Genomic DNA, 56,374 nt, shown 5'->3' on the forward strand with positions numbered 1-56,374 from the left:
AACCGGTCCAGCCGCCGATCGCCCACTGGCAGGCGAGCTGCGGGTTCTTCACGCGCGCGGCGGCAAATGCCTTCTTCCACTGTGCGGCGCCGGCGAGGCTTTTCGGCTCGATGTAGGCGCTGCCGTCGGGCTTGATCAGGATGAATGAATAGATGCCGATGTCGAGCCCGGGCAGGACGTCGATGGCGCGGGCGACCTCCGCTTCCGGTTGCCAGGTCGGCAGGTAGGAAATCAGCCGCGGCGCATCGGCCGCTCCGGTCTGTACGGGGCCGCTGGCGCAGGCACTGAGGACGGGAAGCAACAGCAAGGGCAGGTAACGCAACATCCGGATCTCCTTGATCGGCATGGGACAAGTGGACAACTTAAGCCATTGAGCTCCGGGCTGGAATGTCGCAATCTGCCTGTCATATTTGTCTGAATCCAGCATGGCGGGCGCGATGTCGACGATTTACCAGGAACGGTTTGATGTGGGCGAGGGCACGCGCCAGTGGTCGGTCGGTGCGCGGATTTTCCATCACCCGCAATTGCACACTCTGGCCGAGCATGAGCTGATGTTCGCCGGCCATTCCGAAGTTGACGGCCATCTGCATGTCGAACGCATCGGTGCCCCGTTTCACGTGGTGCTGATCAGTGTCGAAGGGACGGGCGTGGTGACGGACGGTGAGACGGTGCTGACACTCGGTCCGGCACAAATGGCGGTGCTGCCGGCGCGAAGCCACAGCGGCTTCAGGTCGGGCGGCGAGCCGTGGCGGCTGGCGTGGTTTCTGGTCAACGATGTGCCGGAGTGGGGCATGCTGGCCGGCCCCCGCGCCAGCGTGCGGCCGCTGCTGCATGCAGCCAGCCTCTACCAGATCGTCAGCGTGCTGTGCGCCGAAGCGCGACTTGGTCATCCCGGCTTTGCCGGCCAAGCCTTGCTGCTGGCCGTCGACATGCTGCGCCGGGCGCTGGCCAGCCATGACGACGGGACCGTGGCCGAACGGCTGCTGGCGGTGTTCGAGCCGGTTCGGCATGCACCGGGGGAGGACTGGCGGGTCGACGTGCTCGCGCAGGCTTACGGTGTCAGCGCCGCGCATCTGCACCGCTTGTGCGTCCGCCATCTGGGCGCCACGCCGCAGCAACTGATCATTCGCCAGCGCATGCGCCGGGCGCGCGAGCTGCTGGTGGCGGGAGCCGGCAATGTGGGTGCGGTGGCCGAACAGGTCGGCTATCAGGAAATCGCCAGTTTCTCGCGCCGCTTCCGCCGCCATTTCGACGTCAGCCCCGGCGAGTTGCTGCAGGCGCTGAAACGGGCGCCGGCCGAGCTGCCGGTCGGCTGAGCCGGCACGAAAAAAAAGCCCCACCGCAAACGGTGGGGCTGTGAAGTGCTGCCGTGAAACAGCTGATTCCTGAGTCGGTCGCCGGATCAGATCGCGCTCTTGGCGAGCTGTTCGAGGATGGCCGGATTTTCCAGTGTCGACGTATCCTGGGTGATCTCCTGACCCTTGGCGATATCGCGCAGCAGGCGGCGCATGATCTTGCCCGAACGGGTCTTCGGCAGGTTGTCACCGAAGCGGATTTCATCGGGCATGGCGATCTTGCCGATTTCGTGCGCAACCCATTCGCGCAGTTCCTTGGCGATGCGCTTGGCATCGTCGCCTTCCGGGCGATCGCCTTTCAGTACCACGAAGGCGCAGACCGATTCACCCTTGATGTCGTGCGGCTTGCCGACGACGGCGGCTTCGGCCACCAGCGGGTTGGCGACGAGTGCCGATTCGATTTCCATCGTGCCGAGGCGGTGACCCGAAACGTTGAGCACGTCGTCGACGCGGCCCATGATCCAGATGTAGCCGTTCTCGTCGAAGTGGGCCGAATCGCCGGCCAGATACAGCTGACCGTTGAAGTCTTCCGGGAAGTAAGTCTTCTTGAAGCGTTCCGGGTCGTTCCAGATGGTGCGAACCATCGACGGCCACGGTTTGCGGATGACAAGGAACCCCCCCTTGCCCGGCTCGACCGGTGCGCCGGCTTCGTCGACGATATCGGCGATGATGCCCGGGATCGGCAGCGTGCACGAACCCGGTTTGGTCGCCACGGCGCCCGGCAGCGGTGCAATCATGTTGGCGCCGGTTTCGGTCTGCCACCAGGTATCGACAATCGGGCAGCGGCCGCCACCGACGACTTCGTGATACCAGATCCATGCTTCAGGGTTGATCGGTTCGCCGACGGTGCCCAAGAGGCGCAGGCTCGACAAATCGTATTTTTCCGGCAGATTGGCACCAAGCTTGATCAGCGAACGGATCGCGGTCGGCGCGGTGTAGAAGGTGGTGACCTTGTGCTTTTCGATCGTCTGCCAGAAACGGCCGGCATCCGGGAACGTCGGTACGCCTTCGAACACGACTTGCGTCGCGCCGATCGCCAGCGGGCCGTAGGCCACATAGCTGTGGCCGGTAATCCAGCCCACATCGGCCGTGCACCAGTAGACATCGCCTTCGCGATAGTCGAACACCCACTTCATCGTGGTCAGCGCGCCGAGCAGATAGCCGCCGGTGCTGTGCTGGATGCCCTTGGGCTTGCCGGTCGAACCCGAGGTGTAGAGGATGAAGAGCGGGTGTTCGGCGTCGACCCATTCCGGCTCGCACTGGGTCGGCTGGCCTTCGACCAGCTCGTGCCACCAGACGTCTTTGCTGTCGTTGAACGCGGCGGTGCTGTTTTCCAGCCGGCGCAGCACAACGACTTTTTCAATCGATTCGCTGCCTTCCAGCGTCAGCGCTTCGTCGATGGTGGCCTTCAGCGGCACGGGTTTGCCGCCACGGAAGCCTTCGTTGGCGGTAATGACGACCTTGGCTTGCGCATCCTGGATGCGGTCGCGCAGGGCACCGGCCGAGAAGCCGCCGAACACCACCGAGTGGACTGCGCCGATGCGGGCACATGCCTGCATCGCCACGACGGCTTCGACCGTGTGCGGCATGTAGATGACGACGCGGTCGCCCTTGGTCACGCCAAGCAGTTTGAGACCGTTGGCGAACTGGCAAACGCGGGCGTGCAGTTGGCGATAGCTCACATGTTCGGACTTGCCGTCATCGGCTTCGAAAATGATCGCGGTCTTGTCGCCACGCGCGTCGAGGTGACGGTCGAGACAGTTGTAGGAGATGTTGAGCTTGCCGTCTTCGAACCATTTGAAGAAAGGCGCATTGCTGTCGTTCAGTACCTTGGTAAACGGCGCTTTCCAGCTGATCATGTCGCGACCGAGCTCAGCCCAGAAGCCTTCGTAGTCGCGGTTGGCTTGTTCGCACAGGGCGTTGTAGCCCTCCATGCCGGAGACATTGGCCTTGACGCGGAAATCGTCCGATGGCGGGAAAAGGCGGTTTTCTTTCAGTACGGAATCGATGCTGCTCATGCTTGCTCCTTCTTGCCTATGCAGTAAGAAAAAATTCAATGATGAGAATGTAAAGCCAACGTGCCGGCAAAGCCAATCGTGTTTTTTGATGTGTGAAATCAGTTCCGCTGATGCGGGCGAAGCCGGCGGACGGGGGGTGCAAATCGTCGGTTTAGCGATACGTTTCGGTGTGCGCCTTGGCGACAAAAAAATGCCCCGCGCAAGGCGGGGCATTCAAGTTGCTGCGCTTTTTGTATCTGCGTCTTAGTGCTTGGATGCGCCTTCTGCACCGATGCCGGTCATCGAGCGGATGAATTGCGGCAGGAACAGTGCGCGTTCGCGGACAGCCGATTCGCTCTTGTCGAGGGTCGATACCAGCCAGGTGACGAAGAAGGCCAGCGGCATCGAGAAGATCGCAGGGTTGTCGTACGGGAAGATGGCGGCGGCATTGCCGAGCACCTTCACCCATACGGTTGGGCCGAGCACGATCATCGCGACTGCGCAGACCAGGCCGCACGCACCGCCGATGACGGCGCCACGAGTGGTCAGCCCCTTCCAGAACATCGACATGAACAGCACCGGGAAGTTGGCCGAAGCGGCGATCGCAAACGCAAGGCCGACCATGAAGGCGACGTTTTGTTTTTCGAAGGCGATGCCGAGCAGGATGGCCAGTACACCCAATGCGATGGTTGCCATCTTCGAGACGCGGATTTCATGCGCTTCATCGGCACGACCACGGGCGAATACGTTGGCGTACAGATCGTGCGATACCGCCGATGCACCCGACAGCGTCAGACCCGAGACCACGGCGAGGATGGTGGCGAAAGCCACGGCCGAGATGAAGCCGAGGAAGAAGTCGCCGCCGACCGCGCTGGCCAGGTGAACTGCCGCCATGTTCGCGCCGCCGATCAGTTGGGAAACGGACACGCCGTCCTTCATGATGGTTTCGGTGTACTCCGGGCGTCCCAGCACCAGCATGATCGCACCAAAGCCGATGATGAAGGTCAGGATGTAGAAGTAGCCGATGAAACCGGTGGCGTAGAACACCGACTTGCGTGCTTCCTTGGCGTCCTTCACGGTGAAGAAGCGCATCAGGATGTGTGGCAGACCGGCAGTACCGAACATCAGGCCGATGCCGAGCGAGATCGCATCGATCGGGTTCTTGACCAGACCGCCCGGGCTCATGATCGAAATGCCCTTCGGATGCGTTGCGGTGGCGGTGGCGAACATGGTTTCAAAGCTGAAGCCGCTGGCTGCGAGCACCATGAAGGCCATGAAGGTGGCGCCGCACAGCAGCATCACCGCCTTGATGATCTGCACCCAGGTCGTTGCCAGCATGCCGCCGAAGGTCACGTACATCACCATCAGCACGCCAACAATCAGCACGGCCGAGCTGTAGCTCATGCCGAACAGCAGCTGGATCAGCTTGCCGGCGCCAACCATTTGCGCAATCAGGTACAGCAGTACGGTCACCAGCGTACCGATCGCTGCAAAGCAGCGAACCGGTGTCTGGCTCAGTCGATAGGAGGCGACATCGGCGAAGGTGTACTTACCGAGGTTGCGCAGCCGTTCGGCGACGAGGAAGGTGATCAGTGGCCAGCCGACCAGAAAGCCGATCGAATAGATCAGGCCGTCGTAGCCGCTGCCCATCACCAGTGCCGAAATACCGAGGAAGGATGCCGCCGACATATAGTCGCCAGCGATCGCCAGGCCGTTCTGGAAACCGGTGATGCCGCCGCCGGCGGCATAGAAATCCTTGGCCGAGCGGGTGCGGCGTGCCGCCCAGTAGGTAATACCGAGGGTAAAGGCGACGAACAGCACGAACATGATGATCGCGTGCCAGTTCAGGTCGCGCTGCTTGACCGCGCCTTCAATTGCGCCGGCAGCCCAAGCTGGCAGGCTGGCACAGAGTGCCATACCGGCCAGCGCGAGGCGGGTAGAAAGACGCTGCATCATTGGCGGGTCTCCTCGATGAGTTCGCGATTGAGCTGATCGAACTCGGTGTTGGCGCGGCGTACGTAGATACCGGTCAGCACGAAAGCCGAAACGATCACCAGCAGCCCGAGCGGGATGCCGATGGTGGTGACGCTGCCAGCGGCGAGCGGGGTGCCGAGCGTTGCGGGTGAAAATGCGATCATCAGAATCAGCCCGTAATAGATCACGAGCATGATGATCGAAAGCAGCCAGCTCAAGCTGGTCTTCTTCTGCTCCAGTTCCCTGAATTTAGGGTTGTTCTGGATACGCTGAATCATTGCTTCATCCATGCTATCCCTCCTGAGTGTCGATACCGGCAGTAACCGACGGCTACCGCATAACCGTACCGGCGACACTCGCCACAATGTCCCGATGATGGGGACGACGAAAATCGCAGGCCACGCTTAGTGACGCACTCTATGGCGGGAGCATGATGCGAGCTAATTGCAATTTTTGATGCGGAGAATCAGCATTTCTGATGCCACACTGCACGAGGCTTACTTTGCCTAGTGAAATTGCGGCTCCGTGACTACATGCATTGGGTATGCAGTTACACGCACGACGTGGTTTGCGGGATAATCAAAGGCATGGAACTGTATCAATTGCGTACTTTTGTTGCCGTTGCCCAGCAGGGACATCTGACACAGGCGGCCGAGCTGCTACATCTTTCGCAGCCTGCAGTGACTGCGCAGATCAAGGCGCTGGAAGAGGAGCTAGGTGTGGCGCTGTTCGAGCGTTACCCCGGCGGCGTGCAGCTGACCGAAGCAGGGAAGGACATCCTGCCCGAGGCCGAGCGTATTCTGGCGCTGTCGCGCGGCATGCAGCACAAGGCCAAGGTCTTATCGGGCGAGCCCAAGGGCAAGGTCAAGATCGGCACCATTGGCGTCCCGGCGCGACTCAAGCTCGGGCCGTGGCTTGCCTGCTTGCGCAGTCGCTATCCCTTATTGACGGTGCAGACCACGCACGGGATCTCCGGCGGCATTCTCAATGAGGTACGCAAGAAGACGCTCGATGGCGGCTTCTATCTTGGCCGCAACCCCTATCAGAACGTCAACAACCTGCCGTTGACCGAAATCGGCTTCTGCGTGGCATTGCCGCCGCAGCTGGCAGAAGCGCTGGCCGGCGATGATTGGGAATCGCTTGCCAAGGCACCGTGGCTGGGGCTGTCGCAATTCAACAGCCTATCGTCGATCACGCAGGAGCTGTGGCGCGCTCAGAATGTTGCGCCGCGCAAGGTGGGTGAGTTCGATGAAGAGGCGACCGTGCTCGAGTTGGTCAAAGCCGGGCTTGGCGTGGCGATCCTGGCCGAGCGCACCGCCAAGCGCTTTGCCGCCGATGGCTCGATTGCGCTATGGCGTGGCGGCGATTGCGTCACCAGCGCACCGTTGCAGTTCATTTATTCGGCCGAGCGCGAAAACGATCCGATGGTGGTGATGCTGCGGGATACCTTGCTCGAAGTCTGGCAGCCGTCCGAAGAGTAGGCGCTTACTTCGGCTCGACGTGTTGCTTGAGCAGTTTGCTCATCAGCGATGGCTTGGCCTTGTCCTTGTCTTGCTGATCGTTGCTTGAGGCCTTGCCAAAGCGATCGGGTGAGCCCTTCTTGCGGATGGCATCCTTGAGTTTTACGCCGGCAAATTTTTGCAGGTCAAAATGATTGATCGGCATCGTCTATTCCTTGAAGTTGCAAATCACGGTTGAGCATTCAAATAAAAACCCCGCCAAAGCGGGGTTTTCGAGTCAGTGTCACCAGCGAAACCAGCTTATTTAAGCTTGGTTTCCTTGTACATCACATGCTTGCGAACGACGGGATCAAACTTCTTGATCTCCATCTTTTCCGGCATGGTGCGCTTGTTCTTGGTGGTGGTGTAGAAATGGCCGGTACCGGCGCTCGATTCGAGCTTGATTTTTTCACGCATTTTTATTCAACCCCTGATTACAGTTCGCCGCGGGCGCGCAGATCGGCCAGGACGACGTCGATGCCGTTCTTGTCGATGGTGCGCAGAGCCGCGTTGGAAACGCGCAGGCGAACCCAGCAGTTTTCGCTCTCAACCCAGAAACGACGGGATTGGAGGTTAGGAAGGAAGCGACGCTTGGTCTTGTTGTTGGCGTGGGAAACATTGTTCCCGGTCATCGGACGCTTGCCGGTGACTACGCATACTCGTGCCATGGTTAGGTATTCCCTGACTTCTGAGAAAAACGGGATTTATAGCACGAATCAACTCGGACGTTCAAGTCGTGCGGTAAATTGTTGTGGTGCGTTCGTTGTCGCAATCGTACTTTCGATCTTCCGGCTTGCTTGCGTTACGTTGGTGCGCTGGCTGAAGGAAAAGCGGTCGATGGCGTCGAAGGCCGCCGTGCGTGTGGCCTCCGGCAGGGATACATTATGCCCCGAAGACCGCTCCGGTGTATTGCGGCGACGACATCGACAAAGGCGTGGGCCGACAGACGGGCACAGCAGGTTGGGCTTGCGAGCATACCCAGTGCGTTCTCATCACCACCGCTGCGGGCTATGGCGGCATATCCGGCGATAATCGTCAGTGTTCACGCGTGGTTCTTGCCGTTGCGTACTTCGCCGGGGTGATCAATCAGTACCGCACGTCGATAACGGCGGCATGGGCGCTATGGGCGATTGCCGGCGTGAATATGGCGAGTAGATGTGAAATGCTTGCGCATCGACCTTATTCAGCAAGTGGCGGTACCAGCACGCTGCGATTGCCGTTGCTCTCCATCGGGCTGACCAATCCGGCGGCTTCCATGCTCTCGATCAGCCTTGCGGCGCGGTTGTAGCCAATGCGCAACTGCCGCTGCACCGAGGAAATCGACGCGCGGCGAGACTTCATGACGACGGAAACGGCTTCATCGTAGAGCGGGTCGGTTTCCGGATCGTTGCCGCCGCCTTCCAAGGCGGCATTGCCGGCGGCTTCGGCATCGAAACCGCCGTTGAGAATGCCGTCGATGTAGTCAGGCTCACCGAACTGCAGCTTCAGGTGTTCGACCACCTTGTGGACTTCGTCATCGGTGACAAACGCACCGTGCACGCGTTGCGGGTAGCCGCTGCCCGGCGGCAGGAACAGCATATCGCCCTGACCCAGCAGCGCCTCGGCGCCCATCTGGTCGAGAATCGTGCGGCTGTCGATCTTGCTCGATACCTGGAACGCCAGCCGGGTCGGAATGTTGGCCTTGATCAGCCCGGTGATCACGTCGACCGACGGCCGTTGGGTGGCGAGGATCAGATGGATGCCGGCGGCGCGCGCCTTTTGCGCCAGACGGGCGATCAGTTCTTCGATCTTCTTGCCGGCGACCATCATCAGATCGGCGAACTCGTCGACGACCACGACGATGAACGGCAGGTGTTCGAGTGGCTCGGGGTTGTCCGGCGTCAGCGTGAACGGATTGGTCAGCTTCTTGCCGGCTTTTTCGGCATCCTTGACCTTCTGGTTGAAGCCGGCGAGGTTGCGCACGCCCATGGCGCTGAGCAAGCGGTAGCGTTTTTCCATCTCGGCAACGCACCAGTTCAGCGCATTGGCGGCGAGCTTCATATCGGTGACGACCGGCGCCAGCAGATGCGGAATGCCGTCGTAAACCGACAGTTCCAGCATCTTCGGGTCGACCATGATGAAGCGCACTTCTTCCGGCGTGGCCTTGTACAGCAGGCTCAAGATCATCGCGTTGACGCCCACCGATTTGCCCGAACCGGTGGTGCCGGCGACGAGCATATGCGGCGCTTTGGCCAGATCGGTGACGGTCGGCTTGCCGGTGATGTCCTTGCCCAGCGAGAGCGTCAGCTTCGAGTGCATGCCGTGGAATGCCTCGGAGGCGATGATCTCGGACAGGCTGATCATCTGCCGCTTCGGGTTCGGCAATTCCAGACCCATGCAGGTCTTGCCGGGAATGGTCTCGACCACGCGGATGCTGATCAGACCGAGCGCGCGCGCCAGATCCTTCATCAGGTTGACGATTTGCGAGCCCTTGACGCCGACGGCTGGCTCGATTTCGTAGCGGGTGATCACCGGGCCGGGATAGGCGGCAATGACCTTGACCTCGACATTGAATTCGGCGAGCTTGCGCTCGATCAGCCGCGAGGTGAATTCCAGCGTCTCGTTGCTGATCGTTTCCTGTGCCGTTGCAACCTTGGCGAGCAGGCTCAGTGGTGGCAGGCCGCCGACGGCGACGTGCGGTGTAGGTAGATCATCGGGGGAGAACAGCGTCGGCTGGATGATCTTCTTGTGTTGCGCCTCGGCTTCTTTCTCGGCGGCTTTGATCACGGCCTTGGCGATGGGGACGTCGATCTGCGGCGTCTCGATTTTCAGCGGGGCTTTGTCTTCCTGTTTCTTTTTTTCACTGCTGACCTTTTCATCGCGCAGGACCGCAGCCTGCCGACCGATACGCCTGTCCTGCGCCGCTTGAATGGTGTCGATGCACTTGAAGCAGAACCATTCTATACTGGCGCCGAGTCGCTCCATCAACGCCAGCCACGATAGACCGGTGAACAGCGATACGCCGAGTGCCCAGCTCACGATCAAGGTGAGCGTTGCGCCGGCAAAGCCAAGCGTGTGATACAGCCAGCCGCCGAGCGCAACGCCGATGATGCCGCCGTGGGCGAGCGGTAGCGCCACTTGCAGTGTATGCAGGCGCAGGGCTTCAAGGCTGCTGCTGGAAAACAGGATCATGAAAAAGCCGGTGCACGCCAGCAGCACGACTGGACGGGATGATTCGCTGATGTGATCGATCCGCCGATAGCCCCACAAGATGGCGGCGAGGCAAAAGGCGACCCACCACCACGCCGAGAGGCCGAAGGCCGACAGCAGGATATCGGCGACCCAGGCGCCGACGCTGCCGCCCCGATTCTGGATCACCGACTGGGTGGCGCTGTGCGACCAGCCGGGATCGGCCTGATGGTAGCTGGCCAGCGCCAGCACCAGATAGACCACGATGGCGACCAGCAGCAGCCACCACGATTCGCGCAGCACGCTCGCCAATTGGGGGGGCAGTGCGGCACGGGTCGAAGCCTTGGCGATGTTTTTCTTGCGGAAAATGGCCATGTCGCAACGAAGGGTTAAGTATTCAATCGCCGATTATAGCGGTTCGTCATCCAAGGGGGCGTGCTCGCGGCGATGCTGTTGTCACTACTCAAGATGGCGCGCCTGCCAGGCTAGATAGCAGGCATGCACATGGCCAACGTAAGCATCACGATCGGCGAAGTCTGCCGGGTGGAACGCATCATAGAGATGGTAGTGCGCGTGGCGGTTCGGTGCGGTGGCGATGCTGACGAGTTTTTGCGGCAAGGTCTCGCCCTCCCAGGCAAATGCTTCCTGTGCCTCGTAATGCAGGAAGACCGGCAAGATGGGGATGCCGGTTTCCAGCGAGATGGTGAATGCGCCGTAGAGAAAACGATCGGACAGACGTCGGCCTTTGCAGCCGCCTTCGGGATAGATGGCGATATTGTGACCTTCGCGCAAGGCAGCCATCATGGTCGCTTGTGCGGCCTGGCGTGAGCCCTTGTGCTCGCGTTTGACGAAATGTGTTCCGGCCGCCGCGGCGATACGCCCGACGAACCACCAGTCGCGCACCTCTTCCTTGGCAAGGCTCACGACATTGAACAGGCCGGGGATGCCAACCAGTTCAAGCGCCGAGGGATGATTGGAAATCAGGATGAAGTGCCCGGGCAGGGGGCGGGTCTGATGCTGGTGCAGCTGGATCTGGACATCGAGCGCACGCACGAAGCAGCGGCACCAGCTGCGGAACAGCCCCGGATACCAGCGTGCCAGCCAGCGATGCGGCAGCAAGCCGAGCACAAGCATGACCAGCGTGAAAACAACAAGATCGATCCAGCCCAATCCCAGGCGCACGATGTGCAGCAGCCAGCGCATTGCGTCTCCGAAACGTTGCCCTGCTCTTGGTTTAGCCCGTTCTGGACTCAGGCGTTCAGATAACCGGCCAGTTTGTTTTCGTACAGTCGCGGATTTTCGCCGTTGGCAATGGCAACCAGACCTTCCAGCAGCATTTCGCGGTGAACGACTTCGCTGTGGATGTGGCGCTTGAGCTTGCCGGCGATCGGCAGGAACACAAGGTTGGCGATGCCGACGCCGTAAATGGTCGCGACGAAGGCCACGGCGATGCCGGAGCCGAGCTTGGAGGGGTCGGAGAGGTTTTCCATGACGTGAATCAGCCCCATCACCGCACCCAGAATCCCCAGTGTCGGCGCATAGCCGCCGGCTGCGTCCCAGATCTTGGCGGCCGCCTTGGCGCTGCTTTCGTAGGCATCAATATCGAGCTCGAAAGCGCGGCGGATCATGTCCGGTTCGGCGCCATCGACGAGCATTTGCAGACCGCGTTTCACGAAGGGGGTCTTTTCTGCATTCATGACGTTTTCAAGCGCCAGTAAACCGCCCCGGCGGGATTGATGACCCCAGTTCACCAGCGTCGTCAGCAGTTTGCGATTGTCATGCTGCGGCGGGATGAACACCCAGCGCAGCATTTTCATGCCGGCAACGAAGTCGTTCATCCGGCTTTGCAGCATCACCGCGCCAGCGGTGCCGCCGATCACGATCAGGAAGGCGGTCAGCTGCAACAGCGAGCCAATATGGCCACCTTCGAGCCATTGGCCGAGCAGGATGGCGGTCAGGCCGATGACGAGGCCGAAGATGCTGATCTTGTCCATTTATCTGGCAGTCCAGTCGGTCAGCTTGGTGCGTAGCCGCGCGACGGCCTGGCTGTGAAGCTGGCAGACGCGTGATTCGGATACGCCAAGCACGGCACCGATTTCCTTGAGGTTGAGTTCTTCGTCGTAATACAGCGCCATCAGCAATTTTTCGCGCTCGGGCAGTTGTTCGATGCCTTCGATCAGCCGGGCGCGAAAGTGTGCGTCGTCGAGCTGGGTCAGTGGATTGGCGGCGTGATCGGCGGCAAAGGCATCCAGTAATGATGAGGACGAGCCGTGCTCTTCATCATCACGAGCGTAGTCGTCAATATGCAGTAGTTGATGACCGCGGGCGTCGCCGAGTTTGTCCTGATAGTCGGTCAGCGGGATATCCATCGCCTGGGCGATCTCCATCTCGCCCGGTGCCCGACCCAGTGTTTGTTCGAGCTTGTGGATCGCCGCGTCGATCTCGCGCAGATTGCGTCTGGTTTGTCGCGGCAGCCAATCGCCGCTGCGCAGTTCATCGAGCATGGCGCCACGGATGCGTTGCGAGGCGAAGGTCTCGAACTGGGCACCCGCGCTGGCATCGAAATTGCGCGCGGCTTCCATCAAGCCGATTAGACCGACCTGAATCAGATCCTCGACATCGATGCTGGCGGGCAGGCGCGCGATCAGGTGATAGGCGATCTTCTTGACCAGCGGTGTCGAGCGCGCAAGCAGTTCCGTATCACTATCGGAGCGAGTATCGCGGTAAAGCTTGAGGGCGCGTTGTTTGAGCATGGGCCGTGGTTGAACGATGGCTGGATTAGTTTACCGCAAGGCAGGCTGGCTTTCCTTCGCCAGTGCCGCTTCGAGTTGGGAAAGTGCATCAGCCAGCGCTGAATTCATTGCCGCAGCGATGCCGTCGCCACTCATCGGCGTTACCGGGGCGCGACCGCGGGCAATGATTTGCCGTGGCGCTTGGCCGGCCGTACGCACGGTCAAGCGCAATTCGAGCACGGCCTCGTTGGCGGTATGCGCGCGCAGATCGACGTAGAGCGCGCCAATCCGGCCATCGATGATGGATCTGGCTGCATTGCGATCCTGCGTCAGCGGGATGCCGGTCGCGCTCAGCCATTCGCCGAGCCGGTTATCGATGAGCCGGGCCGGAGGGGCAAGGTAGCCGCGATAGGGGTCGACCGCAAAGCGCTGGTCAGCTTCGCGGTAAATGAAGCCGCGCTGGCCGTAGGGCTCGTCGACACCGAGCGGTGCAACGTACACCGGCCCGGCGATAGCGGCCCGGGCCGCATTGGCGGGGCGCTCGGTGGTCAGCAGGTAGTTGAACTCGGCGGCGGGCCGGTTTGTGGTGCACGCGGCGAGCAAGAGGCCGGTCAGGATGATCAGAAAGTAGCGCATCGGGCGGGCCTTAGCGTTGCGGCAAGGAGTAGGGGGGCGGCGGTTCGGAGAACAGCAAGGATGACGGATTGGCGCGAATATCCCGTAACAGTGCATCAAGCTCGTTGCTGCCGCTATAGAGGTTGTCTAGCGTATTGCCGAGCAGGGCATTGCGATCGAGCAACAGGCGGTCGATTTCGCCAAGCGAGTGGTTGAGCCGCTCAAGCGATTGCCCCCACGCCGGGTTGGAGAGCAGGGTATTGGCCGAGTGCAGCGTGGCTTGCAACTGGGCCGGTGCGCTGGCGAGCGCCGGATCGGCCAGTATGCCGCCGAGGCGTGTGTTGTTCTGCCGCAGCTCTTTCACCAGCGCCAGCGATTCATCACCGAGGGGTTTGAGCGGCATTGCAGACAGTTGCTCGGTGGTCTTCTGTGCGGCGCGACCGATTTCTTCCAGCGGCATGGCGTTCAACTTGGTATCGAGGGTGTCGGCGGTGCGGGAGATCTTGTCGACCATGGTTTGCAGGTCGATCTTGGCCAGTTTCTCGGCAATGCTCTGCGTTGCGTTCAGGAGCTGGCCGACGGTGCTGCGCGCCGAGGGCACGTACAAGGCCGTTGGGGTCCAGTTGATCGGCAGCGGCGCGCTGCGATTGGTCTCGACATAGTCGATCTCAAGATAGTTGGCGCCGGTCAGCCCCTGCGGTGCAATGCGCACGCGCAGGCCGCGGGCGATTTCCTCGTTCAACGCCTTCTGATTCAGCGTGTCCTCGGCGCGCGGGCCGAGTGTGTCCGGGCGCAGGCGCATTTCCACCAACACGTAATGATGACGCCAGCTGCTGTCGGTCGCCTCCGGATACTTGCTCGCGGTAAAACCGATCTTGCTGACCTCGCCGATCGCCACCCCCCTGTAGCGCACCGACGAGCCGACATCCAGCCCTTTGACCGACTCGTTGAAATAGGTCTCCAGAATCGGATCGTTGGAAAACCAGCGGCCGGCGCCGAAGGCGATCAACAGCACCAGCGCCAGCGCGACGGTCAGGGTAACGAAGAGGCCGAGGCGAATGTGGTTTTGTCTGGGGGTCATGATGCGGCGACCTTGCGTTGAAAGAAGCGTTGTACTCGTTCGTCGGGCGAGTGGGCGGCGAGCTCGGCGGGCGCGCCGACGGCAATGACACCGCGGACGCTGGCGTCGAGCATCAGCGCGGTATCGGCGATCGCCATGATGCTCGCGAGTTCGTGGGTGACGACGACGAAGGTTAGCCCCAGGCTGCGCGACAGCTGCAAAATCAACGCATCCAGCCCGGCGCCGGTCACCGGATCAAGCCCGGCTGACGGTTCGTCGAGAAACACGATTTCCGGATCGAGCACGATGGCGCGGGCAATGGCGACGCGCTTTTGCATCCCACCCGACAGCGATGCCGGTACGTAGTCGGCGAACGCCTCGAGGCCGACGAGGCGCAGCTTCAGCCGGGCGATCAGTTCGATCGCGGCGGCATCAAGCCTGGTGTGCTCGGACAGCGGCAGCATCACGTTTTCCAGGACCGAGAGCGAGCCGAACAGCGCGCCAGACTGGTAAGCGACGCCGAACTTGCGATACAGCGCCAGCCGTTCTGCGCCTTCCAGCGCGGTGAGATCCTGCCCGGCGAGCCAGGCGTGACCACCGAGCGGCCGGTACAGGCCGATGAGGTTCTTCAGCAGCGTCGATTTGCCGCAGCCCGAGCCGCCGAGGATCACGAACACTTCGCCGCGCGCGACGGTGAACGAGACATCGTCGAGGATGATCTTGTCGTCGTAACCGCACACGAGGTGTTCGGCGCGGATGATGGGGTCGGCCGCTGTCATCGCTACCATCCCAGAATGTAGAACACGACGGCGAACAGACCGTCGACGACGACCAGCATCACGATGCTGCTGACGACCGCACGCGTGGTCGATTCGCCGACCGCTGCCGCACCGGCGCCGGTGCGCAGGCCGCGCAGGCAGCCGATGGCGGCGATGAAAAAGCCGAACACCATCGATTTGCCAAGGCCGCCGAAGAAATCGCTGAGGCTCACGATGGTGGTGGCGCGACTCAGCGAGGTGGCGAACGGTACGTCGAAGGTCGCCATCACCATCGCCATGCCGGCAAGGCCGATGACCTCGGCGCAGATCGTCAGCATCGGCATGATCAGCGCGACGGCCAAGAGGCGCGGAATGACCAGAAAGCGGAACGGATCGAGCCCGAGCGTGATCAGCGCGTTGATTTCCTCATTGACCTTCATCGTGCCCAGTTCGGCCGCAAAGGCCGCGCCGGTGCGGCCGGCGAGCAGGATGGCGGTCATCAGCGGCGCCAGCTCGCGTACCAGCGACAGGCCGACAAGATCGGCGACGAACAGTTCGGCGCCGAACTGGCGCATCGGCACCGCCGACTGAAACGACAGGATGACGCCGAACAGAAAGGCGACCAGCGCGACAATCGGCAGCGCATCGGCGCCGGCGCTGCTGGCCACGGCAAAGCCGTTGCGCCAGCGGATCTTGCCGCGCGCGGTGAAAATCCGCGCTATGTCGGCGGTAAATACGCCAACGAAGGCCATCGTCAGCCTGAATTCGCTGCTGATCGCCTGACCGAATGCGGCCATTTCGTCGCCGATGCCATGCGGCTTGGGCTCGGGCAGGATCAGTGGTTTGTCCGGTTGCAGGTCGGCGAGCAGGGCGGCGTAGCGCTCGGGCAGGCCGTCAATGCGCGCGCCGCGCTGGATCAGGTCGAATAGCAGCGCGGTGCCTGCACCATCGCAATACTCGACCGCGCTGGCGTCAACCACGCAGCGGGTCGTGACCGCGCTGCGCGCCTGCGCCCAGACCATCGCGGCACCATCGGCGTCGAGCCGGCCGCGTAGCGCCAGCCCGTTGGTGTCGACGATCAGTTCGGCAGACATCGGCTCAGACCTCGATATCGTCGAGAAAACGCCGCGTCACCAGCGCATCGTCACGGCCGGTATCGGCAACGAACACATCGCGGTCGCCACTGGCGATCACGCAGCAGAAGCGCGTCCGGATGGCGTCGAAATCGTGTTCGGTGGCGGGACGGATCGTCATGCAGGCTTCCATTCGGGATGTGGGGCCACGTTAACGTTGTAGCCGGTCGGCAAGAATGCGGCTCGATTCGACCAGCCGATAGGCAAAATCGGCGGCGCTGTCGGCGGCGCCGGCCGGACGGCGCCAGCGCAGCATCGCATCAGCGAGCTGGCGGAAAGCGTGTGCCGATTCGGCGTCGGGAAAGGCATCGAACACCGTACGCCCCAGCCGGGCCGCGCGCGCCAGTCGCTCGTCTTCGGGAACGAAGCCGATCAGTCGCAGTTTGACCCGATTGCCCAGATAGCGTGACGCAACCTGTTGCAATCGCTCGAACAGCGCGCCGGCATCGCGGGCGCTGCGGACACGATTGATGAGGATGCGAAATTCGGTGCGTGCGTACTCGGACGCCATCAGCTTGATCGTTGCATAAGCATCGGTGAGCGATTCGGCTCGCTCTGACACGACGAGAACCACATCGTCGGCGGCGAGCGACAGGCTCGGGACGCCCGGTTCGGTCACCGGCCGGGTATCGAGCAGCAGCCAGTCGGTGTCACTGCTGACCACATCGAATTCACGCGCCAGCCAGGCGGCCTCGGCTTCGTTGAGCCGTGCCAGTACTTGCGGCCGCGCTGCGGCGGGCAGCAGCGAAAATCCGCCCGGCGCCGGGACGATGACGTCGGCGAGCGTGACTTCGCGGCGAAGCGCTTCTTCAAAATCGTACGGCGGCGACAGTCTGAGTCGCTGGGTGGCGTTGCCGTTGCCGGTGTGCTCGTCCAGCAGCAGCACCGCGCGTTCGCGCTCGGCCAGTGCCGCGGCCAGATGGATCGCCACCGTCGTGGCGCCGGCGCCACCGCGCCCGCCGTTGATGCTGACGCTGCGGCAAGCCGGTCGCGCCACCATGGCCCGGAGTCCGGCGGCTTGGTCGTCCCACAATCTGGCGCTGCTCATCATCCGGCCCTAGGGGCGCGACGTCGGCTCGCTGAAGCCGGCGTCCTCGCTGCTGGCCTGAGTACCCATGTAAACGGGGTATTCGTCGGCTTGCAGCTGATAAGGCCGGGCCGGTTCGGCGCGGAAGGCGCGATCGACGAGGTATTCGATCCGCGCGGGGTGAAGGTCTTCCGGGACGCGCTGGCCGTTGGTGACGAAATGCAGCTTGAGCCGATGGCGGATCGCCACGTCGAGGCAGCCGCCGAGACTCATCGTTTCATCGAGCTTGGTCAGGATCACGCCGGCAAGCTGTTCGTTCTTGTAGCGTCGCGCGACATCGTCGAGCGTTGCCGGGGCGGCATTGGCCGCCAGCAGCAGCAGCGTGTGCGCGCGCTCGTGCTGGAACAACCGTAGTTGCTCGACGATGCGCATGTCCCGCTGACCCATGCCGACGGTGTCGATCAGTACCAGATGGCGCGATGCCAGATCGGCGAGGGTGAGTTCGAAATCGGTATCGTCCTTGACCTCGTGCACCGGCACGCCAAGGATGCGGCCATAAATGCGCAGCTGGTCGGTGGCGCCGATCCGGTAGCTGTCGGTGGTCAGCAGTGCGACCGATTCCGGACCGTAGGCGAGGGCGCAGCGCGCCGCCAGTTTGGCAACGGTAGTGGTCTTGCCGACACCGGTCGGGCCGATCAGCGCGTACACGCCGCCCTGGGCGACCAGATCTTCGCCATCGCCGACCGCGGCAATATTGTGAACCAGCGCGGCCTTGAGCCAGCGCGAGCGCATTTCCGGCGCCATTTGCGCCGGCATTTTGTCGACGAGCTGGCGTGCCAGTGCCGGGCAGAAGCCGGTGCTCAACAATTGCCGCAGGGCATCGAGCTTGTCGGGCGAGTGGCGCGACAGCTCGCTCCAGGCCATGCCGGCCAGTTGGTGCTCCATCAACCCGCGCAGCTGGCGCATTTCACGGGCGATGTCATCGATCGCGCCGGCAGGGGCGCTTGGCGGCGCCTCCTGGGGCTGCGGCGCAGCGGCTTCGTCGTCTTGGTAGCGGAAAGCCGGGCGCGGCGCCGGTTGCGTGGTTTTTCCGGCCGCCGGTGTTGCGGCCTGCGGCGCGCGTGCGGCGGGCCGGACGGGGCTTTCCTGGCTCAGCGCTTCAAAACGGGGAGGGCGGTTGCTGCGCACGACTTGCGGCGCGAGCGGCGCTTCATCATCGTCTTCATCCGGAATCGCATATGAACGTTCCAGTGCGCGTGCCAATGGTTGCGAGGGCGCAGGCGTCCGCAACGACGGCTCGGTGCGCGCGGGCGGATCAAGCCGGGCGGCCGGACGACTGGCGGCGATGGTTTGCGCGCTGGTCAGCGCGGCGACATCGGCGTCGGCGACGGCCATGATTTCGATGCCGCCACCGGCGATCTGCCGGTTCGAAAGAATGAGCGCGTCCGGGCCGAGCTCATCACGAACCTGGCGTAGCGCATCACGGGTGGTGGCACCGTAGAATTTCTTGACGACCATCTGTCCCAATCGAACCGGTTAAACCCGGCTATTATCCTCAGCCCTTGAGGATTGCACAAACGGCGTCGGCCGTGACAGGAATGTGTCACGTCGGCGCGGGATGTGGACAATACCGTCACGCCTTTCCGGACATCCGCCATGCCCACCGCCTTGCCCTACATTCCGCCGGCCGACACCGGGCTGGAGCTTGTCCATGTCGACCATGCGCTGATCGTCGTTGCCAAGCCCGCCGGCCTGCTGGCGGTGCCGGGCCGTGGCGAGGACAAGGCCGATTGTCTCAGCGCAAGGGTGCAGGCTGTGTATCCGGATGCCCTGATCGTGCATCGGCTGGATATGGCGACCTCCGGGCTGATGGTGTTCGGCCGCGGGCTGGCGTCGCAGCGACGTTTGGGTGCTGCGTTCGAGCAGCGGCTGGCCGATAAACGCTACATCGCCATCGTTGCCGGGGTGATTGCCGCCGACAGCGGCGAGATCGATTTGCCGATCGGCGCCGATTGGGCGAACCGGCCACGCCGACAGATCGACCTCAAGCGCGGCAAACCGGCGCTGACGCGATTTCGCGTGATCGAACGCAACGTCTTGAGTGATTGCAGCCGTGTCGCGCTGGAACCGGTCACCGGCCGCACGCACCAGTTGCGCGTGCATCTATTGGCGATCGGCCATCCGATCTGGGGAGACGAGCTTTATGCCGGCGAGGCCGCCGCGCGGGCGCCGCGTTTGTTGCTGCACGCCGAATCGCTCAGCCTGCCGCATCCCGATGACGGGCGGATGCTGGATTTCAGCTCGCCAGCGCCGTTCTGATTCGCAGTCGCTGGCTAAGCGGGCTCACAAATCCAGCGAAGCGGTGCTGGCAAGGGGCCCTTTAGGGTCCGAACGCAGACAGTACGATCAAGTACGGCAAGCGAGCACAACGTGGCCAGCAGGATTTGTGAGTTCGCTAAGCGCCGCCGAGCACGCCGACGATGCGGATGGTCTTAGTGTCGGGAATCTCGGTGTGGGCGATCACACGCAAATTGGGGATCGAGCGGCGCAGGAAGCGGCTCAGCATCGGCCGTAGGGCACCGGGGGTGATCAGCACGGTGTTCAGCCCTTGCGCTTCCATTTGCTCGGTCAACTGCGACGCCTGTTGCAACAGCCGCTCGGCCAATCCGGGCTCTAGCCCGCCACGGCCGTTGCTGGCCGACATCAGGATGTTCTCGAGCTGCGGTTCCAGCGCCACCACCGGTAGTTCGTTTTCGCCCGGGAACAGCTGGTGGATGATGGCGCGGCCCAGCGCGACGCGTACCGCCGCGGTCAGCTCGTCGATGTCCTGGGTGCGGCCGATATGTTCGCCCAGTGTTTCCAGGATCGTGCGCAGATCGCGGATATGCATGCCCTCATCAAGCAGGCTTTGCAGCACCTTCTGCAAGGTGCCAACCGGAATCAGCTTGGGGACGAGATCCTCGACCAGCTTCGGTGACTCTTTGGCGAAGTGATCGAGCAGCGATTGCACTTCCTCGCGGCCGAGCAATTCGGCGGCGTGGCTTTGCAGCAGATTGGAGATATGCGTGCCGATCACCGTCGCGGTATCAACCACGGTGTAGCCGAGTGCCTGGGCCTGATCGCGCAGGCTGACGTCGATCCAGGTCGCCGGCAGGCCGAAGGTCGGGTCCGTGGTGGTGGTGCCGGCGAGCGAGCCGGCGACGTTGCCGGGATTGATCGCCAGCCACTGGCCGACAAACGCCTCGCCGGCGCCGACATCGACGCCCTTGAGCTGGATCCGGTACTGGTTGGGCTTGAGTTCGAGGTTGTCGCGGATATGCACCGCCGGCACCAGAAAACCGAGTTCCTGGGCGATCTTTTTGCGGATGCCGCGGATGCGCCGCAACAATTCGCCATCCTGATTGCGATCGACCAGCGATATCAGCCGGTAGCCGACTTCCAGCCCGACCGGATCAACCGGCTGGACATCGTTCCAGCTGACTTCCTGCAAGGGGGGCGGAGTGGTGGCCGCTGCGGTGGGCGTGAGCCCGCTGTCGGCTGCGATGGTCGCAGTGCGCTGCCTGCGGTTGTCCAGCCACCAGGCGAGGCCGGCGGCCATGGCGGCGATCAGCAGGAAGGCCAGATGCGGCATGCCCGGAATGATGCCGAGGACGCCGATCACCGCAGCGGTGGTGTAGAGCACTTGCGAATTGGCGAAGAGCTGACCCAGCAGCTGTTCGGACAGATCCTGCTCGGTGCCGACGCGCGATACGACAATACCGGCGGCGACCGAGATGATCAGCGATGGAATCTGCGCAACCAGGCCGTCACCGATGGTCAGCATCGTGTAGGTGCGGGCGGCCTCGGCGAAGGGCAGGTCGTGCTGCACCGTGCCGATGATCAGCCCGCCGATCATATTGATCACCATCACCAGAATGCCGGCGATGGCATCACCGCGAACGAACTTGCTGGCACCGTCCATCGAGCCGAAGAAGTTGGCTTCCTGCGAGATGGCCGACCGGCGCTTGCGTGCATCCTCTTCGCCGATCAGGCCGGCGTTGAGGTCGGCGTCGATCGCCATCTGCTTGCCGGGCATCGCATCCAGGGTGAAGCGTGCCGACACTTCGGCGATCCGGCCGGCACCCTTGGTGATGACGACGAAGTTGATGATGGTGAGGATGACGAAGGCGATGATGCCGACGGTGAGGTTGCCGCCGATCAGCACATGGCCGAAGGCCTCGATCACCTGACCGGCCGCGCCGGCGCCGGTGTGACCTTCGGTGAGCACGAGCTTGGTCGAGGCGACGTTGAGGCTTAGCCGCAATAGCGTCGTGACCAGTAGCACGGTCGGGAAGGCCGAGAATTCCAGCGGTTCGCGCGTGTACAGGCTGACCATCAACACGATGATCGAAATGGCGATATTGAAGGTAAAGAAGAAGTCGAGCGCGAGCGCGGGCAGCGGCAGAATCATCATGCCGAGCACCATGAACACCAGCGCCGGGCCGGCCAGTCGCGTCAGATTAAAGTTGCGCACACGCCAGAATCACATTGGGGCCGCCATCAGGGGGCGGCTTCGGGGTCGAGGTCTTTCGGAACCGGCAACGCATCGTTCAACGTCGGTTCGCTGCCGCCGTAACGTTGCCAGTGCCTGAGCTGATAAATGTAGGCCAGCACTTCGGCGGCAGCAGTATACAACGCGGCGGGGATTTCCTCGCCGAGCTCCGCGTGGTGGTAGAGCGCACGGGCGAGCGGCGGCGTACGAACCACGGTGACCTTGTGCTGCTTGCCGAGTTCGATGATGCGCTCGGCCAGCAGGAAGGAGCCCTTGGCGATCACCACCGGCGCGCGCATCGATTCGGTGTATTGCAATGCCACCGCGTAGTGGGTCGGGTTGGTGACGATGACATCGGCCTTTGGAATCGCCGACATCATCCGTTTGCGTGCCGCCTCGCGCTGCAGCTGGCGAATCCGCCCTTTCAGTTGCGGATCGCCCTCCGATTCCTTCATTTCCTGGCGTACTTCCTCCTTGGTCATACGCAGGTTCTTGTAGTACTCCCACAGCTGGTAGGGGACGTCGATGATGACGATGAGCGCCATCGCGCCGACCACCGCGAACAGCGTGAACTTTGCCATCCCCCACAGATAGGCCAGGCCGTTGTCGGGCGGCATGGCGACCAGCTGAACGAAGTCGCCGCGTTCGTTCCACAGCACCAAGGCGGCGACACCACCGATCAGACCGGATTTGAGGATGGCTTTGACCATTTCGACGATGCTGCGCACCGACAGCATGCGTTTGATGCCGCTGGCGGGATTCAGTCGACCAAAGTTGGGCCCCAGCGCCTCGGTCGAAAACAGCCAGCCGCCCATCAGCATCGGCGCGAGGATCGCCGCGACCGCGCAGGCGGCAAACACCGGCAGGCAGGCCCAGAGCATGGCTTCGCAGGCCTTGATGAGGTGCAGGTACATCTGCATCGGCTCGGCGAGCACCGCCCGGGTAAACATGAATTCACCGCGCATCACCTGTTTGAGCGCGTTCAGCAGTGCCGGGCCGGTTATCGAGAGCGCCAGCATGCCGGTCATCAGCACGCTGAACGACGTCAACTCTTGCGAGCGGGCAATCTGGCCCTTTTTGCGCGCGTCTTCGAGCCGCTTGAGCGAGGGTGGTTCGGTGCGTTCGAGGTCGGAATCTTCAGCCATGATTGCGCTACGTTACCGCGTTGCGGGGCGCTACGGCCAGCAGGCTTTATCGATAGTGTGGCGCTTGGCATTGCTTTTGCTTCTAAGAGGGTTCCTCTTGCCCTGCTCGCGAGTTTTACATGGCTAGTCCTGTCGTCACGCTGTCTGCTCCCGCCGCTTCCGTTGCCCCCAAATCCAGCTCGTCGCGCGATGCCGGGCAAGGCGACGATTTTGGCAGTACGCTGGCCCGCGAGGTCGCCGCACGGCAGCCGGTGCCGGCGGGCAAGGATGCCGCTTCGGCCGATCAGAGCCGCAAGGACGATGCCCCCGAACCCGGCGACGCCGCGACGCCGTGGCTGGCGTTGCTGCAATCGATGGCGCAGGTAGTGGCGCAGCCGCTGCCGCAAGAAGAGGCCGTTTCCAGCGAACACCTGCCGGATGGCGGTGTTGATGCGCTGGCTGCGGCGGTGACGCCGGCGATGATTTCGCAGGCCGTGCAGAGCCCGGTTCAAGGCGAGCAGCCTACGACACCCGCTTTGAGTACGGTGGCATCAACAGCCGGGAGCGATTCAGCCGCCAGCGCGATAGACGAACTTGCCGTGGGCGGCAAAGCCTTGCCGGCCGGATTTGCCGCTGGCGATGCCGAGACGGCCGAGCCGCGCGGCATCGACCTGTTGAGCGCGGCCCCGCTCGGTGCCTCGCCGCTACGCAGCGTGGACGAGGCCGCCGCGCCGACCAAGCCGGTGGCGACACACAACGTCGTGCCGCATGTGGGCGAGCCGCGCTGGGGCGACGCCGTGGCGCAACGTGTGGCCATGATGATCGGCAAGCAGGAACAGAAGCTGGAAATGCAACTCAATCCGCCCAACCTTGGGCCGATGGACGTGCAGCTGACGCTGGCGCAGGACCAGGCCAGTATCGTTTTTGCCAGTCAGCATGCCGCGGTGCGCGAAGCGCTCGCCGCCGCCACCCCCCGCTTGACCGCCTTGCTGGCCGATCAGGGCATCCAGCTCGTCAACGTTCAGGTGGCCAGCGACACGCTGAACCAACACACGCAGCAGCAAGCGCAGACTGGCCACGATTCCGGCCCGGCGCAGCGTGGCATGGCAAGCCAGAGTACAGATCAGCCCACCGATTTGCGGGTTGACCTGGGTACGCTGCGCCTGCCCGTTGGCGGTGGCGGACTGAGCTTCTATGCCTGATTGCGCGCAAGCGCTTGTTTATAATTAACTATTAATCTTTGCTATACTCGCCGACCTATCTTGAGGCTCCGGTATCGCCGGAGCCGTTCGATTCGAGCTGCTTCGAATCGATTTATCGTCGTGCAGTCAGGTGAAATTCATGGCCGAAGCCCAAGCGGCGCCGAAAGGCAGTAAGAAACTGATCATCATCATCGTGATCGTCGTCGCGGTGCTGCTGCTGGCGATCGCCGGTGCGGCGGCGTTCATGCTGACGCGCTCGGCCGATCACGGCGACGACGGCGGTGCTGCGCAAACGCAAGAAACCGCCAAGAAGAAAACCTCGAAAAACGCGGATCACGTGCCTATTTTCGAAAAATTGCAGCAATTCACCGTCAATTTGAATTCGCCTGACGAAGATGCCATGCTGCAAACGGATATTGTCGTCGAAGTTGCCGACGCCAAGTTCCAGGAACAGATCAAGGCACAGATGCCCAAAATTCAAAGCCAGATCAATCAGCTGCTGCGGAGCAAATCGCCGCAAGACGTGCGCGCGGTTGATGGGATGACCAAGCTGGGTGGCGAAGTTCGCATGCTGATCAATCGGGCTCTGGGCGTCGAGAGCGAGGATGAAGGCGTGTTGTCGGTCAATTTCACCACCTTCATCGTCCAATAGTGTTCGCGTCTTTGCGAACGACGGGTTCGGGCTCCTAAACAATGGCAGACGATATCCTTTCCCAGGAAGAGGTCGACGCGCTACTGCGTGGGGTGACCGGGGAAGAAGACGACTCCGAGGTCGATCAGGATTCGTCGTCGGTGCGCAACTACGACATCGGTCGGCAGGAGCGCATCGTCCGTGGCCGGATGCCGACGCTCGAAATCATCAACGAGCGCTTTGCCCGTAATCTGCGCATTGCCCTGTTCAATTTCATGCGCCGCAATGCCGAGATCAGCGTCGGCGCGGTGCGGGTGCAGAAGTACAGCGAATTCATTCGCAATCTGGTCGTGCCGACCAACCTCAACCTGATCCAGATGAAACCGCTGCGCGGCACCGGTTTGTTCATCTTCGATCCGGATTTCGTTTTCCTGGTGGTCGACAATCTGTTCGGTTCGGATGGCCGCTATCACGTTCGGGTCGAAGGGCGTGATTTCACCCCGACCGAGCAGCGCATCATTCAGCGCCTGCTGGATGTGGTGTTCGAGGAATACCAGAAAGCGTGGCAACCGGTGTTCGAATGCGAATTCAGCTATCTGCGCTCGGAAATGAATACCCAGTTCGCCAATATCGCGACGCCCACCGAGGTCGTGGTCGCGTATACCTTCCGCATCGAACTGGGCGCCAGTGGCGGCGATTTCCACGTTTGCCTGCCGTATTCGATGATCGAGCCGATTCGCGACATGCTCTACAGCACCATGCAGGCCGACCGGATCGAGTCGGACAACCGCTGGTTGTCGCTATTGCAGTCGCAAGTGCAAAACGCCGAGGTCGATCTGATCGCGACGCTGGGCAATACCGAAATCACGCTGGGCGACATCCTCAACCTCAAGGCCGGTGACGTGATCTCGCTGGATATCCCGCAAGCCATTGTGGCCGAGGTGGACGGGGTGCCGGTGCTCGAATGCAAATATGGTATTCTCAACGGCCAGTATGCGTTGAAGGTCAACCGGGTGCTCGGCACCCCCGACGGCGCGCAGGATGAAGCACCTCAGGGGGAAAAGCATGGCTGATGAGAACACGCCAGACAACAGCCAGGCCGACGAGGTTATGGATGACTGGGCGGCGGCAATGGCCGAACAGGCCGAAAGTGAAGGCACCGTGACCGAAGCGGCGCCGGCAAGCACGCCGGCTGCCGATATTTTCGAGCGTTTCGACGCCGCACCGGCCGCCGGCGGCGCGCGCGGCAATATCGACATGATCCTCGATATTCCGGTCACGCTGACGGTCGAGCTGGGCCGCACCAAAATCGCCATTCGCAGCCTGCTGCAACTGGCGCAAGGCTCGGTTGTCGAACTCGACGGTCTGGCCGGTGAACCGATGGACGTGCTCGTCAACGGTTGTCTGATCGCGCAGGGCGAGGTCGTCGTCGTCAACGATAAATTCGGTATCCGCCTCACCGACATCATTACGCCGGCCGAACGCATTCGCCGGTTACACAAATAGATTCCATGCGTTTTTCTTCGTTTGCGGTTGTGTTCGCCGCGCTGCCCGGCTGTGCACTGGCGCAAGCCGCGTCGGTGCCGGCTTCGCTCGCGACTGCCGGACCCGGTGTCGGGCAGTTCGTTCAAGTGTTGCTGATGCTGGCACTGGTGCTTGCGCTCATTGTCGGCGCGGCATGGCTCGCCCGGCGTTTTTCGTTGTTGCCCGGACAAACCGGCAACCAGTTGCGTGTGGTTTCCGGCGTGATGGTTGGTCCGAAAGAGCGCGTGGTGATTGTCGAGCAGGGTGAAAACTGGCTGGTGCTCGGCGTGACCGCTCATTCGGTCAACCTGCTGCATAGCCAGCCACGCCCGGAAGGCGCACCGGAATCCGCACCGGCGGCATCGTTGCCGCCTTTTGCAGAAAAACTCGCCGCGCTGATGAAAAAGGGCCGAGGGTGAAGCGCTACCTGCTGGCCGTACTGCCCTTGTTTGCCGTGAGTGCGGCAATGGCCGCCGATCCGGGCCTGCCGTTCATGAGTGCCACGCAGGGCGCCGGTGGCACGGCCTACAGTCTGCCGCTGCAGACGCTGCTGTTTCTGACCGCGCTGAGTTTCTTGCCGGCGATGCTGCTGATGATGACGGCGTTCACGCGCATTGTCATTGTGCTGTCCTTGTTGCGTCAGGCACTGGGCGTCACGATGGCGCCGCCCAATCAGGTCATCATCGGCCTGTCGCTGTTCTTGACGCTGTTCGTGATGGCGCCGACCTTCGACAAGATTTATGCCCAGGCCTACCAGCCCTATTCCGAGCAGAAAATTAGTTTCAACGAGATGGTCGACAAGGGTAGCCTGCCCTTGAAGGACTTCATGCTCAAGCAGACGCGGCAGAAGGATCTGGCGTTCTTTATCGAAGTCTCCGGGATGAAGAAACCCAACGGCCCGGAGGACGTCAGCTTGCGGGTGCTGGTGCCGGCCTTCGTCACCAGCGAGCTGAAAACGGCGTTCCAGATCGGTTTTCTGGTGTTCATTCCTTTTCTGATCATCGATCTTGTCGTCGCCAGCCTGTTGATGGCGATGGGGATGATGATGGTGTCGCCGGTGATCATTTCACTGCCGTTCAAGCTGATGCTGTTCGTGCTCGTCGATGGCTGGACGCTGCTGATGGGCTCGCTGGTGCAGAGCTTTTATCTGGGGTAGCGCATGACGCCGGAAACCGTAGTCACCGTGATGCAAAGAGCGATGGAGCTGATGGTGCTGCTCGGCGGGCCGCTGTTGCTGGCGATGCTGGCCACCGGTCTGGTGGTGAGTATTTTTCAGGCCGCGACGCAGATCAACGAAGCGACGCTGTCGTTTATCCCCAAGCTGATCATCGCCTTTATCGTGTTCATCCTTGCCGGGCCATGGATGATTGAAATGGCGATGGATTACACGGTGCGGCTGTATCAGAGCATTCCGCAACTGATAGGCTGAAGCGGTGTTTACCGTCTCGCAGGCCCAGATCGAGCTCTGGCTGGCGCTATTCTGGTGGCCGTTCTGCCGCTTTTTCGGCTTGCTGATTTCCGACCCGATCTTCTCCAACAAGGTGGTGCCGGTGCGCTTGCGCGTCGGGCTGGCGATTGCGCTTTCCGTACTGGTTGCGCCGCTGATCACGCCGCCACCAGGCATCGAGGTGATCTCGCCCGCTGGTCTCTTGATCGCGGTCAATCAGTTGCTGATCGGCGTGATGCTCGGTTTTGCGGTGCGGCTGATGTTCAATGCCGTCGATATGGCCGGGCAAATCATCGGTCTGCAGATGGGCCTGGGTTTTGCCAGTTTCTTTGACCCGCACAGTGCCGCCAACGTCCCCATCGTCGCGCAGTTCATCAATATGATGATGCTGCTGCTGTTCCTGGTGCTGAATGGTCATCTGATTGTCTTGCGTGTGCTGATCGAGAGTTTCGCCGTGCTGCCGCTGGATGCGCAACCGCTCGGCTCGGCCGGTTTTCGCTTGCTGGTCGAGCAGGCTGCAGCAATCTTCCGGTTGGGGCTGATGCTGGCGATGCCGGTGGTTGGCGCCTTGCTGATTACCAACCTGGCGATCGGTATCATGACCCGCGCCGCGCCGCAGCTGAACGTGTTTGCGATCGGTTTCCCGCTGCTGCTGGCGATCGGCGTCGCCGCAATGTATGTGACCTTGCCGTATATGGTGCCGCACATCGAGTCGATGCTTGCGGCACTGACCCGTTCCGTGACGCAAATGTTCACGGCGCTCAAGCCTGGATGATGCTTGCCCCGCTCATGGGGACATGAATTCCCGACTGGTTTACTCGGTTATTGGCCGCCGGTATAATGAATCAGCTTTCAATTAATTACCGGTTATCAAGCGATAGGCGCTTATAACCGCTGGAGTGAAACTTCGATGAACGCCCCGCAGCCCATCCCTGACGTGCAAAGCACCCCCGACCTGCGCAATATTGCGATCAACAAGGTCGGGATCAAGTCGATTCGCCATCCGGTTCGCGTTGCCGACCGCAGCGAAGGCGTGCAGCACACGGTGGCCACGTTCGATATGTATGTGTTCCTGCCCCAGCACTTCAAGGGCACGCACATGAGTCGCTTCGTCGAGATTCTCAATACCCAGGAGCGCGAGATCTCGGTCGATTCGTTCGAGACCATCCTGCGGCAGATGTGCGAACGGCTTGAGGCCGACGCCGGCTATCTGGAAATGCGTTTTCCGTACTTCATCAACAAAACCGCGCCGGTGTCGGGCGTCGAGAGTCTGCTCGATTACGATGTCGCACTGATTGGTGAGCTGAAAAACGGCCAGTTCAGCCAGCAACTGAAGGTCTTGGTGCCGGTGACCAGCCTGTGCCCGTGTTCCAAGCAGATCTCCCAGTACGGTGCGCACAATCAGCGCAGCCACGTGACCATTGCCGCGACGCTCGGTGAGCACGTCTGGATCGAAGAGCTGGTGCAGATTGTCGAAGCCGAAGCATCGTGCGAGCTGTATGGCCTGTTGAAGCGCCCGGACGAAAAATACGTGACCGAGCGTGCGTATGAAAACCCCAAATTCGTCGAAGACATGGTGCGCGATGTCGCTGCCCGCCTGAATGCCGATGCTCGCGTGGTGGCGTATACGGTCGAATCGGAAAACTTCGAGTCGATTCACAATCACTCGGCTTATGCGCTGATCGAGCACGACAAGCGCGGCTGAATGCAGGGTTGTATCTCTAACGTCATAAGAAACGGGGCTTTGGCCCCGTTTCTTATGACGTCGCCGGCAGGCTGCGGATCTGTATGCTCGGCGTCACTGTGGCGTTGCCATTGCTGTCAACGATACGCGCCGCCAGCGAGTAGCTTTGGCCGCTGCTCGGCGGCAGCGTCAAACGTATTCTGGCCGCAAGCGTACCGCTACGCCCGAGCAGCGGGCTGGTGCCGGCGGCGTTGAGCAGCGGTGCCGCATCGCCGAGCCAGGCCAGGCTGACCACCGGGTAGCGCGACTGGATGCTCAGGGTCACATTGGCCGCTTGGCCCGGTGCGCCTTCGACATCGCCTGCCAGACTGGCGCTGAACGCCGGCGTCGCCTCCTCGCGGCTCTGCCATGCCAGTACGCCGTTACGATCGACGAAGGCATCGCGGTCGCGAGTCAGGCTGGGTTTATTGCTGTTGCTGCGCAGTTGCTGATTCAGCGGTACGCCGAATTGGTAGGAGAGCGTCGCCTGCAGATGCCAGTCCTTTTCATCGTTATCGTCACGGCGGTAGTCGGCCCCCAAACTCAGCAAAGGGAACGGCGTGTACTGTAGCGATGCCGTAACCGCCGACGGGTTGTCGTGTGCAATGTCGCTGCCGGGCAGGGTGATATCGTCGCCGCGATAGCGTTCGAACTTGAGGCCGCCGCTGAGTTGCGGATAGCTCGGCAGATAGGCTTGGGCGCTGAGGTCGAAGCCCGGTGCGGCGCGTTCGCTGCGGGTCTCGCCATCGCGCCAGTCGCCGACCGGTAGATAGGTATTCATGGCGACGCTCAGGTAATCGGTGTTGCTGCTGGTGCCAAAGCCGAGCCGGGTGGTTTCGGTACCGAGTTCCTGATCGACGAAGGCGTTATAACCATTGGTCCAGCCGCCGTTCTGCTCCCGCTGCACCACGCCGACATTGGTCACGGTGCGGTCGTGGTCGTTGCGAATGCCGAGCTGGGTGAAGCGGCTGCGCTGCGTGGTTTCATCAAAAGGCAGCAAGAAGTCGGCGCTGGCCGAGCCGAGCCGGCCATCGTCGCCGATGCTGGCGTCGAGCCTGGCCTTGCCGTAGCGGTCGAGCAGCGATTCCAGGCCGTTCGACGTTCGGTCGAGCAAGTTGCTGCGCCAGCCGTACTGGCCGGCCGACAGTGATTGTTCGGTCAGCTGCGCCAGTGCCTTCTCGCCATCGGTTGGCGTGATCCGGCCGATGCTCTTGCCGATGTCGGGCAGCGGCGAGCGACCGTCATCGGACAGATACGGAGCATCCACAGCGCTTGCGATTGCGGCGAGCAGGCAGGGCAGGACGAAACACGCAAGGCGAGACAGCGTCATTGAGGTGTCGGACGAGGGCAGGTCTCCATTCTGACAAACTCATCGTGTGCTGGTCGCCGTAATATTCCATTCCACGCCGACGTGGGCGCTGCGTGGCTGTCGTATCATTCGGGCCTCGTATTCAAAGACCGGATCGTTGTCGTGTACATCCTGCTTATCGGCTATCTCTACGTGGTGGTGATGTTTGCCGCCGCCAGCGGCAGCATCGCCAAGGCGATCGTCTGGATTCTTCTGCTTGGGGTATTGCCGAGCTGGCTGATTGTCTGGCTCAAGCGCCGTGGCCAGATTGTCCGGGCGCGCAAGATGGCCGAAGCGGAAAATCACCCGCCTGCCGACGATGAGCCCCGCTGAATGAACAACGCCGCCCGAGGGCGGCGTTGTCGCATCTGTTTCTATCCGGTTAATCCTGCAACCAGATCAGGCTGGCCATGCGCCCGGTGCGGTGATCGCGGCGGTAGGAAAACCAGCGTTCGGCATCCGACACCGTGCATAAGCCGCCGCCATAGACGCGGGTGATGCCGAGGGCGGCGAGCCTTTGCTTCGCCAGTAGCTCGATATCGGCCCAGTGTTTGCCGGGAGCCCTGCCGGGGCGGAACGCGCTCGCGGCGGCGGAATCGTGCGCGATAAAAGCGTCGCGCACGTCATCGCCAACTTCAAACGCATCCCGGCCTATGGTCGGCCCGAGCCAGGCCATCAAGGTATCGCCGGGAACGGCCATCGCGACGACAGTGGCTTCGAGCACGCCGCCCGCCAGGCCACGCCAGCCGGCATGTGCGGCGCCGACGACGCTGCCGGCATCGTTGCACAACAGGACCGGCAGGCAATCGGCGGTCATGATGGCGCAGACGCCGCGCGTGTCGCGGGCGATGCTGGCGTCGGCGGTGGGATCGGGCTGCGGCAGTCCGGCGTCGAGCACCGTGGTGCCGTGAACTTGCGTCAGCCACAGCGGCCCGGCCGGCAGCAAGGCCGCCAGCGCATTGCGATTGGCGGCGACGGCGAGCGGATCGTCGCCAACGTGATCACCCAGATTCAGGCTGGTGTACGGCGCGGCGCTGACGCCGCCGCTACGAGTGGTCTGCAGCGCACGCACGCGCGCAGGCGCCGGCCAATCCGGTATCAGGCAATCAGCCGCTTCAATCACGGACATACACCAGCTCGACGTCGTGATCGTCGTCGTCATCCCAATCATCGTCGTCGACATTGTTGTTCAGGCCGGCCTGAATCCGCAGCGCAGCCAGCAGCCCTTCGAAGTCGGGTGGCAACTGCGATTTCCACGTCATCGTCTTGCCGGTCGTCGGGTGGACGAGGCTGAGTTTCTTGGCGTGCAGCGCTTGGCGATCGAAGTCCTGCAAGGCCAGCATGATCTCGGGAGCGAACAACTTCTGCCGGCCGCCATAGACCGGATCGGCTGCCAGCGGATGGCCGATGTGCGCCATATGCACGCGAATCTGGTGGGTTCGGCCGGTTTCCAGTTTGCATTCGACCAGCGTGTGTGCGGTAAAGCGCTCAAGCACGCGGTAATGCGTGACTGCCGGCTTGCCGGTGCCGACCACGGCCATTTTGATACGCTCGCGCGGATGGCGGCCGATCGGAGCATCGACGGTGCCATCACGCTTGACCAGGCCCTGGGCGATGGCGAAGTAATGGCGGCTGACCGTGTGCGCTTGCAACTGCTGCACCAGCGAGTTTTGCGCCACGAGTGTGCGTGCGACGACCATCAAGCCGCTGGTGTCCTTGTCCAGGCGATGAACGATGCCGGCACGCGGCACGCCCTTCAGCTGCGGATAGCGGTACAGCAGACCGTTCAGCAGCGTGCCGGACCAGTTGCCGCTACCGGGATGAACGACCAGGCCGGCGGGTTTGTTGATGATGATGATCGCGTCGTCTTCATAAACGACGTCGAGCGGGATATCTTCGGGCTGGAAGGCGACTTCTTCCGGACTGGCCTGAATCTGGACTGTAATGGTTTCGTCGCCCCAGAGTTTTTGTTTGGGGCTGGCGGCTTGGCCGTCAACGGTAACCAGTCCGTCCTTGATCCATGTGGCTAGCCGGTTGCGTGAGTAATCGGGCAACAGTTGGGCAAGGGCCGCGTCCAATCGCTGACCAGCAATATCTGCCGGCGCAGTCAGGACACGCGACTCGCTTATGTCGCTATAATCGTCGGGTTCTAAATCAGGATGCATCATGGGCAAGATTCTACCGCGATTCCTCGCGTGCGCTTCGGTCGTAGTGCTACTCGCCGGCTGCGCCTCGACTCAGGTTGACGATGACGAAACCAAAGGCTGGTCAGCCGAGAAGCTGTATGGCGCAGCGAAGGCCGAGCAGACCGATCGCAACTTCGAGAAATCAACCAAACTGCTGGAAAAGCTTGAGGCTCGCTTTCCTTATGGCCGTTACGCGCAGCAAGCCCAGCTTGACGAGGCGTACAACCATTACAAGAACCAAGAGCCCTTGCTGGCGCAAGCCGCGATTGATCGCTTTATCAAGAGCAATCCGGTTCACCCGAGCATGGACTACGCGCTGTATTTGAAGGGGCTGGTCAGCTTCAATGAAGTACAGGGCTTCCTGTCGGCGATTTCCAAGCAGGATATGTCCGAACGTGATCCGAAGGCCGCCAAGGAATCGTTCGAGGCGTTCAAGGAACTGATTCAGCGCTTTCCAGAAAGCAAGTATGCTGCCGACTCGCAAGTGCGTATGGCTTATCTGCTTGGCGCACTGGCAAGTTACGAGCTGCACGTTGGCAAGTACTATTACAAGCGCGGCGCCTATCTGGCCGCGGCCAATCGTGGCAAACACCTGATCGAAACCTATTCGAACACCAAGCAGGTGGAAGCCGGTTTGGCGATGATGGTGATCAGTTATGACAAGCTCGGTTTGACCGAGCTGCGTGACGACACCAAGCGCATCCTGTTGAAGAACTATCCGGATACCGAGACCCTGACAAAGGGCTTCTTTGAAGACCCTGCATGGTGGACGCCGTTCTGATTCGATAGGGAAAGTATGAAAATGGCGGTTTATCGAAAAATAGTTCAAAAAACGCTTTACAACGATAAACCCTGTTTATATACTGTGCATCTCTTTTGGGGGGTATAGCTCAGTTGGGAGAGCGCTTGCATGGCATGCAAGAGGTCATCGGTTCGATCCCGTTTACCTCCACCAGTTTGAAGTCGGCCGCTTAGGCGGCCGATTTGAATTTTTAGCAGTACTGAAGTCAAGAGTTAAACGACGTCCCCATCGTCTAGAGGCCTAGGACACCACCCTTTCACGGTGACTACCGGGGTTCGAATCCCCGTGGGGACGCCATAAAGAGCAGTAAAGTTGAAGTTACAGTGCACCCGTAGCTCAGTTGGATAGAGTATCTGGCTACGAACCAGAGGGTCGGGCGTTCGAATCGCTCCGGGTGCACCACTTCTTCAACCGCAGTCCCCATCGTCTAGAGGCCTAGGACACCACCCTTTCACGGTGACTACCGGGGTTCGAATCCCCGTGGGGACGCCATATTTGAGAACGGTCTGACAGCAATGTCAGGCCGTTTTTCTTTTTCCGGCGTGCGTTCTGCCGCTGGTATTTCCCTCGAAATTCAGTTCCTTTCCGATGTGCTGGCTACACTTTGAGCAGATGAACTCTTGCGACCCTCTGTCGCACCGCTGCGCTTATGCCGACCTTGTCCATCCTTCCGCCTTGTGATCTGCTGATCGTCGGCGGCGGCATCAATGGTGCCGGGATCGCCCGAGATGCGGCCGGGCGCGGTTTGCGGGTGCTGCTGTGCGAACAGGACGATCTGGCGCAACATACTTCGTCGGCCAGTACCAAGCTGGTCCATGGCGGGCTGCGCTATCTCGAACATTACGAGTTCGGCCTAGTGCGCAAGGCGCTGCAGGAACGTGAAACGCTGTTGCAGCTGGCACCGCACATTATCCGGCCGCTGCGTTTCGTGATGCCGCACGACGCGGCGCAACGGCCGGCGTGGTTGATCCGTGCCGGGCTGTTCTTTTACGATCATCTGGCGCGGCGGCGGCTCTTGCCCGCATCCGCTTCGATCCGTCTGGATACGCATGTGGCCGGGCGGGCGCTCAAACCCGCATTCAAGCGCGCTTTCGTTTATTCGGATGGCTGGGTCGACGATGCCCGGCTGGTGGTCTTGAATGCACTCGATGCCTTCGAGCACGGTGCGCGCATCCTGACGCAAACGCGCTGCAGCTTTGCCGAGCGCGTTGACGATCACTGGCTGATCACCTTGCGCCAGCGCGATGGCTCCAGCGCGCAGCTGAGCGCGCGCGCGCTCGTCAACGCTGCCGGGCCCTGGGCCGGCGAATTCGCCCAGCTGGCCACGCCGAATCCGAGCCGCGGTGGCCTGCGGCTGATCAAGGGCAGCCACATCGTTGTGCCCAAGCTGTTCGAGCATCCGTTCGCTTATTTATTCCAGAACCCTGATCAACGCATCATTTTCGCGATCCCGTTTCAGGGGGATTTCACCCTGATCGGCACCACCGACGTCGATTACCGTGGCGATCCGGCCACTGTGGCCATTGATGCCGACGAGGAGCGCTATCTGTGCGACATGGCCAGCCGTTACTTTGCCAGGCCGGTGGCCCCAAGTGACGTGATCTGGCGTTATTCGGGGGTGCGGCCCTTGCTTGACGGCGAGACCGGCGATGCATCAACAGTCAGCCGGGATTACCGTTTGCAGTGTGATGCCTCGCCCGGCGTGGCGCCGCTGCTGCACGTCTGGGGGGGCAAGATCACCACTTACCGACGTCTGGCCGACGAAGCGCTGGCGCTGTTGCAGCCGCTATTGAATGTGGCTGCGCCGGCATGGACGGCAACCAAGCCCTTGCCCGGTGGCGATTTCGACGTGCTAGGTACGTTGAGTGCCGTGCCGGATTTCAGTGCTTTTCTTGCCCGTTTCCAGCTGCGTTATCCATGGCTGCCTGATTCGCTGGCCGAACGCTATTGTCGCCTCTACGGTCGCCGCGCCGAACGGCTGATTGGCGAGGCAAAGTCGATGTCGCAGCTGGGGAGCGAGCTGGTGCCCGGGCTCTATGAGGCGGAAGCGGTGTATTTGCTGGATAACGAATGGGCGACTTGCAGCGCGGACATCCTCTGGCGCCGGACCAAGCTGGGTCTGCACTGCCTGCAGGGCGATGTCGAGCGGCTTGATGCCTGGTTGACGCTGACCAGCGAACACCGGATATCGGCGAGTTGTGAGCATGGCGATGGTGGGTGAAGCCGCAAAAACGGCGGGCCGGGAAGACCTGATATTGCCGACGCATTTCGCGCCATCGGCGAGTAAAGTCATCCGTTCGCCATTGCACCAGAAGGGGTGTTCATGCCGTATCTGATGGCGCTGGATCAGGGCACGTCGAGTTCGCGCGCGGTGATTTTCAACGAACACGGCGAGATCGTCGCCAGCGCGCAGCGCGAAATCCGCCAGATTTTCCCCCAGCCCGGCTGGGTCGAACACGATCCGCAGGACATCTGGCAAAGCCAGCTGCAAACCTGCCGCGAGGCCATCACGCAAGCCGGTATTGCCGCGAGTGAGTTGATTGCGCTGGGCATCACCAATCAGCGCGAGACCACGCTGGTGTGGGACAGGCGAACCGGTGAGCCGGTATGCAACGCCATTGTCTGGCAGGACAGGCGTTCCGAGGCGCTGTGCGATGCCTTGCGCGAAGCCGGGCTGAACGACGCGGTGAGCGGCAAAACGGGGCTGGTGATCGATCCGTATTTTTCCGCCAGCAAGCTGGCATGGATGCTGGATCGGCTGCCGGGGGTGCGGCAGCGGGCCATGCGCGGTGAGTTGGCGTTCGGCACCGTCGATAGCTGGCTGGTGTGGCAGCTCAGCCGTGGCCGGCTGCACATGACCGACGTGACCAACGCGTCGCGAACCATGCTTTTCAATATCCACACCCAGGCCTGGGACGACGACTTGCTCGCGATGTTTGATATTCCGCCGTCGCTGTTGCCCGAAGTCTGCCCGTCGAGCCATATTTACGGCCAGACCGATGCCGAGTGCTTCGGCGCGCCGGTGACGATCGCCGGTATCGCCGGCGACCAGCAGGCGGCGCTGTTCGGGCAGGCCTGTTTTAGTCGTGGCAAGGCCAAGAACACCTACGGCACCGGCTGCTTCATGCTGATGAACACCGGTGATACGGCTGTGGTTTCGCAAAACGGTTTGATCAGCACCGCTGCGTGCCAGCCCGGAACAAGGCCGCAATATGCGCTCGAAGGCAGCGTGTTTATTGGCGGTGCGGTGGTGCAGTGGTTGCGTGACGGGCTGAAGGCAATCTCCAGTTCATCGGATATCGAAAACCTGGCGGCCTCGGTGCCCGATGCGGGGGGCGTGGTGTTCGTGCCTTCATTCACCGGCCTTGGCGCACCGTATTGGGTGCCGACGGCACAGGGCGCGATTGTGGGGCTCAGCCGGGGGTCGACCGTTGCTCATGTTGCGCGGGCGGCGCTTGAATCGATCGCGTTTCAGAGCACCTCGGTGCTGGCGGCGATGCAGCGCGATGCGGTCTCGCCGATCGAGGAGCTGCGCGTCGACGGTGGCGCTGCGGCCAACAATCTGCTGTTGCAGTTTCAGGCCGACCTGCTGGGGATTCCGGTGGTGCGGTCCAAGGTGATCGAATCGACCGCGCTCGGTGCCGCGTATCTGGCCGGTCTGGCGACCGGGCTGTTTGCCAGCGTGGCCGAGCTGGAAGCGCATCGGCGGATCGACCGGATATTCATGCCCGGCATCGGTCGCGACGACGCGGCGCAGCGGATGGCGCAGTGGGAGATCGCCGTCGAACAGGCGGTGTTGCCGGTCAAGCTGGCGGCCGGCCGCGCCTAGCGCCCGGTTCGCCGTTGTTTCAATTGTGCGCGGGCGGTTTTATAGTCGCCGCTGCCTCACCGGCAAGGTGCCCCCGACCACGCTTGTCGGGGGGCATCCGACTTCTGCTCAACTGGAAAAAACATGCTTCGGCAAACTGTCGCCGTGATCGGCGAGTGCATGGTCGAGCTGCAGCGCGAAGGCGCAGCGCTGACCTATCGTTTTGGCGGCGATACGCTCAATACCGCCGTTTATTTGTCCCGGCTTGTCGACCATGCCCGGATCGACGTGGCTTATGTGAGCGCGCTGGGCATCGATACGCTCAGCGATGAAATGCTCGCCGCGTGGCAGGCCGAGGCGATAGCCACGCGCCTGGTACAGCGTCTGGCCGACAAGCTGCCCGGCATGTACCTGATCGAGACCGACGCTCGCGGCGAGCGCAGTTTTCACTACTGGCGCAACGATTCTGCCGCCCGCTACTGGCTGCAGGGGCCGGGCGTGGCAGCGGTGATCGCGGCACTGGAAGGCGCCGACGTGGTGTATCTGTCCGGGATCAGCCTAGCGATTCTCTCGCCCGAGCATCGCCGCTTGCTGATCGATGTGCTCGCCCGTTGTCAGGGCCGAGGCGGACGGGTGGTGTTCGACAACAATTATCGTCCGCGTCTGTGGGAGGGCACCGCCGTTGCCATCGAGGCGTACCGGCAGGTGCTGGCGCTGGCCGATACCGCCTTGCTGACACTCGACGACGAGGCCGCGCTCTACGGTGACGCCGACGTCGATACCGTGCTGGCGCGCACCTTCGCGCTCGGCGTGCGCGAAGTGGTGATCAAGCGGGGAGGAGAATCGTGCATTGCTGCGACTCAAACCGAGCGCGTCGAGGTGGCGCCGGCACCGGTTGAACGCGTCGTCGATACCACCGCCGCCGGTGACTCCTTCGGTGCCGGTTATCTGGCCGCGCGGCTGGCCGGGAGCGATCTTGCCGGCGCGGCGCGTGCCGGCCATGCGCTTGCCGGCAAGGTCATCCAGCATCGTGGGGCGATCATCCCGCGCGAGGCGATGTAGGCCCGGCTGCAGCAAGGGCGTGTGTTCAAAGTTTGTCTCGTATGGCAAGACTGTGGGCAGGCTCAGGCCAGCGGCAAGGTCAGCACTACCACGAGGCCGCCGCCGGGGCGGTCTTCCAGCCGGATGTCGCCGCCGTGGCTGCGCGCGGTGGCGCGGGCGATGGCGAGGCCAAGGCCGCTGCCGCCGGTGTGCTTGGCGCGTGACGCCTCGAGCCGCACATAAGGTTCGAACACGCGCTCGCGATCGCTTTCGGCAATGCCGGGGCCGTGGTCGGCGATGCGGATTTCCAGTGTGTCGCCGGCCTCACACACGCCGACATCGATCTGCGCGCCGCCATAACGGCGGGCGTTGTCGAGCAGGTTCGAGAGGCAGCGGCGCAGCGCCAGCGGCCGGCCGGCGAGCGGGCGGCGGGTCTCGGCGCTGAGCGTCAGCTCGGCGCCGAGCGCTTCCATGTCCTCGATCACGCCGTCAAGCAGCGCAGCGACGTTGATCTTCACCGTCTTTTCACTGCTGGCATTGGCGCGCAGGAAGGCGAGGGTGTTGGCGATCATCTCGTCCATTTCGAGCAGATCATGCTCGATGCTGCCCTTGAGTGCCGGGTCTTGCAGTTTTTCCAGCCGCAGCCGCACGCGCGTGATCGGCAGGCGCAGGTCATGCGACACACCGGCCAGCGTCTGCGCGCGCGTTTCCAGATAGCGTTTGATGTCGCGCTGCATGGTGTTGAATGCGCGCGCGGCGTCGGCGACCTCCTGCGGGCCGGTCTCCAGCAGCGGCGCCTGATCGAGATTCCTGGCGAGGCCGGCGGCGGCGGCGGAGAACATCGCCAGCGGTCGCGTCAGCCGGCGTACCGCCCAGAACGACAGCAGCGATACCGAGATGCCAACCAGCAGCAGCCAGCCGAGCAAGCGGTAGGTGTCCTGCTGGTTGGTCTGCGGGATCGCGAAGCGAAACGTTGCTACCGTGCCATCGTCCAGCCTGGCCTGGGTCAGCACGAACAGCAGCGGCATCGGCCTGCGCATGCCGTTTTTATCCATGTCACGCATGCCGCGGTGGTGCGGCCGGTTCCGGTCGAGCTGGGCGCTCTTGAGCGAGAGCACCTGAAACGGGGTGGCGAGCTTGTCTTGCAGCACTTCGGTGAAGCTGGCGGCCTCGTCGCTGGCGGGCTCGGTCCTGGTTCGCCACGGATCGGCCAGCGTCAGGTGCGCCGGCGGCGCGTCAAGGATATGCACCAGACGTCCACGTTCGTCCGCCGGCGCATCGTTGAGCACGGCCACGATATCGGCGATGCGCTGCGCCGCGTACTCGCCGCGGATAAAGCGGGTGTAGCGCAGCTTGTCCTGCATCACCAGCCACATGCCGGCGAGGTTGGCGATGATCAGCCCGAGCATCAGCGCCAGGATCAATTGGCCGAGCAGGGTGCGTGGTCCGCGGAAAAAACGCCTCATGCACGCCGCTCCACCGTGGTCGCGAGCACATAACCTTCGCTGCGTACGGTCTTGATCAGCGCCGGTTCGCGCGCGTCGTCGCCAAGACGCCGGCGCAGGCGGCTGATCATCACGTCGATGGTGCGATCGAAGGGGCCCGATTCGCGCCCGGCGAGCACATCCATCAACTGGTCGCGCGACAGCACCCGGTTGGCGTGTTCGGCCAGCGCCGACAGCATGCGGAATTCGCCGGTCGACAGCGGCGTGACCACGCCGTCGCCGCCGACCAGATGGCGCGCGCCCAGATCGAGCGTCCAGCCGGCGAAGACGAGCTCGCGCGCGGCCTTTTCCTCGCCACCGCGTTCGTTCGCGCGCCGCAGGATGCTCTTGATCCTTGCCAGCAGTTCGCGCGGGTTGAACGGCTTGGGCAGGTAGTCGTCGGCGCCCATTTCCAGCCCGATGATGCGGTCGAGCTCGTCGCCGCGCGCCGTCAGCATCAGGATGGGCACCGACGACTGCGCCCGCAGATTGCGGCACAGCGTCAGGCCATCGTCACCGGGCAGCATCAGGTCGAGGATCACCATATCGAACGAGTGGTTCGCCAGTGCTGCGGCCATCGCCACGCCGTCGCCGGCTTCGGTGACGTGAAAGCCCTGATCACCCAGATAGCCCGAGAGCAGCGTGCGCAGATCGGCATCATCATCGACAACGAGCAGGGATTTGGAGGACATGGTCTGGCCTTGCTGGAATGGAACAATCTGATCCAAGGATAACGCCCGTGCGCGAGGGCGGGGCGCTTGTGACGCGCGGTTCACGCGGTTTTACATCCCGTTTACAAAAAGCCGTGTTTTGGCCAAACCCGGTTCACATCAGGGCGGTGTAATGGCGTTGCTTTCCCAAACACCGGAGGAACCGCAAGATGAAACTCAACCGTAAACTGATTTCCTGCGTCGCAGCCGCACTGATGCTGGGCACCGCCGTGGTCACCGTTGCCATGCCGCTGACGCCCGAAGCGCACGGCAGCTGGAGCCGCGAACACCGCCCGAGCGCCGAGCAATGGCAGCAGCGGACCGAGGCCCGTCTCGCCCGGATGGCCAACCGTCTGGAAATCAAGGCATCGCAGCAAGGCGCGTGGGATGCCTACGCCAAGAGCTACCGCGAAACTTTTGCACAGCCGAAGATGCCGGCAAGGGCGGATAATCTCGACGCCGCTGCGACGCTGCGCCAACGCGCCGCCTTTATGAACGAGCACGCCAAGCGTACCCTGCAACTGGCCGATGCGACCGAAACGCTGGCCAAATCGCTCACCGCCGAGCAACGCAAGGTGCTGGACGAGATGGCCCGCCGTGACGGTCATGGCATGCACAAGGGCATGCGCGGCCACCACCGTGGCCAGCCGCCGGTGGCGCCAGCGCCGCAGCCGAACGCGCAATAATGCAGTCCTGATGGATGAGGGCCGCCCTAAGGGTGGCCCGAAGCCGTTTTCAAACCCGCCGAACGCCTGACACCGGATCGACCATGCCTCACACCGCCCCCGAAACCCCGCCGCGTACGCCTCATCGCCGCTGGTGGATTGCCGCCATCATCGTTGTGCTTGCTGGCGGAGGCTGGTTGCTGATGCGTGAAGCGCCACCGACGACGGCCAAGGCGGGCGGGCGTGGCGGCATGGCGATGAACGGGCCGCAGCCGGTGCAGGCCAAGCCGGTGACGACCGGCGATATGCCGGTCTATCTGTCCGGGCTGGGCACGGTGACCGCGGCCAATACGGTGACGGTGCGCAGTCAGGTCGGCGGCCAGTTGATGAAGCTGCATTTCAGCGAGGGCCAGATCGTCAAGGAAGGGCAGTTGCTGGCCGAGGTCGACCCGCGACCGTTCCAGGTGGCGCTGACGCAGGCCGAAGGCCAGATGGCCAAGGATGCCGCACTGCTCGCCAATGCCCGTGCCGATCTGGCGCGCTACCAGCAATTGCTGCAGCAAGAATCGATCGCCCGCCAGCAGGTCGACACGCAACTGGCGCTGGTGCGCCAGTACGAGGGCGCGGTCAAGGTCGATCAGGGCGCGATCGACAGCGCCCGGCTCAATCTGACCTATTCGCGCGTCACCGCGCCGGTGGCCGGGCGCGTCGGTTTGCGCCAGGTCGATCCGGGTAATCTGGTGAGCGCCAGCGACACCAACGGTCTGGTCGTGATCACCACGGTGGCGCCGATCAATGTGCTGTTCACGCTGCCCGAAGCGCAACTGCCGCAGGTGCTGGCGCCGCTGAACGCCGGCGAAACGCTGGCGGTCGAGGCGTGGGATCGCGGCATGGCCAAGCTCGTCGCCAGCGGCAAGCTGGTGACCGTCGACAACCAGATCGACACCACCACCGGCACCGTCAAGCTGAAGGCGCAGTTCGCCAACGGCGACGGCATGCTGTTCCCGAATCAGTTCGTCAACGCCCGCATCAAGGTCGCCGATCTACGGGGCGTGCAGATTGCGCCGGCTGCATCCATCCAGCACGGCAGCCAGGGCAGCTTTGTCTGGGCCGTGGGTCAGGACAGCAAGGTGGCGATGCGGCTGGTGAAAACCGGGCCGACCCTGGGTGAGCGCGTGGTGATCCTTGAGGGCGTCAAGGCCGGCGACAAGGTTGTCACCGACGGGGCCGACCGCCTGCGCGAAGGCGCTCAGGTCGAAGTCGTCGATCCGGCCAAGCGCAATGCCAGCGGTACGGCATCGCGTCCGCAAGGCCGTCGCGCGAAGGCCGAACAGTGATGTACGGAGCGGCTGACAAAAGCCAGCGCAGCGGTGCTGGCAAGGCGTGCGAAGCACAGACAGTACAAGCAAGTACGGCAAGCGAGCACAACGCAGCCCGCAGGCTTTGGACTGCCGCGAGGGCTGAAGCATGAATCCGTCCCGGCTGTTCATTCTCCGTCCGGTGGCGACCTCGCTGCTGATGATCGCGATCCTGCTCGCCGGCCTCGTCGCCTACCGGGTGTTGCCGATCTCGGCGCTGCCCGAGGTCGATTACCCGACGATCCAGGTCGTCACGCTGTATCCGGGCGCCAGCCCCGACGTCACCACCTCGTCGATTACCGCGCCGCTGGAGCGCCAGTTCGGCCAGATGCCGGGCCTGAAGCAGATGAGCTCGCAAAGCTCGGGCGGCGCGTCGGTCATCACCCTGCAGTTCGGGCTCGAGCTGGGCCTCGACATCGCCGAGCAGGAAGTCCAGGCGGCGATCAACGCCGCCAGCAACCTGCTGCCGAGCGATCTGCCCAATCCGCCGGTGTACAACAAGGTCAACCCGGCCGACGTGCCGGTGCTGACGCTGGCGGTGATGTCGAAATCGATGCCGCTGACGAAGGTGCAGGACCTGATCGATACCCGCGTGGCGGCGAAGATTTCGCAGCTGCCCGGCGTCGGCCTTGTCAGTGTCTCGGGCGGCATGCGCCCGGCGGTGCGGGTGCAGGTGAATCCGCGCGCGGTGGCTGCGCTCGGGCTTGATCTCGACACCATCCGCAATGCGATCGGCAATGCCAACGTCAACGGCGCCAAGGGCAATTTCGACGGCCCGAGCAAGGCATCGACGATTTCGGCCAACGACCAGCTCGCTTCGCCCGACGAATACCGCCAGCTGATCATCGCCTACAAGAACGGCGCGCCGATTCGCCTCGGCGACGTCGCCGACGTGATCGACGGCGCCGAGAACAACAAGCTCGCCGCCTGGGCCAACGAGCGCGCCGCGCTGGTGATCAATGTGCAGCGCCAGCCGGGCGCCAACGTGATCCAGACGGTCGACCGGATCAAGGCGCTGCTGCCGCAATTGCAGGCGGCGCTTCCCGGTGCGCTGGAGGTCCAGATCCTGACCGACCGCACCACGACGATCCGTGCCTCGGTCAAGGACGTGCAGTTCGAGTTGCTGCTGGCGATCGTGCTGGTGGTCGCGGTGATCTTCCTGTTTCTGCGCAATGTGTCGGCGACGCTGATCCCCGGCATCGCCGTGCCGCTGTCCCTGATCGGCACCTTCGCGGTGATGCATCAGGCCGGCTTCTCGATCAACAATCTCAGCCTGATGGCGCTGACGATCGCGACCGGCTTCGTCGTCGACGATGCGATCGTGATGATCGAGAACATCGCCCGCTATATCGAGCAGGGCGATCCGCCGCTGGAAGCCGCGCTCAAGGGCGCCGGCGAGATAGGTTTCACCATCATCTCGCTGACGCTGTCGCTGATTGCGGTGCTGATTCCGCTGCTGTTCATGGGCGACGTCGTCGGCCGGCTGTTCCGCGAGTTCGCGATCACGCTGTCGGTGGCTATCGTGATCTCGATGATCGTTTCGCTGACCTTGACGCCGATGATGTGCGCCAAGCTGTTGAAGCACGTGCCCGAGGAAAAGCAGGGCCGCTTCTACCACGCGGCCGGCGCCTTCTTCGAGCGGATGATCGCCTACTACGGCAGGAAGCTGACCTGGGTGCTCGAACACCAGACCGCGACGCTGTGGGTGGCCATAGGCACGCTGGTGCTGACGGGTCTCTTGTACGTGTGGATTCCGAAGGGCTTTTTCCCGAGCCAGGATACCGGCGTGATCCAAGGCATTACCGAGGCACCGCAGTCGGTGTCGTTCGCGGCGATGGCCGAGCGCCAGCAGGCGCTGGCGAAGATCGTGTTGCAGGACCCGGATGTCGAGAGCCTGTCGTCGTTCATCGGTGTCGACGGCACCAACGCGACGCTCAACAGCGGGCGGATGCAGATCAACCTGCGGCCGCTCGAAGACCGCAAGGACAGGGCGCCGGCGATCATCGCCCGGCTGCAGGACAAGCTCGCCCACGTCGAGGGCATCCGGCTGTATATGCAGTCGGTGCAGGACCTGACCATCGAAGACCGTGTCAGCCGCACCCAGTACCAGTTCACGCTGGAAGCATCCGACCCGGCGCTGTTGTCCGAGTGGACCGGCAAGCTCGTCGAGCGGCTGAACCGCGAACCGTCGCTGGCCGATGTCACCAGCGATCTGCAGGACAAGGGCCTTGTCAGCTACATCGACATTGACCGCGACGCCGCCAGCCGTTTGGGGATCTCGGTGCAGGCGATCGACAACGCGCTCTACAACGCCTACGGCCAGCGGCTGGTGTCGACGATCTTCACCCAGTCCAACCAGTATCGCGTGGTGCTCGAAGCCGAGCCCGAGATGCAGCGTGGCCCGCAATCACTGAACGATCTGTATCTGACCTCCAGCAGCGGTACCCAGGTGCCGCTGGGCAGCATTGCCACGGTGTCCGAGCGCTACGGCTCGCTGGTGATCAACCATCTGGGCCAGTTCCCGGCGGTGACGATGTCGTTCAACCTTGCGCCCGGCGCCTCGCTTGGCGCGGCGGTCGAGGCGATCAAGGCGGCCGAGGCCGAGATTGGCGTGCCGGTGGCGGTGCAGACGCAGTTCCAGGGCGCGGCGCTGGCGTTCCAGGCGGCGCTGGATAACCAGCTGTGGCTGATCCTTGCGGCGATCGTGACGATGTATATCGTGCTCGGCGTGCTGTACGAGAGCTATATCCATCCGGTCACGATTCTGTCGACCCTGCCGTCGGCCGGCGTCGGCGCGCTCTTGGCGCTGATGGCCTCGGGTAACGATCTGAGCGTGATCGCGATCATCGGCATCGTGCTGCTGATTGGCATCGTCAAGAAGAACGCGATCATGATGATCGACTTCGCGCTCGACGCCGAACGCGAGCAGGGCATGGCGCCGCGTGAGGCGATCTATCAGGCCGCGCTGCTGCGCTTCAGGCCGATCCTGATGACGACGATGGCGGCATTGCTTGGCGCGCTGCCGCTGATGCTCGGCACCGGCGTTGGCGCCGAGCTGCGGCATCCGCTCGGCGTGGCGATGGTCGGCGGGCTGATCTTCAGCCAGGTGCTCACGCTGTTCACCACGCCGGTGATCTACCTCGCCTTCGACCGGCTGGCGCGGCGCGTCAAGGCTGGCCGCGCCGCGGCGGCGGACGCATGAATCTCTCCAAACTCTTCATCAATCGCCCGGTGGCGACGACGCTGCTGATGCTCGGCATCGTGCTCGCCGGGCTGATCGGCTACAAGTTGCTGCCGGTCGCGCCGCTGCCGCAGGTCGATTACCCGACGATCTCGGTCTCGGCCAGCCTGCCCGGCGCCAGCCCCGAGACGATGGCGGCGACGGTGGCGACGCCGCTGGAGCGCGCCTTCGGCCGCATTGCCGGCATTACCGAGATGACCTCGTCAAGCTCGCTCGGCAGCACGCGGGTGACCTTGCAGTTCGACCTCGACCGCGACATCAACGGCGCCGCGCGCGATGTGCAGGCGGCGATCAATGCCGCCAAGGATCTGTTGCCGAGCAGCCTGACCAGCAACCCGAGCTATCGCAAGGTCAACCCGTCCGACTCGCCGATCATGATTCTGGCGCTGACCTCGCCGACGATGAGCCAGGGGCAGATGTACGACTTCGCGTCGACCGTGGTCGCGCAGAAGCTGCTGCAGATCAGCGGTGTCGGCGACGTCAACGTCGGCGGCAGTTCGCTGCCGGCGGTGCGGGTCGAGCTGAATCCGGATGCGCTGGCGCATCAGGGCGTGTCGCTCGACGCGGTGCGCACGGCGATCGATCAGGCCAACGTCAACCGTCCCAAGGGCTCGGTCGAGGACGGCGAGCGGCGCTGGCAGATCGAGGCCAATGATCAGGCCAAGAAGGCCGCCGATTACATGCCGCTGATCGTGTCCTACAACAGCCAGACCGGCGCCGGCGTGCGGCTGTCCGATATCGCCAATGTGCGCGATGCGGTCGAGAACAGCCGCAACGCCGGTTCGGCCAACGGCAAGCCGTCGGTGCTGTTGATCATCACCCGCGCGCCCGGCGCCAATATCGTCGACACGGTCGACCGGATTCGCGCCGAGTTGCCGATGCTCAGGGCATCGCTGCCGGGCGCGGTGACGCTGACCGTGCAGATGGACAGATCGCCGACGATCCGCGCCTCGCTTGAAGAGGTCGAGCGCACGCTCTTGATCGCGGTGGCGCTGGTGATCCTGGTCGTCTACCTGTTCATCGGCAACGCCCGCGCCACGCTGATTCCGTGCGTGGTGGTGCCGGTGTCGCTGATCGGCAGTCTGGCGGCGATGTATATGCTTGGCTACAGCCTCAACAACCTGTCCTTGATGGCGCTGATCATCGCGACCGGTTTCGTCGTCGACGATGCGATCGTCGTGCTCGAAAACGTCGCCCGGCATATCGAAGACGGCGTCAAACCGTTCGCCGCGGCCTTGCAGGGCGCGCAAGAGGTCGGCTTTACCGTGCTGTCGATGAGCATCTCGCTCGTTGCGGTGTTCATCCCGTTGCTGTTGATGGGCGGCCTGCCGGGGCGGCTGTTCCAGGAGTTCGCGGTGACGCTGTCGGTGGCGATCCTGATCTCGATGGTCGTATCGCTGTCGATGACGCCGATGATGTGCGCGCGGCTGTTGCGCGCCGACGATCACAAGCGCAAACCCAACTGGCTGGTCGGCGCGTTCGGCCGTTTTTTCGACCGGCTGCACAAGGGCTATGCCAGATCGCTGGGCTGGGCGCTGCGGCATTCGCTGCTGACGGTGCTGATCCTGATCATCACGGTGGTGCTGAACATCCATCTGTACCGGACGATTCCGAAGGGCTTTTTCCCCGAGCAGGACATCGGCCGGGTGTCGGGCTTCATCCAGGCCGACCAGAGCATCTCGTTCCAGGCGATGAAGGTGAAAATGCAGGTCTTCATCGACATCGTCCGCGCCGATCCGGCGGTGGCGACGGTGACGGCGTTCACCGGCGGCCGCGGCGGCACCAATAGCGGCTCGATGTTCATTTCGCTCAAACCGCTGGGCGAGCGCACCGAGTCGGCGCAGCAGGTGATCGGGCGGCTGCGCGGCAAGCTGGCGCACGAGCCCGGCGCGCGGCTGTTCATGGTGCCCGATCAGGACATCCGCATCGGCGGCCGGCAGGGCAATGCGGCGTACCAGTTCACCTTGCAGGGCGACGATCTGCAGACGCTGCGCGCGTGGGAGCCGAAAATCCGCCAGGCGATGCTGGCGATTCCGCTGCTCGCCGACGTGAATACCGACCAGCAGGACAAGGGCGTGGAAACCGCGCTCGAGGTCGATCGTGATGCCGCGTCCAGATTGGGACTGTCGGCCGAGGACATCGACAATGTGCTCAACAACGCCTTCGGCCAGCGGCAGGTGTCGAACATCTATTCGACGCTGAACCAGTATCACGTGGTGATGGAAGTTGCGCCGCAGTACGCGCAAAGCCCCGAGGCGCTGGCGAAACTGTTCGTGATCGGCCCGAACGGCGCGCAGATTCCGCTCTCGGCATTCGCGCACTGGGCGCCGGCGTTCACGCCGCTGTCGGTCAACCATCAGGGCCAGTTCGCCGCGACGACGATCTCGTTCAACCTGCAGCCCGGCGTGTCCTTGTCACAGGCGACCGAGGCGATCAACACCGAAATGGCGCGGCTTGGCGTGCCGACCAGCGTGCAGGGCAGTTTCGCCGGCACCGCCAAGGCCTTCCAGAGCTCGGTGAACAACCAGCCGCTCTTGATCCTGGCGGCGATCATCGCCGTCTACATCGTGCTCGGCATTCTGTACGAAAGCCTGATCCATCCGCTGACCATCCTCTCGACCCTGCCGTCGGCCGGCATCGGCGCCTTGCTGGCGCTGATGCTGTTCAAGACCGATTTCAGCCTGATCGCGCTGGTCGGTGTGCTGCTCTTGATCGGTATCGTCAAGAAGAACGCGATCATGATGATCGACTTCGCGCTCGACGCCGAACGCAAGGACGGGCTGAGTTCGCGTGATGCGATCTACAAGGCCTGTTTGCTGCGCTTCCGGCCGATCCTGATGACGACGATGGCCGCGCTCTTTGGCGCCTTGCCGCTGGCGCTGGGCCACGGCGACGGTGCCGAATTGCGCCAGCCGCTCGGCATCGCCATTGTCGGCGGTCTGGTGATGAGCCAGCTGCTGACGCTCTACACGACCCCGGTCGTTTACCTTTACCTCGATCGCTTGCGCCTGTGGGGCGGCCGCCAATGGGCGGCGCTGCATGCGCGCAAGGAGGCCTGATCCATGTTCCGTATCCCCATGCGTATCCGCACACTTCCGCTGATCCTTGCCTTTGCGCTGACCGGTTGCGCCGTCGGCCCCGATTATCAGCGACCCGACTCCGCGGCGTCCGGCCCGGCCGCTGCCGCCGAGTTCCGCGAAGTGCCAGAAGGCTGGAAAGTCGCCACGCCGGCCGACCACGTGCCGCGTGGCGCCTGGTGGACGATCTACAATGATCCGCTGCTGAACGATCTTGCATCGCAGGTCGATGTGTCGAACCAGAACGTGATCGCCGCGGTCGCGCGTTACCGCCAGGCCAGGGCGAGCGCGCAGGAGGCGAGAGCGGCGTTCTTCCCGACGCTGGGCTTGAGTTACTCGGGCGGGCGTAACGGTTCGGTCGACAAGAGCACGAATGCCGCGCAGGTGCAGAACAGCCAGAGCCTGTCGCTCGATGCGAGCTGGGAGCCGGACATCTGGGGCGGTATCCGCCGCAGCGTCGAATCATCGGATGCCGGCGCGCAGGCCAGCGCGGCCGATCTGGCCGCCGCGCGCCTGTCGGCGCAGGCCGAGCTGGTGCAGGACTATCTGCAGCTGCGGATCATCGACGCGCAGAAACGCCTCGCCGATGACACCGTCGCCGCGTACACGCGCTCGCTGACGCTGACGCAGAACAAGTACGCCGCCGGCATCGTCACCAAGGCCGACGTCGCGCAGGCGAAAAGCCAGCTCAAGAGCGCCGAAGCGCAGTCGATCGATCTCGAGTTGAGCCGCCGCCAGCTTGAACATGCAATCGCGATCCTCGTCGGCAAGGCGCCGGCGCAGTTCGCGCTCGCCGCCGATGCAGGCTGGCGGCCGTCGCTGCCGGTGACGCCGGCGGGGCTGCCGTCACAACTTCTGGAGCGCCGCCCCGACATCGCCAGTGCCGAGCGCGCGGTGACGTCGGCGAATGCGCAGATCGGCGTCGCCAAGGCGGCGTTCTTTCCGTCGCTGGTGCTGACCGCGACCGGCGGCTTGCAAACCGCCAGCCTCTCGGACTGGTTCAACGCGCCGGGCCGGGTCTGGGCGCTGGGTGCCGCAGTCGCCGAGACGATCTTCGACGGCGGCGCGCGCGAGGCGCGCAGCGATCAGGCCGTGGCCGCCTACGATGTCTCGGTCGCAACGTACCGGCAGACGGTGCTCGGCGGTTTGCAGGAGGTCGAGGACAACCTCGTGGCAATCGCCCTGCTCGGCAAGGAAACGCTGGCGCAGAACGAAGCCGTCGACGCCGCGCGCGAGGCCGAACGGCTGGCGTTGAACCAATACACGGCCGGCACGGTCGATTACCTCAACGTTGCCAGCGCGCAAGCCACGCGTTACAGCAGTGAAAAAACCGCGCTGCAGCTCGTCGGCCGGCAATTGTCCGCCAGCGTGCTGCTGGTCAAGGCGATCGGCGGCGGCTGGGATGGCGACGTTGCGCCGCAGATCGCCAACAAGTAATTACAAATAGCGCCTATGTTTTCATGCGGCCGGATTTAGACTGCGCCGGTCAATGAAGGCACAGGCCTGACCGGTTCCCGTATGAAACTCAAGAAACGCCCGCTGCGCTGGCTGCTCGCCATCGCGCTACTCGTCCTTTTCGCCTGGCTGCTGCGCCACTTCGTGTTTCCGCCGGCGCCACCGCAATACCTGACCGCCACGGTGGCGAAGATGGACCTCGAAGAGGCCGTACTCGCCAGCGGCACGCTCAAGCCGGTGAAGCAGGTCAGCGTCGGCGCGCAGGTCAACGGCCAGCTCAAGTCGCTCAAGGTGAAGCTCGGTGATCGGGTCAGCAAGGGGCAGTTGCTGGCCGAGATCGATCCGGTGCTGCAGCAGAACGACCTGAAGAAGGCCGAGGCGGGGCTGGCCAATGTCGAGGCGCAAAAGCGCGCCAAGGCGGCACAGCTCGTCCAGTACACGCTGGCGCTGAAACGCCAGCAGACGATGATCGCCGGCGACGCCAGTTCGCGCGCCGATCTGGAAAGCGCGCAGGCGCAGCTGGATGCGACCCGTGCCGAACTGGCCGCGCTTGACGCGCAGATTCGCCAGTCCGGCGTCGAGGTCGATACCGCCAAGGCCAACCTTGGCTATACGCGTATCGCCGCGCCGATGGATGGCGAGGTCATTTCGGTCGTCACCCAGGAAGGCCAGACCGTGGTATCGGCGCAGAGCGCACCCACCATCCTGATCCTGGCCAATGTCGACACCATGACGATCAAGGCGCAGGTTTCCGAGGCCGATGTGGTGCGGGTGAAGCCGGGGCAAGCGGTGTATTTCACCATTCTCGGCGCGCCGGACAAGCGTTTCGACGGCAAGCTGCGCGCGATCGAGCCGGCGCCCGAATCGATCACCGCCGACAGCACGTCGACGACCACCGCGGTCTATTACAACGGCCTCTTCGATGTGCCGAATCCCGAGCGCCTGCTGAAGACGTCGATGACGGCACAGGTTTCCATCGTGCTGGGGGTGGCCAAGCAGGTGCCGGCGGTGCCGGTGGCGGCGCTGGGCAAACGCGGCAAGGACGGCCGTTATGCGGTGCAGGTGCTCAAAGACGGCAAGCCGCAGCAGCGGCAGGTTCGTCTTGGCCTGAACGACAATATCAACGCGCAGGTGCTCGACGGCCTCAAGGACGGCGAAAAGGTGATCGTCGGCGATCCGACGCAAGCGGCCGCCGATGCCGCCAAGCAAGATCAGGCAGAACGCTGAAATGGCCGAGCCGCTGCTGGTATTGAGCCAGCTTGAACGCCGCTTCCCGGCCGGTGACGACGAAGTCACCGTGCTCAAGGACATCAACCTGACGATAGCCGCCGGCGAGATGGTCGCCATCGTCGGTCAGTCGGGTTCGGGCAAGTCGACGCTGATGAATATCCTCGGCTGCCTCGACAAGCCGTCCTCCGGCAGCTACAAGATCGCCGGGCGCGAAACGCGCGAACTGGCCGGCGACGATCTGGCGACGCTGCGGCGCGAATACTTCGGCTTCATTTTCCAACGCTACCACCTGCTGCCGCATCTGAGCGCCGAAGAAAACGTCGAGATCCCGGCGGTCTACGCCAGCACCGACAAGGCGCACCGGCGCGAACGGGCGAGGGCGCTGTTGACGCGGCTCGGCCTGGCCGACCGTACCCGCCACCGGCCGAGCCAGCTTTCGGGCGGCCAGCAGCAGCGCGTCAGTATCGCTCGCGCGCTGATGAACGGCGGCGACGTGATCCTCGCCGACGAACCGACCGGCGCGCTCGACAGCCACAGCGGCGCCGAGGTGATGGCCATCCTGCGCGAGCTGCACCAGCGCGGTCATACGGTGATCATCGTCACCCACGATATGCAGGTGGCGAGCAATGCCGGGCGCATCATCGAGTTGCGCGACGGCGAGGTCATCGCCGACCGGCCGAATCCGCAGCCGAACGAGGCCGAACGGGTCAAGCTGGAAAAGCCGGCGCGTCACATGAGCCACAACCTGCTGCACGCGAACTGGGGCCGCTTCGGCGAGGCGTTCAAGATGGCGTGGATCGCGATGGCGTCGCACCGGATGCGCACCTTGCTGACCATGCTCGGCATCATCATCGGCATCACCTCGGTGGTGTCGGTGGTCGCGCTCGGGCAGGGCGCGCGGCAGAAGGTGATCGACGACGTCAGTGCGATCGGCACCAATACCATCGATGTGTTTCCCGGCAAGGACTGGGGCGACGACAAGGCGGCGAGCATACGTACGCTGCTGCCCGGCGACGTGCGCGCGCTGGCGTCGCAGTTCTACGTCGACAGCGTCACGCCCGAGGTGGCGACCAGCCAGATGCTGCGGCTTGGCAATATCAAGGTCAACGCGCAGATCACCGGCGTCGGCGAGCAGTATTTTCGCGTTCGCGGACTGAAGATGGCGCAGGGCGCGCCGTTCCAGAGCGCCGATGTGAGCCGGCAGTCGCAGGTGGTGGTGATCGACGAAAACACCCGCAAGAAGCTGTTTCCGCACGGCGAGAATCCGATCGGCGAAGTGATCCTGCTCGGCAGCCTGCCCAGCCGCATCATCGCGGTGACCGAGAAAAAGGAAAGCCCGTTCGGTGGCGAATCCAGCCTCAACGTCTGGGTGCCGTACACCACGGCGATGGGCCGGCTGATGGGGCAAAGGCATTTCGGCAGCATCACCGTGCGCATTCGCGACGGCATGCCGAACGATCTGGCCGAACAGAGCCTGACCAGGTTGTTGACGCTGCGCCACGGCAGCAAGGATTTCTTCACCTATTCCAGCGACAGCATCCTCAAGACGGTCGAAAAAACCACGGCGACGCTGACCCTGCTGGTGTCGGCGATCGCGGTGATTTCGCTGGTCGTCGGCGGGATCGGCGTGATGAACATCATGCTGGTGTCGGTGACCGAACGCACCCGCGAGATCGGCATCCGCATGGCCGTGGGCGCGCGCCAGGGCGACATCATGCAGCAGTTCCTGATCGAGGCCGTGCTGGTGTGCCTGATCGGCGGGCTGATCGGCGTGGCGCTGTCCTTCGGCTTTGGCATGCTGTTTTCGATGTTCGTATCGATGATGACGATGAAATTTTCCTGGGCCTCGATTGCCGCCGCCTGCGTGTGCTCGACGCTGATCGGCGTCGCCTTCGGCTTCCTGCCGGCGCGCAATGCCGCACGCCTCGATCCGATCGAAGCCCTTGCCCGTGAATGAGATGACCGCCTCCATGACCTCTTCCCTGCGTCCAATGCTGCTGGCACTGCTGGCTGCGAGCGCGCTGTCCGGCTGCGGCAGCCTGCTCCAGACCGATTACCAGCGTCCCGTCGCCGATATCCCCGCCGCATGGCAGGGCCAGGGCGGCAGCACCGTGGCGACCGGCGAGCGCTGGTGGCGCTCGTTCGGCGATCCGCAGCTCGATGCGCTGATCGAGCGCGCGCTGGCGACGAACAACGACCTCGCCGCTGCGGCGATCAAGGTCAGGCGCGCGCGGCTGCAGGCCGGGCTGACCGATACCAATCTGACGCCGAGCGTGGGGCTGGGCGGCAATGCCAGCGCACAAAAGGACCTCAAGCGCGGTGGGCCGTCGGTGCGCAGTTACAACGCCACCGCCTCGCTCAGTTACGAGCTGGATCTGTGGGGGCGGCTGGCGCGGCTGCGCGATGCCGCCGACTGGGAAGCCGAGGCGACCGAGCTCGACCGGCAGAGCGCGGCGCTGAGTCTGGTCGGCACCACCGCGCAGCTGTACTGGCAGATCGCGTATCTGAACCAGCGCATCGCCAGTGCCGGCGCCAATCTGGCCGACACGCAGCGCACGCTGGCGATCGTCACGGTGCAGCATCGCGCCGGCGCGGTCGGCGGGCTTGATGAAGTCCAGGCGGCACAGAGCGTCGCCACCCAGCAAGCCAGCCTGACGGGCTTGCTGCAGCAGCGCGAAGAAGCGCGCAATGCGCTGGCCATCCTGTTCGACCGGTCGCCGCAGCACCGGGAAACCGAACTGCCGCGCCTGCCCGATACCGCCTTGCCACCGATCGCCGCCGGACTGCCTGCCGAGCTGCTGGCGCGCCGGCCCGATCTGGCCGCGGCCGAATGGCGCTTGAAGGAGAGCCTCGCCAATGTCGACGCGACCCGGGCTAGCTTTTATCCGACGCTGTCGCTGACCGGCAGCATCGGCAGCGCCAGCACCGGTCTGGCGAACGTGCTGAGCAATCCGGCCGCGACGCTCGGTGCCGGGCTGTTGCTGCCTTTCGTGCAGTGGAATACCACGCAGCTGACGATCAAGGTATCGAAGACCGAGTACGAGGAGGCGGTGGTCAACTTCCGCCAGACCTTGTACAAGGCCTTCGCCGATGTCGAGAACACGCTGTCGGCCGGGACGCAGTTCGGCGCCGAGGGCGAGGCGCTGCAGCGCGCCTACGATCTGTCGCGCCGCGCCGAAACGATCGCCGGGGTGCGCTACCGTGCCGGCCAGACCGGCGTGAAGGACTGGCTCGACCAGCAGCAGGCACGCCGCAACGCCGAGGATGCGCTGGCGCAGAACCGGCTCAACCGGCTGGACAACCGGATGAAGCTCTATCAGGCGCTGGGCGGCGATGCCGCGCTGCGCGCGCCGGGCTGAACCACCCGCCGGGCTTAATTGTCGAGCCGCAACACCACCTTGCCGAATGCGCCACGGCTGACGTGGGCCAGCGCCGCCGGCAGGTCCTCGATGCCGTATTCGGCGTCTATCACCGGCCTGATGCCGTTCAGGTCGATGGCGCGAACCAGGTCTTCAAGCGCGCGGCGGTGGCCGACGCCGATGCCCTGGATCGTCAGCCGCCGCTGCAGGAAGGGCACGATAGACGCGCTGAACTGCGGCCCGCCGAGCAGCCCGATCACCGAGGCCCGGCCGCCTTGCGCCAGCGTGTCGATCGCTTCGCCCAGATCGCTGCCGCCGAGCGCGATCAGCTGGTCGACGCCACGGCCGCCGGTGAGTTCGAGCACGCGCTGCACCCAGCCTTCGGTACGCAGCACGCCGTGCTGGATGCCAAGCGCCCCGGCTTTTTCGAGCTTGGCTTCGCTGCTCGAGGTGATGATGACCTCGGCACCGTGCGCCAGCGCGATCTGCGCGCCGAACAGCGCGACGCCGCCGGTGCCCTGCACCAGCACGGTCTGGCCGGCGCGCAGGCCGCCTTCCTCGATCAGCCCGAACCACGCCGTCAGCGCCGCGCAGGTCAGCGTGCTGGCCTCGATGTCCGACAGCGTGTGCGGCGCGGCGACGAGCAGCGCCTGCGGCAGCACGATGTACTGCGCCAGCACGCCCGGTGCCGGCCCGCCAAGGGCCGGGCCGTTGACGTCGGGTGCCTTGCCGTCGAACCAGTGAGTCCAGAAGGCGCTGATGACGCGTGATCCGGGCTGCACGCGGGTCACGCCGTCGCCGGTGGCGACCACGGTGCCGGCCATGTCCGAGCCCGGCACCTGCGGGAACGATAGCGGATAACCCATGCCGGTTTCGATCACCATCTTGTCGCGATAGTTGAGCGATACCGCCGCCACCCTGACCAGCACCTCGCCCGGCCCCGGCTGCGGAATGTCCGCCTCGACCAGCGCCAGGCGATCCACGCCCAGACCATTCATCTGCCATTGCTTCATCGTCTTGCTCATGTCGTTTCTCCTGCGCCATCGTTGGCGATGAATTCATCATATTGGAGATGAATAATCGGCAGTTGCGGCATATATTCGTTTTAGT

The 56,374-nt window shown here is 63.3% G+C and carries 51 protein-coding genes and 4 tRNA genes (1 of these 55 only partly in view); 29 read left to right on the forward strand and 26 right to left on the reverse strand.

The features are described from left to right. A protein-coding gene (locus JLC71_RS00885) for a glycoside hydrolase family 18 protein (RefSeq protein ID WP_200916813.1) crosses the window boundary here: on the reverse strand, positions 1-325 show its 5' portion. Its footprint begins 863 nt before the window's first position; the window shows 325 of its 1,188 coding nt (coding positions 1-325); it begins with the start codon at positions 323-325; its stop codon lies beyond the left edge, outside the window. Between the two features lie 112 nt (positions 326-437). On the opposite strand from JLC71_RS00885, the gene JLC71_RS00890 reads away from it, so the two are divergent. After that, positions 438-1,316: a helix-turn-helix transcriptional regulator gene (locus JLC71_RS00890; RefSeq protein ID WP_200916814.1), complete on the forward strand. Its 879-nt coding sequence runs from the start codon at positions 438-440 to the stop codon at positions 1,314-1,316. Positions 1,317-1,402: 86 nt separating this feature from the next. On the opposite strand, the gene acs is transcribed toward JLC71_RS00890, so the two are convergent. The 3 genes from acs to JLC71_RS00905 all read right to left on the reverse strand — a co-directional run bounded on the left by acs (position 1,403) and on the right by JLC71_RS00905 (position 5,616). Further along, positions 1,403-3,373, reverse strand: a complete 1,971-nt coding sequence (gene acs, locus JLC71_RS00895; RefSeq protein ID WP_200916816.1) for an acetate--CoA ligase — start codon at positions 3,371-3,373, stop codon at positions 1,403-1,405. A 243-nt stretch (positions 3,374-3,616) separates the two neighbouring features. Next, positions 3,617-5,305 carry a cation acetate symporter gene (locus JLC71_RS00900; protein ID WP_200918219.1) on the reverse strand — a complete coding sequence of 563 codons (1,689 nt, stop codon included), beginning with the start codon at positions 5,303-5,305 and terminating at the stop codon, positions 3,617-3,619. Then, positions 5,305-5,616 (reverse strand): DUF485 domain-containing protein, encoded by a 312-nt coding sequence (locus tag JLC71_RS00905; protein ID WP_200916817.1) that lies wholly within the window; start codon positions 5,614-5,616, stop codon positions 5,305-5,307. The genes JLC71_RS00900 and JLC71_RS00905 overlap by 1 nt, the downstream gene beginning before the upstream one ends. A 297-nt stretch (positions 5,617-5,913) precedes the next feature. Between JLC71_RS00905 and JLC71_RS00910 the strand changes: the two genes are divergently transcribed. Next, a complete protein-coding gene (locus JLC71_RS00910) occupies positions 5,914-6,807 on the forward strand; it encodes a LysR family transcriptional regulator (protein ID WP_200916819.1) in 894 nt (297 codons plus the stop codon). Positions 6,808-6,811: 4 nt separating this feature from the next. On the opposite strand, the gene JLC71_RS00915 is transcribed toward JLC71_RS00910, so the two are convergent. The 14 genes from JLC71_RS00915 to flhF all read right to left on the reverse strand — a co-directional run bounded on the left by JLC71_RS00915 (position 6,812) and on the right by flhF (position 18,836). Next, positions 6,812-6,991, reverse strand: a complete 180-nt coding sequence (locus JLC71_RS00915) for a hypothetical protein (protein WP_200916820.1) — start codon at positions 6,989-6,991, stop codon at positions 6,812-6,814. 95 nt (positions 6,992-7,086) lie between these two features. Further along, positions 7,087-7,242, reverse strand: coding sequence for a 50S ribosomal protein L33 (gene rpmG, locus JLC71_RS00920; RefSeq protein WP_067110116.1), 156 nt, complete (start codon positions 7,240-7,242; stop codon positions 7,087-7,089). A gap of 17 nt (positions 7,243-7,259) precedes the next feature. Beyond that, a complete protein-coding gene (gene rpmB / locus JLC71_RS00925) occupies positions 7,260-7,493 on the reverse strand; it encodes a 50S ribosomal protein L28 (protein WP_200916822.1) in 234 nt (77 codons plus the stop codon). A 511-nt stretch (positions 7,494-8,004) separates the two neighbouring features. After that, a complete protein-coding gene (locus JLC71_RS00930; protein ID WP_200916824.1) occupies positions 8,005-10,368 on the reverse strand; it encodes a DNA translocase FtsK in 2,364 nt (787 codons plus the stop codon). Between the two features lie 84 nt (positions 10,369-10,452). Continuing rightward, positions 10,453-11,196, reverse strand: a complete 744-nt coding sequence (locus tag JLC71_RS00935) for a lysophospholipid acyltransferase family protein (protein WP_200916825.1) — start codon at positions 11,194-11,196, stop codon at positions 10,453-10,455. Between the two features lie 47 nt (positions 11,197-11,243). After that, on the reverse strand, positions 11,244-11,987 hold the full coding sequence (locus JLC71_RS00940; RefSeq protein ID WP_200916826.1) for a flagellar motor protein: 744 nt from the start codon (positions 11,985-11,987) through the stop codon (positions 11,244-11,246). Then, a complete protein-coding gene (locus JLC71_RS00945; RefSeq protein WP_200916827.1) occupies positions 11,988-12,746 on the reverse strand; it encodes an RNA polymerase sigma factor FliA in 759 nt (252 codons plus the stop codon). 30 nt (positions 12,747-12,776) lie between these two features. Then, positions 12,777-13,361 (reverse strand): ABC-type transport auxiliary lipoprotein family protein, encoded by a 585-nt coding sequence (locus JLC71_RS00950; RefSeq protein WP_200916828.1) that lies wholly within the window; start codon positions 13,359-13,361, stop codon positions 12,777-12,779. Between the two features lie 10 nt (positions 13,362-13,371). Further along, entirely contained in the window at positions 13,372-14,421 is a 1,050-nt protein-coding gene (locus tag JLC71_RS00955; RefSeq protein WP_200916829.1) for an MlaD family protein, read from the reverse strand. Then, positions 14,418-15,179 carry an ABC transporter ATP-binding protein gene (locus tag JLC71_RS00960; RefSeq protein WP_236250932.1) on the reverse strand — a complete coding sequence of 254 codons (762 nt, stop codon included), beginning with the start codon at positions 15,177-15,179 and terminating at the stop codon, positions 14,418-14,420. The genes JLC71_RS00955 and JLC71_RS00960 overlap by 4 nt, the downstream gene beginning before the upstream one ends. Positions 15,180-15,181: 2 nt before the next feature. Then, positions 15,182-16,252 carry an ABC transporter permease gene (locus tag JLC71_RS00965; protein ID WP_200916831.1) on the reverse strand — a complete coding sequence of 357 codons (1,071 nt, stop codon included), beginning with the start codon at positions 16,250-16,252 and terminating at the stop codon, positions 15,182-15,184. Between the two features lie 4 nt (positions 16,253-16,256). Continuing rightward, positions 16,257-16,412 carry a hypothetical protein gene (locus tag JLC71_RS00970; RefSeq protein WP_200916832.1) on the reverse strand — a complete coding sequence of 52 codons (156 nt, stop codon included), beginning with the start codon at positions 16,410-16,412 and terminating at the stop codon, positions 16,257-16,259. A 30-nt stretch (positions 16,413-16,442) separates the two neighbouring features. Further along, complete coding sequence (locus tag JLC71_RS00975; protein ID WP_200916833.1) at positions 16,443-17,291, reverse strand: MinD/ParA family ATP-binding protein; 849 nt, start codon at positions 17,289-17,291, stop codon at positions 16,443-16,445. A 57-nt stretch (positions 17,292-17,348) separates the two neighbouring features. Next, the gene (gene flhF, locus JLC71_RS00980; protein ID WP_200916834.1) at positions 17,349-18,836 is read right to left on the reverse strand and encodes a flagellar biosynthesis GTPase FlhF; all 1,488 of its coding nucleotides are present in this window, start codon (positions 18,834-18,836) and stop codon (positions 17,349-17,351) included. A gap of 138 nt (positions 18,837-18,974) precedes the next feature. Here flhF and JLC71_RS00985 point away from each other — a divergent pair, with 138 nt between their 5' ends. Next, on the forward strand, positions 18,975-19,637 hold the full coding sequence (locus JLC71_RS00985) for an RluA family pseudouridine synthase (protein WP_236250933.1): 663 nt from the start codon (positions 18,975-18,977) through the stop codon (positions 19,635-19,637). Between the two features lie 136 nt (positions 19,638-19,773). On the opposite strand, the gene flhA is transcribed toward JLC71_RS00985, so the two are convergent. Both flhA and flhB read right to left on the reverse strand, forming a co-directional pair. After that, positions 19,774-21,783 carry a flagellar biosynthesis protein FlhA gene (gene flhA, locus JLC71_RS00990; RefSeq protein ID WP_200918221.1) on the reverse strand — a complete coding sequence of 670 codons (2,010 nt, stop codon included), beginning with the start codon at positions 21,781-21,783 and terminating at the stop codon, positions 19,774-19,776. Positions 21,784-21,857: 74 nt separating this feature from the next. Beyond that, positions 21,858-22,994, reverse strand: coding sequence for a flagellar biosynthesis protein FlhB (gene flhB, locus JLC71_RS00995; RefSeq protein WP_200916835.1), 1,137 nt, complete (start codon positions 22,992-22,994; stop codon positions 21,858-21,860). 119 nt (positions 22,995-23,113) lie between these two features. On the opposite strand from flhB, the gene JLC71_RS01000 reads away from it, so the two are divergent. The 9 genes from JLC71_RS01000 to folE2 all read left to right on the forward strand — a co-directional run bounded on the left by JLC71_RS01000 (position 23,114) and on the right by folE2 (position 29,482). Beyond that, positions 23,114-24,175, forward strand: a complete 1,062-nt coding sequence (locus tag JLC71_RS01000) for a flagellar hook-length control protein FliK (protein ID WP_200916836.1) — start codon at positions 23,114-23,116, stop codon at positions 24,173-24,175. A 139-nt stretch (positions 24,176-24,314) separates the two neighbouring features. Further along, positions 24,315-24,827, forward strand: coding sequence for a flagellar basal body-associated FliL family protein (locus tag JLC71_RS01005; RefSeq protein WP_200916837.1), 513 nt, complete (start codon positions 24,315-24,317; stop codon positions 24,825-24,827). 41 nt (positions 24,828-24,868) lie between these two features. Further along, complete coding sequence (fliM, locus tag JLC71_RS01010; protein ID WP_200916838.1) at positions 24,869-25,879, forward strand: flagellar motor switch protein FliM; 1,011 nt, start codon at positions 24,869-24,871, stop codon at positions 25,877-25,879. Then, on the forward strand, positions 25,872-26,312 hold the full coding sequence (fliN, locus tag JLC71_RS01015) for a flagellar motor switch protein FliN (RefSeq protein WP_200916839.1): 441 nt from the start codon (positions 25,872-25,874) through the stop codon (positions 26,310-26,312). Before fliM ends, fliN begins: the two co-directional genes overlap by 8 nt. Positions 26,313-26,317: 5 nt before the next feature. Beyond that, a complete protein-coding gene (gene fliO / locus JLC71_RS01020; RefSeq protein ID WP_200916840.1) occupies positions 26,318-26,749 on the forward strand; it encodes a flagellar biosynthetic protein FliO in 432 nt (143 codons plus the stop codon). Continuing rightward, entirely contained in the window at positions 26,746-27,486 is a 741-nt protein-coding gene (gene fliP / locus JLC71_RS01025) for a flagellar type III secretion system pore protein FliP (protein WP_200916841.1), read from the forward strand. Before fliO ends, fliP begins: the two co-directional genes overlap by 4 nt. Before the next feature lie 3 nt (positions 27,487-27,489). After that, positions 27,490-27,759 carry a flagellar biosynthesis protein FliQ gene (gene fliQ, locus JLC71_RS01030; RefSeq protein ID WP_200916842.1) on the forward strand — a complete coding sequence of 90 codons (270 nt, stop codon included), beginning with the start codon at positions 27,490-27,492 and terminating at the stop codon, positions 27,757-27,759. 4 nt (positions 27,760-27,763) lie between these two features. Next, positions 27,764-28,552: a flagellar biosynthetic protein FliR gene (gene fliR, locus JLC71_RS01035; RefSeq protein ID WP_200916843.1), complete on the forward strand. Its 789-nt coding sequence runs from the start codon at positions 27,764-27,766 to the stop codon at positions 28,550-28,552. Between the two features lie 135 nt (positions 28,553-28,687). Then, positions 28,688-29,482, forward strand: a complete 795-nt coding sequence (gene folE2 / locus JLC71_RS01040) for a GTP cyclohydrolase FolE2 (protein ID WP_200916844.1) — start codon at positions 28,688-28,690, stop codon at positions 29,480-29,482. A gap of 52 nt (positions 29,483-29,534) precedes the next feature. On the opposite strand, the gene JLC71_RS01045 is transcribed toward folE2, so the two are convergent. Further along, entirely contained in the window at positions 29,535-30,830 is a 1,296-nt protein-coding gene (locus JLC71_RS01045; RefSeq protein WP_200916845.1) for an inverse autotransporter beta domain-containing protein, read from the reverse strand. A gap of 141 nt (positions 30,831-30,971) precedes the next feature. Here JLC71_RS01045 and JLC71_RS01050 point away from each other — a divergent pair, with 141 nt between their 5' ends. Then, the gene (locus JLC71_RS01050) at positions 30,972-31,181 is read left to right on the forward strand and encodes a hypothetical protein (RefSeq protein ID WP_200916846.1); all 210 of its coding nucleotides are present in this window, start codon (positions 30,972-30,974) and stop codon (positions 31,179-31,181) included. Between the two features lie 49 nt (positions 31,182-31,230). On the opposite strand, the gene pgeF is transcribed toward JLC71_RS01050, so the two are convergent. Continuing rightward, positions 31,231-31,977, reverse strand: a complete 747-nt coding sequence (pgeF, locus tag JLC71_RS01055) for a peptidoglycan editing factor PgeF (protein WP_200916847.1) — start codon at positions 31,975-31,977, stop codon at positions 31,231-31,233. Continuing rightward, positions 31,964-33,016, reverse strand: coding sequence for a 23S rRNA pseudouridine(1911/1915/1917) synthase RluD (gene rluD, locus JLC71_RS01060; protein WP_200916848.1), 1,053 nt, complete (start codon positions 33,014-33,016; stop codon positions 31,964-31,966). Before rluD ends, pgeF begins: the two co-directional genes overlap by 14 nt. On the opposite strand from rluD, the gene JLC71_RS01065 reads away from it, so the two are divergent. From JLC71_RS01065 to kdgK, 8 genes are all read left to right on the forward strand, one after another. Then, complete coding sequence (locus JLC71_RS01065; RefSeq protein WP_200916849.1) at positions 33,015-33,815, forward strand: outer membrane protein assembly factor BamD; 801 nt, start codon at positions 33,015-33,017, stop codon at positions 33,813-33,815. The two genes, rluD and JLC71_RS01065, sit on opposite strands and share 2 nt — an antisense overlap. Before the next feature lie 98 nt (positions 33,816-33,913). Continuing rightward, positions 33,914-33,989, forward strand: a tRNA-Ala gene (locus tag JLC71_RS01070). 68 nt (positions 33,990-34,057) lie between these two features. Next, positions 34,058-34,133 (forward strand) — tRNA-Glu (locus tag JLC71_RS01075). 28 nt (positions 34,134-34,161) lie between these two features. Further along, positions 34,162-34,238 (forward strand) — tRNA-Arg (locus JLC71_RS01080). A gap of 14 nt (positions 34,239-34,252) precedes the next feature. After that, positions 34,253-34,328, forward strand: a tRNA-Glu gene (locus JLC71_RS01085). Positions 34,329-34,485: 157 nt separating this feature from the next. Beyond that, positions 34,486-36,057 carry a glycerol-3-phosphate dehydrogenase gene (gene glpD / locus JLC71_RS01090; RefSeq protein WP_200916850.1) on the forward strand — a complete coding sequence of 524 codons (1,572 nt, stop codon included), beginning with the start codon at positions 34,486-34,488 and terminating at the stop codon, positions 36,055-36,057. Positions 36,058-36,159: 102 nt separating this feature from the next. Further along, positions 36,160-37,665 carry a glycerol kinase GlpK gene (gene glpK / locus JLC71_RS01095; RefSeq protein ID WP_200916851.1) on the forward strand — a complete coding sequence of 502 codons (1,506 nt, stop codon included), beginning with the start codon at positions 36,160-36,162 and terminating at the stop codon, positions 37,663-37,665. A 123-nt stretch (positions 37,666-37,788) separates the two neighbouring features. After that, the gene (gene kdgK, locus JLC71_RS01100; RefSeq protein ID WP_200916852.1) at positions 37,789-38,706 is read left to right on the forward strand and encodes a 2-dehydro-3-deoxygluconokinase; all 918 of its coding nucleotides are present in this window, start codon (positions 37,789-37,791) and stop codon (positions 38,704-38,706) included. Between the two features lie 62 nt (positions 38,707-38,768). Here kdgK and JLC71_RS01105 read toward each other — a convergent pair whose 3' ends face one another. Beyond that, the gene (locus tag JLC71_RS01105; protein ID WP_200916853.1) at positions 38,769-40,151 is read right to left on the reverse strand and encodes an ATP-binding protein; all 1,383 of its coding nucleotides are present in this window, start codon (positions 40,149-40,151) and stop codon (positions 38,769-38,771) included. Continuing rightward, entirely contained in the window at positions 40,148-40,861 is a 714-nt protein-coding gene (locus tag JLC71_RS01110; protein WP_200916854.1) for a response regulator, read from the reverse strand. The genes JLC71_RS01105 and JLC71_RS01110 overlap by 4 nt, the downstream gene beginning before the upstream one ends. A gap of 188 nt (positions 40,862-41,049) precedes the next feature. Here JLC71_RS01110 and JLC71_RS01115 point away from each other — a divergent pair, with 188 nt between their 5' ends. The 8 genes from JLC71_RS01115 (at position 41,050) to JLC71_RS01150 (ending at position 55,264) form a co-directional block, all read left to right on the forward strand. Then, a complete protein-coding gene (locus JLC71_RS01115) occupies positions 41,050-41,565 on the forward strand; it encodes a Spy/CpxP family protein refolding chaperone (protein WP_200916855.1) in 516 nt (171 codons plus the stop codon). Positions 41,566-41,648: 83 nt separating this feature from the next. Further along, a complete protein-coding gene (locus tag JLC71_RS01120) occupies positions 41,649-42,881 on the forward strand; it encodes an MdtA/MuxA family multidrug efflux RND transporter periplasmic adaptor subunit (protein ID WP_200916856.1) in 1,233 nt (410 codons plus the stop codon). A 130-nt stretch (positions 42,882-43,011) separates the two neighbouring features. Next, positions 43,012-46,104 carry an MdtB/MuxB family multidrug efflux RND transporter permease subunit gene (locus JLC71_RS01125; RefSeq protein ID WP_200916857.1) on the forward strand — a complete coding sequence of 1,031 codons (3,093 nt, stop codon included), beginning with the start codon at positions 43,012-43,014 and terminating at the stop codon, positions 46,102-46,104. After that, positions 46,101-49,202 carry a multidrug efflux RND transporter permease subunit gene (locus JLC71_RS01130; protein ID WP_200916858.1) on the forward strand — a complete coding sequence of 1,034 codons (3,102 nt, stop codon included), beginning with the start codon at positions 46,101-46,103 and terminating at the stop codon, positions 49,200-49,202. The genes JLC71_RS01125 and JLC71_RS01130 overlap by 4 nt, the downstream gene beginning before the upstream one ends. Positions 49,203-49,205: 3 nt before the next feature. After that, a complete protein-coding gene (locus tag JLC71_RS01135; RefSeq protein ID WP_236250935.1) occupies positions 49,206-50,657 on the forward strand; it encodes an efflux transporter outer membrane subunit in 1,452 nt (483 codons plus the stop codon). Between the two features lie 81 nt (positions 50,658-50,738). Then, on the forward strand, positions 50,739-51,902 hold the full coding sequence (gene macA, locus JLC71_RS01140; RefSeq protein WP_200916859.1) for a macrolide transporter subunit MacA: 1,164 nt from the start codon (positions 50,739-50,741) through the stop codon (positions 51,900-51,902). 1 nt (position 51,903) lies between these two features. After that, positions 51,904-53,862: a macrolide ABC transporter ATP-binding protein/permease MacB gene (gene macB / locus JLC71_RS01145; RefSeq protein ID WP_200916860.1), complete on the forward strand. Its 1,959-nt coding sequence runs from the start codon at positions 51,904-51,906 to the stop codon at positions 53,860-53,862. Positions 53,863-53,875: 13 nt separating this feature from the next. Beyond that, positions 53,876-55,264 carry an efflux transporter outer membrane subunit gene (locus tag JLC71_RS01150; RefSeq protein ID WP_236250936.1) on the forward strand — a complete coding sequence of 463 codons (1,389 nt, stop codon included), beginning with the start codon at positions 53,876-53,878 and terminating at the stop codon, positions 55,262-55,264. Positions 55,265-55,278: 14 nt separating this feature from the next. On the opposite strand, the gene JLC71_RS01155 is transcribed toward JLC71_RS01150, so the two are convergent. Then, entirely contained in the window at positions 55,279-56,289 is a 1,011-nt protein-coding gene (locus JLC71_RS01155) for a zinc-dependent alcohol dehydrogenase family protein (RefSeq protein ID WP_200916861.1), read from the reverse strand. Positions 56,290-56,374 lie beyond the last annotated feature (85 nt).

The sequence above is a fragment of the Jeongeupia sp. HS-3 genome (assembly GCF_015140455.1).
Lineage (GTDB): Bacteria > Pseudomonadota > Gammaproteobacteria > Burkholderiales > Chitinibacteraceae > Jeongeupia.

Coding starts and splice junctions, on each gene's coding strand:
- JLC71_RS00890 (WP_200916814.1), top strand. CDS start 438: ATGTCGACGATTTACCAGGAACGGTTTGATGTGGGCGAGGGCACGCGC.
- acs (WP_200916816.1), bottom strand. CDS start 3,373: ATGAGCAGCATCGATTCCGTACTGAAAGAAAACCGCCTTTTCCCGCCA.
- JLC71_RS00900 (WP_200918219.1), bottom strand. CDS start 5,305: ATGCAGCGTCTTTCTACCCGCCTCGCGCTGGCCGGTATGGCACTCTGT.
- JLC71_RS00905 (WP_200916817.1), bottom strand. CDS start 5,616: ATGGATGAAGCAATGATTCAGCGTATCCAGAACAACCCTAAATTCAGG.
- JLC71_RS00910 (WP_200916819.1), top strand. CDS start 5,914: ATGGAACTGTATCAATTGCGTACTTTTGTTGCCGTTGCCCAGCAGGGA.
- JLC71_RS00915 (WP_200916820.1), bottom strand. CDS start 6,991: ATGCCGATCAATCATTTTGACCTGCAAAAATTTGCCGGCGTAAAACTC.
- rpmG (WP_067110116.1), bottom strand. CDS start 7,242: ATGCGTGAAAAAATCAAGCTCGAATCGAGCGCCGGTACCGGCCATTTC.
- rpmB (WP_200916822.1), bottom strand. CDS start 7,493: ATGGCACGAGTATGCGTAGTCACCGGCAAGCGTCCGATGACCGGGAAC.
- JLC71_RS00930 (WP_200916824.1), bottom strand. CDS start 10,368: ATGGCCATTTTCCGCAAGAAAAACATCGCCAAGGCTTCGACCCGTGCC.
- JLC71_RS00935 (WP_200916825.1), bottom strand. CDS start 11,196: ATGCGCTGGCTGCTGCACATCGTGCGCCTGGGATTGGGCTGGATCGAT.
- JLC71_RS00940 (WP_200916826.1), bottom strand. CDS start 11,987: ATGGACAAGATCAGCATCTTCGGCCTCGTCATCGGCCTGACCGCCATC.
- JLC71_RS00945 (WP_200916827.1), bottom strand. CDS start 12,746: ATGCTCAAACAACGCGCCCTCAAGCTTTACCGCGATACTCGCTCCGAT.
- JLC71_RS00950 (WP_200916828.1), bottom strand. CDS start 13,361: ATGCGCTACTTTCTGATCATCCTGACCGGCCTCTTGCTCGCCGCGTGC.
- JLC71_RS00955 (WP_200916829.1), bottom strand. CDS start 14,421: ATGACCCCCAGACAAAACCACATTCGCCTCGGCCTCTTCGTTACCCTG.
- JLC71_RS00960 (WP_236250932.1), bottom strand. CDS start 15,179: ATGACAGCGGCCGACCCCATCATCCGCGCCGAACACCTCGTGTGCGGT.
- JLC71_RS00965 (WP_200916831.1), bottom strand. CDS start 16,252: ATGTCTGCCGAACTGATCGTCGACACCAACGGGCTGGCGCTACGCGGC.
- JLC71_RS00970 (WP_200916832.1), bottom strand. CDS start 16,412: ATGACGATCCGTCCCGCCACCGAACACGATTTCGACGCCATCCGGACG.
- JLC71_RS00975 (WP_200916833.1), bottom strand. CDS start 17,291: ATGGTGGCGCGACCGGCTTGCCGCAGCGTCAGCATCAACGGCGGGCGC.
- flhF (WP_200916834.1), bottom strand. CDS start 18,836: ATGGTCGTCAAGAAATTCTACGGTGCCACCACCCGTGATGCGCTACGC.
- JLC71_RS00985 (WP_236250933.1), top strand. CDS start 18,975: ATGCCCACCGCCTTGCCCTACATTCCGCCGGCCGACACCGGGCTGGAG.
- flhA (WP_200918221.1), bottom strand. CDS start 21,783: ATGGTGCTCGGCATGATGATTCTGCCGCTGCCCGCGCTCGCGCTCGAC.
- flhB (WP_200916835.1), bottom strand. CDS start 22,994: ATGGCTGAAGATTCCGACCTCGAACGCACCGAACCACCCTCGCTCAAG.
- JLC71_RS01000 (WP_200916836.1), top strand. CDS start 23,114: ATGGCTAGTCCTGTCGTCACGCTGTCTGCTCCCGCCGCTTCCGTTGCC.
- JLC71_RS01005 (WP_200916837.1), top strand. CDS start 24,315: ATGGCCGAAGCCCAAGCGGCGCCGAAAGGCAGTAAGAAACTGATCATC.
- fliM (WP_200916838.1), top strand. CDS start 24,869: ATGGCAGACGATATCCTTTCCCAGGAAGAGGTCGACGCGCTACTGCGT.
- fliN (WP_200916839.1), top strand. CDS start 25,872: ATGGCTGATGAGAACACGCCAGACAACAGCCAGGCCGACGAGGTTATG.
- fliO (WP_200916840.1), top strand. CDS start 26,318: ATGCGTTTTTCTTCGTTTGCGGTTGTGTTCGCCGCGCTGCCCGGCTGT.
- fliQ (WP_200916842.1), top strand. CDS start 27,490: ATGACGCCGGAAACCGTAGTCACCGTGATGCAAAGAGCGATGGAGCTG.
- folE2 (WP_200916844.1), top strand. CDS start 28,688: ATGAACGCCCCGCAGCCCATCCCTGACGTGCAAAGCACCCCCGACCTG.
- JLC71_RS01045 (WP_200916845.1), bottom strand. CDS start 30,830: ATGACGCTGTCTCGCCTTGCGTGTTTCGTCCTGCCCTGCCTGCTCGCC.
- pgeF (WP_200916847.1), bottom strand. CDS start 31,977: ATGTCCGTGATTGAAGCGGCTGATTGCCTGATACCGGATTGGCCGGCG.
- JLC71_RS01065 (WP_200916849.1), top strand. CDS start 33,015: ATGGGCAAGATTCTACCGCGATTCCTCGCGTGCGCTTCGGTCGTAGTG.
- rluD (WP_200916848.1), bottom strand. CDS start 33,016: ATGATGCATCCTGATTTAGAACCCGACGATTATAGCGACATAAGCGAG.
- glpD (WP_200916850.1), top strand. CDS start 34,486: ATGCCGACCTTGTCCATCCTTCCGCCTTGTGATCTGCTGATCGTCGGC.
- glpK (WP_200916851.1), top strand. CDS start 36,160: ATGCCGTATCTGATGGCGCTGGATCAGGGCACGTCGAGTTCGCGCGCG.
- kdgK (WP_200916852.1), top strand. CDS start 37,789: ATGCTTCGGCAAACTGTCGCCGTGATCGGCGAGTGCATGGTCGAGCTG.
- JLC71_RS01105 (WP_200916853.1), bottom strand. CDS start 40,151: ATGAGGCGTTTTTTCCGCGGACCACGCACCCTGCTCGGCCAATTGATC.
- JLC71_RS01110 (WP_200916854.1), bottom strand. CDS start 40,861: ATGTCCTCCAAATCCCTGCTCGTTGTCGATGATGATGCCGATCTGCGC.
- JLC71_RS01115 (WP_200916855.1), top strand. CDS start 41,050: ATGAAACTCAACCGTAAACTGATTTCCTGCGTCGCAGCCGCACTGATG.
- JLC71_RS01120 (WP_200916856.1), top strand. CDS start 41,649: ATGCCTCACACCGCCCCCGAAACCCCGCCGCGTACGCCTCATCGCCGC.
- JLC71_RS01125 (WP_200916857.1), top strand. CDS start 43,012: ATGAATCCGTCCCGGCTGTTCATTCTCCGTCCGGTGGCGACCTCGCTG.
- JLC71_RS01130 (WP_200916858.1), top strand. CDS start 46,101: ATGAATCTCTCCAAACTCTTCATCAATCGCCCGGTGGCGACGACGCTG.
- JLC71_RS01135 (WP_236250935.1), top strand. CDS start 49,206: ATGTTCCGTATCCCCATGCGTATCCGCACACTTCCGCTGATCCTTGCC.
- macA (WP_200916859.1), top strand. CDS start 50,739: ATGAAACTCAAGAAACGCCCGCTGCGCTGGCTGCTCGCCATCGCGCTA.
- macB (WP_200916860.1), top strand. CDS start 51,904: ATGGCCGAGCCGCTGCTGGTATTGAGCCAGCTTGAACGCCGCTTCCCG.
- JLC71_RS01150 (WP_236250936.1), top strand. CDS start 53,876: ATGACCTCTTCCCTGCGTCCAATGCTGCTGGCACTGCTGGCTGCGAGC.
- JLC71_RS01155 (WP_200916861.1), bottom strand. CDS start 56,289: ATGAGCAAGACGATGAAGCAATGGCAGATGAATGGTCTGGGCGTGGAT.